The sequence below is a fragment of the Promicromonospora kroppenstedtii genome, from assembly GCF_044389675.1.
In the GTDB taxonomy this organism is placed as follows: Bacteria; Actinomycetota; Actinomycetes; order Actinomycetales; family Cellulomonadaceae; genus Promicromonospora; species Promicromonospora kroppenstedtii.
In genome coordinates this window covers 298,523-356,193 of record NZ_JBIRYI010000004.1, presented here as the reverse complement: position 1 = coordinate 356,193, position 57,671 = coordinate 298,523, and the positions used below count along the sequence as shown (strand labels likewise).

49 protein-coding genes and 1 pseudogene (2 of these 50 running past the window's edge) are annotated in these 57,671 nt (G+C 71.3%); 24 read left to right on the top strand and 26 right to left on the bottom strand.

Annotated features, from left to right (window positions below; all coding sequences use genetic code 11):
• Positions 1–67, bottom strand: the 5' portion of a protein-coding gene (locus ACH47X_RS09090) for a DNA gyrase/topoisomerase IV subunit B (protein ID WP_036969902.1). The gene continues 2,057 nt to the left of window position 1, outside the view; only the first 67 of its 2,124 coding nucleotides appear in the window; its start codon is at positions 65–67; its stop codon lies beyond the left edge, outside the window.
• A gap of 199 nt (positions 68–266) precedes the next feature.
• Between ACH47X_RS09090 and ACH47X_RS09085 the strand changes: the two genes are divergently transcribed.
• Positions 267–506: a DUF7455 domain-containing protein gene (locus ACH47X_RS09085; RefSeq protein ID WP_051109391.1), complete on the top strand. Its 240-nt coding sequence runs from the start codon at positions 267–269 to the stop codon at positions 504–506.
• A 134-nt stretch (positions 507–640) separates the two neighbouring features.
• Here ACH47X_RS09085 and ACH47X_RS09080 read toward each other — a convergent pair whose 3' ends face one another.
• The 5 genes from ACH47X_RS09080 to ACH47X_RS09060 form a co-directional block, all read right to left on the bottom strand.
• The gene (locus ACH47X_RS09080) at positions 641–3,295 is read right to left on the bottom strand and encodes a LamG-like jellyroll fold domain-containing protein (RefSeq protein WP_397403446.1); all 2,655 of its coding nucleotides are present in this window, start codon (positions 3,293–3,295) and stop codon (positions 641–643) included.
• A 159-nt stretch (positions 3,296–3,454) separates the two neighbouring features.
• The gene (locus ACH47X_RS09075; protein ID WP_397403444.1) at positions 3,455–5,038 is read right to left on the bottom strand and encodes a SpoIID/LytB domain-containing protein; all 1,584 of its coding nucleotides are present in this window, start codon (positions 5,036–5,038) and stop codon (positions 3,455–3,457) included.
• Between the two features lie 127 nt (positions 5,039–5,165).
• The gene (locus ACH47X_RS09070) at positions 5,166–6,854 is read right to left on the bottom strand and encodes an RNA polymerase sigma factor (RefSeq protein WP_397403442.1); all 1,689 of its coding nucleotides are present in this window, start codon (positions 6,852–6,854) and stop codon (positions 5,166–5,168) included.
• Between the two features lie 493 nt (positions 6,855–7,347).
• Positions 7,348–7,713 carry a universal stress protein gene (locus tag ACH47X_RS09065; RefSeq protein ID WP_020014331.1) on the bottom strand — a complete coding sequence of 122 codons (366 nt, stop codon included), beginning with the start codon at positions 7,711–7,713 and terminating at the stop codon, positions 7,348–7,350.
• Between the two features lie 175 nt (positions 7,714–7,888).
• Positions 7,889–9,355 carry a DUF4192 family protein gene (locus ACH47X_RS09060; RefSeq protein ID WP_397403440.1) on the bottom strand — a complete coding sequence of 489 codons (1,467 nt, stop codon included), beginning with the start codon at positions 9,353–9,355 and terminating at the stop codon, positions 7,889–7,891.
• Positions 9,356–9,829: 474 nt separating this feature from the next.
• On the opposite strand from ACH47X_RS09060, the gene ACH47X_RS09055 reads away from it, so the two are divergent.
• Positions 9,830–10,411, top strand: a complete 582-nt coding sequence (locus tag ACH47X_RS09055) for a hypothetical protein (RefSeq protein WP_397403438.1) — start codon at positions 9,830–9,832, stop codon at positions 10,409–10,411.
• A 9-nt stretch (positions 10,412–10,420) separates the two neighbouring features.
• Complete coding sequence (locus ACH47X_RS09050) at positions 10,421–11,569, top strand: polyprenyl synthetase family protein (protein ID WP_397403436.1); 1,149 nt, start codon at positions 10,421–10,423, stop codon at positions 11,567–11,569.
• A 42-nt stretch (positions 11,570–11,611) separates the two neighbouring features.
• On the opposite strand, the gene pknB is transcribed toward ACH47X_RS09050, so the two are convergent.
• Complete coding sequence (gene pknB / locus ACH47X_RS09045) at positions 11,612–13,510, bottom strand: Stk1 family PASTA domain-containing Ser/Thr kinase (protein WP_397403434.1); 1,899 nt, start codon at positions 13,508–13,510, stop codon at positions 11,612–11,614.
• Positions 13,511–13,628: 118 nt separating this feature from the next.
• Between pknB and ACH47X_RS09040 the strand changes: the two genes are divergently transcribed.
• Positions 13,629–13,994, top strand: a complete 366-nt coding sequence (locus ACH47X_RS09040; RefSeq protein ID WP_397403432.1) for an Rv2175c family DNA-binding protein — start codon at positions 13,629–13,631, stop codon at positions 13,992–13,994.
• A 61-nt stretch (positions 13,995–14,055) separates the two neighbouring features.
• On the opposite strand, the gene ACH47X_RS09035 is transcribed toward ACH47X_RS09040, so the two are convergent.
• Entirely contained in the window at positions 14,056–15,450 is a 1,395-nt protein-coding gene (locus tag ACH47X_RS09035; RefSeq protein ID WP_397403430.1) for a class II 3-deoxy-7-phosphoheptulonate synthase, read from the bottom strand.
• A 64-nt stretch (positions 15,451–15,514) separates the two neighbouring features.
• Positions 15,515–16,741 carry a pyrophosphate--fructose-6-phosphate 1-phosphotransferase gene (locus ACH47X_RS09030; RefSeq protein WP_026365499.1) on the bottom strand — a complete coding sequence of 409 codons (1,227 nt, stop codon included), beginning with the start codon at positions 16,739–16,741 and terminating at the stop codon, positions 15,515–15,517.
• A gap of 248 nt (positions 16,742–16,989) precedes the next feature.
• Here ACH47X_RS09030 and ACH47X_RS09025 point away from each other — a divergent pair, with 248 nt between their 5' ends.
• Complete coding sequence (locus ACH47X_RS09025) at positions 16,990–17,535, top strand: GNAT family N-acetyltransferase (RefSeq protein WP_397403428.1); 546 nt, start codon at positions 16,990–16,992, stop codon at positions 17,533–17,535.
• A 98-nt stretch (positions 17,536–17,633) separates the two neighbouring features.
• Here the strand turns inward: ACH47X_RS09025 and ACH47X_RS09020 are convergent, their stop codons facing one another.
• The gene (locus ACH47X_RS09020; protein WP_397403426.1) at positions 17,634–19,466 is read right to left on the bottom strand and encodes an AMP-dependent synthetase/ligase; all 1,833 of its coding nucleotides are present in this window, start codon (positions 19,464–19,466) and stop codon (positions 17,634–17,636) included.
• Positions 19,467–19,631: 165 nt separating this feature from the next.
• On the opposite strand from ACH47X_RS09020, the gene ACH47X_RS09015 reads away from it, so the two are divergent.
• Positions 19,632–20,576, top strand: coding sequence for an ROK family glucokinase (locus ACH47X_RS09015; protein ID WP_397403424.1), 945 nt, complete (start codon positions 19,632–19,634; stop codon positions 20,574–20,576).
• A 71-nt stretch (positions 20,577–20,647) separates the two neighbouring features.
• Here ACH47X_RS09015 and ACH47X_RS09010 read toward each other — a convergent pair whose 3' ends face one another.
• A complete protein-coding gene (locus ACH47X_RS09010; RefSeq protein WP_397403422.1) occupies positions 20,648–21,358 on the bottom strand; it encodes a hypothetical protein in 711 nt (236 codons plus the stop codon).
• Positions 21,359–21,413: 55 nt separating this feature from the next.
• Between ACH47X_RS09010 and ACH47X_RS09005 the strand changes: the two genes are divergently transcribed.
• On the top strand, positions 21,414–22,178 hold the full coding sequence (locus tag ACH47X_RS09005) for a lysophospholipid acyltransferase family protein (RefSeq protein ID WP_121383843.1): 765 nt from the start codon (positions 21,414–21,416) through the stop codon (positions 22,176–22,178).
• A gap of 28 nt (positions 22,179–22,206) precedes the next feature.
• On the opposite strand, the gene ACH47X_RS09000 is transcribed toward ACH47X_RS09005, so the two are convergent.
• Positions 22,207–23,214: a LacI family DNA-binding transcriptional regulator gene (locus tag ACH47X_RS09000; protein ID WP_397403420.1), complete on the bottom strand. Its 1,008-nt coding sequence runs from the start codon at positions 23,212–23,214 to the stop codon at positions 22,207–22,209.
• Positions 23,215–23,428: 214 nt separating this feature from the next.
• On the opposite strand from ACH47X_RS09000, the gene ACH47X_RS08995 reads away from it, so the two are divergent.
• From ACH47X_RS08995 to ACH47X_RS08965, 7 genes and pseudogenes are all read left to right on the top strand, one after another.
• A complete protein-coding gene (locus ACH47X_RS08995; protein WP_245605694.1) occupies positions 23,429–24,706 on the top strand; it encodes an extracellular solute-binding protein in 1,278 nt (425 codons plus the stop codon).
• A gap of 3 nt (positions 24,707–24,709) precedes the next feature.
• Positions 24,710–25,600, top strand: coding sequence for a carbohydrate ABC transporter permease (locus ACH47X_RS08990; protein WP_020014316.1), 891 nt, complete (start codon positions 24,710–24,712; stop codon positions 25,598–25,600).
• Positions 25,600–26,496, top strand: coding sequence for a carbohydrate ABC transporter permease (locus tag ACH47X_RS08985; protein WP_397403417.1), 897 nt, complete (start codon positions 25,600–25,602; stop codon positions 26,494–26,496). Before ACH47X_RS08990 ends, ACH47X_RS08985 begins: the two co-directional genes overlap by 1 nt.
• A gap of 42 nt (positions 26,497–26,538) precedes the next feature.
• A complete protein-coding gene (locus ACH47X_RS08980) occupies positions 26,539–27,726 on the top strand; it encodes a glycoside hydrolase family 1 protein (protein ID WP_397403415.1) in 1,188 nt (395 codons plus the stop codon).
• Between the two features lie 101 nt (positions 27,727–27,827).
• Positions 27,828–29,426: a glucoamylase family protein gene (locus tag ACH47X_RS08975; protein WP_397403413.1), complete on the top strand. Its 1,599-nt coding sequence runs from the start codon at positions 27,828–27,830 to the stop codon at positions 29,424–29,426.
• On the top strand, positions 29,423–31,042 hold the full coding sequence (locus tag ACH47X_RS08970) for an alpha-amylase family glycosyl hydrolase (protein ID WP_397403411.1): 1,620 nt from the start codon (positions 29,423–29,425) through the stop codon (positions 31,040–31,042). The genes ACH47X_RS08975 and ACH47X_RS08970 overlap by 4 nt, the downstream gene beginning before the upstream one ends.
• A 78-nt stretch (positions 31,043–31,120) precedes the next feature.
• Positions 31,121–31,954: pseudogene (locus tag ACH47X_RS08965) on the top strand (phosphoribosylaminoimidazolesuccinocarboxamide synthase); the annotation flags it as partial.
• Positions 31,955–31,978: 24 nt separating this feature from the next.
• On the opposite strand, the gene ACH47X_RS08960 reads toward ACH47X_RS08965, so the two are convergent.
• Positions 31,979–34,369 (bottom strand): hypothetical protein, encoded by a 2,391-nt coding sequence (locus ACH47X_RS08960; RefSeq protein ID WP_397403409.1) that lies wholly within the window; start codon positions 34,367–34,369, stop codon positions 31,979–31,981.
• Positions 34,370–34,613: 244 nt separating this feature from the next.
• Here ACH47X_RS08960 and ACH47X_RS08955 point away from each other — a divergent pair, with 244 nt between their 5' ends.
• Positions 34,614–36,563: a DEDD exonuclease domain-containing protein gene (locus ACH47X_RS08955; RefSeq protein ID WP_397403496.1), complete on the top strand. Its 1,950-nt coding sequence runs from the start codon at positions 34,614–34,616 to the stop codon at positions 36,561–36,563.
• Positions 36,557–36,838: an Lrp/AsnC family transcriptional regulator gene (locus tag ACH47X_RS08950; protein ID WP_020014308.1), complete on the top strand. Its 282-nt coding sequence runs from the start codon at positions 36,557–36,559 to the stop codon at positions 36,836–36,838. Before ACH47X_RS08955 ends, ACH47X_RS08950 begins: the two co-directional genes overlap by 7 nt.
• Before the next feature lie 13 nt (positions 36,839–36,851).
• Here ACH47X_RS08950 and qcrB (ACH47X_RS08945) read toward each other — a convergent pair whose 3' ends face one another.
• From qcrB (ACH47X_RS08945) to ctaE, 6 genes are all read right to left on the bottom strand, one after another.
• Positions 36,852–38,582 carry a cytochrome bc1 complex cytochrome b subunit gene (gene qcrB, locus ACH47X_RS08945; protein WP_397403406.1) on the bottom strand — a complete coding sequence of 577 codons (1,731 nt, stop codon included), beginning with the start codon at positions 38,580–38,582 and terminating at the stop codon, positions 36,852–36,854.
• 210 nt (positions 38,583–38,792) lie between these two features.
• The gene (locus ACH47X_RS08940) at positions 38,793–39,422 is read right to left on the bottom strand and encodes a superoxide dismutase (protein ID WP_020014306.1); all 630 of its coding nucleotides are present in this window, start codon (positions 39,420–39,422) and stop codon (positions 38,793–38,795) included.
• A 165-nt stretch (positions 39,423–39,587) separates the two neighbouring features.
• Positions 39,588–41,297, bottom strand: coding sequence for a cytochrome bc1 complex cytochrome b subunit (gene qcrB, locus ACH47X_RS08935; protein ID WP_397403404.1), 1,710 nt, complete (start codon positions 41,295–41,297; stop codon positions 39,588–39,590).
• Positions 41,294–42,355 carry a cytochrome bc1 complex Rieske iron-sulfur subunit gene (qcrA, locus tag ACH47X_RS08930; RefSeq protein ID WP_397403402.1) on the bottom strand — a complete coding sequence of 354 codons (1,062 nt, stop codon included), beginning with the start codon at positions 42,353–42,355 and terminating at the stop codon, positions 41,294–41,296. Before qcrA ends, qcrB (ACH47X_RS08935) begins: the two co-directional genes overlap by 4 nt.
• Complete coding sequence (gene qcrC / locus ACH47X_RS08925) at positions 42,352–43,131, bottom strand: cytochrome bc1 complex diheme cytochrome c subunit (RefSeq protein WP_142037226.1); 780 nt, start codon at positions 43,129–43,131, stop codon at positions 42,352–42,354. Before qcrC ends, qcrA begins: the two co-directional genes overlap by 4 nt.
• Positions 43,132–43,236: 105 nt before the next feature.
• Positions 43,237–43,890 (bottom strand): aa3-type cytochrome oxidase subunit III, encoded by a 654-nt coding sequence (gene ctaE, locus ACH47X_RS08920; protein WP_051109390.1) that lies wholly within the window; start codon positions 43,888–43,890, stop codon positions 43,237–43,239.
• A gap of 178 nt (positions 43,891–44,068) precedes the next feature.
• On the opposite strand from ctaE, the gene ACH47X_RS08915 reads away from it, so the two are divergent.
• A complete protein-coding gene (locus ACH47X_RS08915) occupies positions 44,069–44,530 on the top strand; it encodes a hypothetical protein (RefSeq protein WP_397403399.1) in 462 nt (153 codons plus the stop codon).
• Positions 44,527–45,576 carry an anthranilate phosphoribosyltransferase gene (trpD, locus tag ACH47X_RS08910; protein ID WP_397403397.1) on the top strand — a complete coding sequence of 350 codons (1,050 nt, stop codon included), beginning with the start codon at positions 44,527–44,529 and terminating at the stop codon, positions 45,574–45,576. Before ACH47X_RS08915 ends, trpD begins: the two co-directional genes overlap by 4 nt.
• A 91-nt stretch (positions 45,577–45,667) precedes the next feature.
• Here trpD and ACH47X_RS08905 read toward each other — a convergent pair whose 3' ends face one another.
• The 3 genes from ACH47X_RS08905 to ctaC are packed head-to-tail and all read right to left on the bottom strand — an operon-like array spanning position 45,668 to position 48,803.
• A complete protein-coding gene (locus ACH47X_RS08905; protein WP_020014299.1) occupies positions 45,668–46,069 on the bottom strand; it encodes a cytochrome c oxidase subunit 4 in 402 nt (133 codons plus the stop codon).
• Entirely contained in the window at positions 46,066–47,880 is a 1,815-nt protein-coding gene (gene ctaD, locus ACH47X_RS08900; RefSeq protein ID WP_036959914.1) for an aa3-type cytochrome oxidase subunit I, read from the bottom strand. Before ctaD ends, ACH47X_RS08905 begins: the two co-directional genes overlap by 4 nt.
• A complete protein-coding gene (gene ctaC, locus ACH47X_RS08895; RefSeq protein ID WP_200836070.1) occupies positions 47,880–48,803 on the bottom strand; it encodes an aa3-type cytochrome oxidase subunit II in 924 nt (307 codons plus the stop codon). The genes ctaD and ctaC overlap by 1 nt, the downstream gene beginning before the upstream one ends.
• Before the next feature lie 351 nt (positions 48,804–49,154).
• On the opposite strand from ctaC, the gene ACH47X_RS08890 reads away from it, so the two are divergent.
• A complete protein-coding gene (locus ACH47X_RS08890) occupies positions 49,155–50,399 on the top strand; it encodes a cysteine desulfurase family protein (protein ID WP_397403394.1) in 1,245 nt (414 codons plus the stop codon).
• A 43-nt stretch (positions 50,400–50,442) separates the two neighbouring features.
• Positions 50,443–50,781 carry a sulfurtransferase TusA family protein gene (locus ACH47X_RS08885; protein WP_397403392.1) on the top strand — a complete coding sequence of 113 codons (339 nt, stop codon included), beginning with the start codon at positions 50,443–50,445 and terminating at the stop codon, positions 50,779–50,781.
• Positions 50,782–50,987: 206 nt separating this feature from the next.
• Here the strand turns inward: ACH47X_RS08885 and erpA are convergent, their stop codons facing one another.
• Positions 50,988–51,341 (bottom strand): iron-sulfur cluster insertion protein ErpA, encoded by a 354-nt coding sequence (gene erpA, locus ACH47X_RS08880; RefSeq protein ID WP_020014294.1) that lies wholly within the window; start codon positions 51,339–51,341, stop codon positions 50,988–50,990.
• 162 nt (positions 51,342–51,503) lie between these two features.
• On the bottom strand, positions 51,504–52,079 hold the full coding sequence (locus ACH47X_RS08875) for a hypothetical protein (protein ID WP_397403390.1): 576 nt from the start codon (positions 52,077–52,079) through the stop codon (positions 51,504–51,506).
• A gap of 41 nt (positions 52,080–52,120) precedes the next feature.
• Between ACH47X_RS08875 and nadA the strand changes: the two genes are divergently transcribed.
• Genes nadA through ACH47X_RS08860 form a run of 3 tightly spaced genes read left to right on the top strand, consistent with a single transcriptional unit; the run spans position 52,121 to position 54,534 of the window.
• Positions 52,121–53,335 carry a quinolinate synthase NadA gene (gene nadA / locus ACH47X_RS08870; RefSeq protein WP_397403494.1) on the top strand — a complete coding sequence of 405 codons (1,215 nt, stop codon included), beginning with the start codon at positions 52,121–52,123 and terminating at the stop codon, positions 53,333–53,335.
• Between the two features lie 13 nt (positions 53,336–53,348).
• Complete coding sequence (locus tag ACH47X_RS08865) at positions 53,349–53,957, top strand: DJ-1/PfpI family protein (RefSeq protein ID WP_036959918.1); 609 nt, start codon at positions 53,349–53,351, stop codon at positions 53,955–53,957.
• 31 nt (positions 53,958–53,988) lie between these two features.
• Positions 53,989–54,534: an acyl-CoA thioesterase gene (locus tag ACH47X_RS08860; RefSeq protein WP_036959919.1), complete on the top strand. Its 546-nt coding sequence runs from the start codon at positions 53,989–53,991 to the stop codon at positions 54,532–54,534.
• Between the two features lie 9 nt (positions 54,535–54,543).
• Here ACH47X_RS08860 and ACH47X_RS08855 read toward each other — a convergent pair whose 3' ends face one another.
• Complete coding sequence (locus ACH47X_RS08855; protein WP_397403387.1) at positions 54,544–55,923, bottom strand: dipeptidase; 1,380 nt, start codon at positions 55,921–55,923, stop codon at positions 54,544–54,546.
• 56 nt (positions 55,924–55,979) lie between these two features.
• Here ACH47X_RS08855 and ACH47X_RS08850 point away from each other — a divergent pair, with 56 nt between their 5' ends.
• On the top strand, positions 55,980–56,597 hold the full coding sequence (locus ACH47X_RS08850) for a DUF3043 domain-containing protein (RefSeq protein ID WP_397403385.1): 618 nt from the start codon (positions 55,980–55,982) through the stop codon (positions 56,595–56,597).
• A 117-nt stretch (positions 56,598–56,714) separates the two neighbouring features.
• Here the strand turns inward: ACH47X_RS08850 and ACH47X_RS08845 are convergent, their stop codons facing one another.
• On the bottom strand, positions 56,715–57,671 hold the 3' portion of the coding sequence (locus tag ACH47X_RS08845) for an aldo/keto reductase family protein (RefSeq protein WP_397403383.1). 57 nt of this gene lie beyond the right edge of the window; the window shows 957 of its 1,014 coding nt (coding positions 58–1,014); its start codon lies beyond the right edge, outside the window; its stop codon occupies positions 56,715–56,717.

Here is a 57,671-nt window from a genome sequence, read left to right as displayed (position 1 = left end):
GGACCGCCTCGAGACCCTCGAGGACGGACAGGTGGCGAGCGGTGTACGACTCGGACGTTGCGGTCACGGCGACAGCGTAGACGAGGTCACCGACAACCCACGTCAGGCGCCCCGGGAGAACGCTGGAAGAGCTGACCGAACGGCTGTGTGACAGCAAGATTCACCCGATGACAGAAATTACCCTTTCAGCGCAATTGGGGGCGGAAGGGGACCAAAACTGTGAGCCACGCCGCTATGCTCGCAGCGAACCGCCCACCCGGGCCGGCATGAACCGCGCGAGCGAATGGTTGGATGGAGATGTGACGACCTTGACGACCGAACCGCTCACCGCCCTCGACCGCTGCGACCGCTGCGGCGCGCAGGCCTACGTGCGCGTCGTTCTGCCCGTGGGCGAGCTGCTCTTCTGCGGCCACCACGCGCGCGCACACGCGTCCGCCTACGCGGACGTCGCCACCCATGTCCAGGACGAGACCGACCGGCTCCACGCGGAGCACGGCCAGGCCTGACACCCAGGCCGGACGACCACCGGACCACACACGCCGACAGACCGACGCCGGCGGTGAGCCACCCCGAAGGGTGACCCACCGCCGGCGTTGTCATGCCCGCACCCGGGGCCAGGGCCGGAGCCCGGGCGAGACCGTCAGCCCGCCGCGAGCTCCGCCACCTCGGCGGCCGACAGCGCCCGGTCGAAGACCCGGACGTCGTCGACGTCACCGCGCAGGTGGTCCACCTCGTTCCCGCCGTACTGGCCACGACCGATCACCAGCGGCCCCTGCGTCTCGGGTGCCGTGCAGACGTCCTTCGTGGCCACCCGCTCGCCGTCCACGTAGAGCGACAGCTCCCCCGTCGCGGCGTCGCGCACGCCCGTGAGGTGATACCAGCGGCCCGGCTCCGGCTTCTCGGGTGACAGCGCCCGCGCCCCCACGAAGCTCATGGCCCAGCGCTGGTCCTGCCCCGAGTACTGCAGGAAGAACGCGCTGTTGGCGCCGGTGTCCTGGCTGACCACGGTCTGGAAGCCGCCGTCAGCCACGTCGAGCCTGGCCCACGCCGAGACGCTGTAGGAGCCGTCGGTACGCACCAGGGTCTGCCCCGTGTCGGCCTCACCCGAACCGTCGAACGACAGGGCGCCGCCGGCCACGCCGTCGGCCCAGGTGGTGCCGGTCAGGGTCGCGTCGGCGTCGCCCACGCCGTCCGCGGCCACCGTGCCGGACCCCTCGTCGAAGCCCCAGGCGTGCACGCCGGTCGGGCCCGGTGTCCCGGGGTCGACCACGGGCGGTTCCGCGCCCGACCCGTCCGCGCCCGCGATGACCGCGTCGTTCACCTCCCGGACCTGGCCGAAGTCCATCTTCTCGACCTGCCGGTCATAGGTGAGGAAGCCGTTGACCTCGTGCTCCACGTCGGTGATCTGCGTGTAGATCGACCCGCTGATGCCGCACTGCTGCGCCGACGTGAGCACGTCCTGCGTGTTCTCGACGTAGCGCCGGGTGAGCGTGGCGACGTCGGGCGTCATCTCGTAGGCGTGGCCGTCCTCGAACCACATGTGCCCGTCGACCTCCAGGCCGAAGCCGCCGTGCTCGCCGTCGATCGACGCCCGGGTGGCGTCCGGCACCGGCTGGGCCGGGCCCACGTACTGGTGCCAGTCGATGATGTCGCCCGCGCCGCTGTCGCCCAGCGAGTCGCAGCAGTTGACGCCGGAGTGCGCGTTGACGAGCCGGGTCGGGTCCTGCGCCTTGACCTCGCGCGCGATGCGTCCCGTCGCCTCCTGGGACCACTCGCCCCAGCCCTCGTTGAACGGGACCCAGCCGATCACCGAGGTCCAGCTCTTGTTCTGGTCGACGATCTCGTGCAGCTCGCGCTCGAAGCGCTCCTGCGCCTCGACCGGCGGCCGGCCCGTCTTCATCGACGGCATGTCCTGCCAGACCAGCAGGCCGAGCCGGTCGGCGTGGTAGAACCAGCGGTCCGGCTCGACCTTGATGTGCTTGCGCACCGTGTTGAAGCCCAGCTCCTTGTGCTGCTCCAGGTCGAACGCGAGCGCCTCGTCCGTGGGGGCGGTGTAGATGCCATCGGGCCAGTAGCCCTGGTCGAGCGTGGACAGCAGGAACACCACCTCGCCGTTGAGGGTGACGCGGTTGCGCCCGTCCTCGCCCGGCGCGATGCCGATCTCGCGCATGCCGACGTACGAGCCGACGGTGTCGACGACCTTGCCGCGCGCGTCGCGGACGCGGACCTCGAGGTCGTAGAGGTACGGGTCGTCGGGCGTCCACAGGTGGGCGCCCGGCACGCGCACGGAGAGCTCGTCGCCGACGGCCCCGGTGGCGCGGGCCGCGAGCCGGCCCTTCGTGCCCGCCGTGCTCTCGTGACGGACGACGACCTCCGCCGTGCCGCCGTCGGCCGCCGCGCTACCCTCGACGGTCAGCGCGATGGTGCTCGTGTCGACGTCGGTGGTCATGTCCAGCCGGGTGGCGTGGGCCGCCGCGACGGGCTCCATCCAGACCGTCTGCCAGATCCCGGACGCGCCCTCGTAGAAGATGCCGCGGTCCGGGACGTTGCGCTGCTTGCCGACGGGCTGCCAGGTGGCGTCGGTCCGGTCGGTGACGCCGACCAGCACCTCCTGCGGGCCCGACGCCGTCAGCGCGTCGGTGACGTCCGCGGAGAACCGGCCGTAGCCACCTTCGTGGTGGGCCACCTCCCGCCCGTTGACCCAGACCGTCGCGGTGTGGTCCACGGCGCCGAAGTTCAGCACGGTCCGCTGGCCGCCGGTGCGCCAGGACGCCGGGACCTCGACCGTGCGGCGGTACCACATGTGGTCCTCGTGCCGGTCGATGCCCGACAGCTCCGACTCCGTCGGGTACGGGACCAGGATCTCCTCGGCGAGCGTCTGCCCGAACGGCGGCGCCTCGCCCTCAGCGGCGCCCGCGAACTCCCACAGGCCGTTCAGGTTCGCCCAGCGGTCCCGGACCAGCTGCGGGCGCGGGTACTCCGGGAGCGCGTTGTCAGGCGTGACCTCCTCGGTCCACGGCGTGGGCAGGTGGGCGTCGGTGACGGGCCAGGTGGCCTGGTCGGTGCTCTGGCCGGTGGCTGACGGCGCCTCGGCCTGGTTCGCCTGCGGCGTCGCCGCCGGCGCCGACGTCCCCGGCACGACGGCGAGCACGGCGCCCGTGGCGATGGCCAGGACCGCGGCGCCCAGCCGCCGTCGGCGGACCGTGGGACTGGCCGAAGGGCTGACTCGTCGGCGGGTCGACTGGCGGGCCGGCTGAGCGTCGGACGGGCTGCGGTGCGACCTTGCTAGCGACATCGGCGTCACCTTCCTGGTCCCGGAACACGGTAGGCATCACGTCAAGCAACACGGCAGGCATCGTTGCCAGGGGCTACCGTAACGTCCGGGCGCGGCACCGCCTAGGGTGTATTCAGGATATTTCTATTGAATTCACCCCTGCTCGACGGTGTTCCCGCCTCACTTCCGTGCGGTCACGGTGTGCGCCCAGGACCCGCGGAACCCGAGCTCGGTGCGCCAGCCTTCCGCGGTCTTGGTGAGCGTGCGGGTTCCGCCCGTGGTGGAGACCGCCTGCATCGTCTTGATCTGTCCGCTGGAGTACCGCGCGGTGACCTTGACGGAGCGGACCCATGTGAGCTTGAAGACGCTCCTGGCCTTCGCCTGGGTCAGGACGCCGGTCCACGACACGTACGGGTTGCCCGGCGCCTGCCGGGAGTACGGGTCGGCGACGTGCCGGAGGTGGGACTGGGCCGCCGTCCCGAAGGCATCCTGGTTGTTGGTGGTGCCGGAGAAGCTGCCCCCCCGGCCCGACGACGCGAAGTAGGGCGTCTCGGCGATCCCGTCCGACGCGTTGCGCACCACCGTGACCGTGCCGGTGGCGTCCTGCCGGGTGGCATCCACGGCCGCGCGCCACGTGGCTCCCGCCTCGCCGCCCTCCTTCTTCCAGCCGGTGTAGTTCTGGCTGCGGGTGTCGTCGTAGAGGTGGCAGTCGCACGAGGCCTTCAGGCCCGCGGTCTTGGCGAGGATGGCGTAGTTCCGCGCGACGACGGCCTGCGCCTGGAGGGCCGCTGCTCCCCCGTAGCCGCTCGTGCCCCACAGCGAGGCCATCTCGTCGAGCCCGTAGAGGTACTCGTCGTTGATGACGACCTGGTTGACCACGTTCGGCAGGGTGCCGGGGCTGCTGATCCGCAGGCGGCCGTGGCGGTAGGTGCCCTGCGCGCCGGACACGCTGACCGTCCCCGCGGTGCCGTCGGGGTCCCAGTAGTCGGTGCCCGTCCACTCGAGGTAGAGGGCCGGGCGGGCGCCGAACTTCTGCCGCACGACGCCGTTCTCCGTGATCCGCGCGGTGACGCCGGCCGACGTCCGGGCGATCAAGATCCTGTGGGCCGACGTGCCGGTGGCGAGCTGCGTCCCGGCGCCGTCCAGGAGGCGCCAGGACCCGGCGGACAGACTCAGGGTGGTCGTGGCAGGGTCGCCCGAGCTGCCGAGCACCTGCACGTCGACCGACGTACGGGGGTTGTTGGCGGTGCTCACGGTCGCGCCCGGGTAGTAGTAGCGCAGGATCTGCGCGGCGGAGCTGCCGCCGCGCGCCATCTGGTAGGCGCCCCACTGCGCCATGCCGACGCCGTGGCCGTAGCCCGAGCCGGCGATCGCCCACGAGCCCGGCACGACGGTGACGGTGAGCGTCGAGCTCGTCGCCTTCGTGGTCTTGAAGCGGTACTTCGTCGTGGCGGACGGCTTGACCGCCGTCGACGCCTTGCCCGAGAGGTTCGTCGTCACGGTCTTGACCTGGACCCAGGCACCGTTGCTGTACCGCTGCAGGTTCACCTTGACCCGCTTCTGCGCCCGGCCGTTGTAGCGGTAGACCGCCGAGAGGGTCTTCGAGACGGTCGCCGTGGTCGTCGTCGTGCCGGACGCGCTGAGCGTGTATCCGGCCGCCGCAGCGGGCACCGTGAACAGGCCGACCGCGAGGAAGGAGGCGAGGACGGCCGCGATCACCCGGGCGAGAAGGGCTGCGGGAGCGGCGCTGTTCGAAGGGGACACACCGGGCACGCTCCCATACGACGACGCCGGGCGGGTGCCCTTCCGAAGAAGATCACCCGCCCGGCGTCGGTGGTGCTCGTCCTGACCCCCACTCAGGTCAGGACCGTGCGTGCTCGTCGGTCGAGGGTCAGTCGAGGTAGTCGCGCAGCACCTGCGACCGCGAGGGGTGGCGCAGCTTCGACATCGTCTTGGACTCGATCTGACGGATGCGCTCACGCGTCACGCCGTAGACCTTGCCGATCTCGTCGAGCGTCTTGGGCTGGCCGTCCTGCAGGCCGAACCGCATGGAGACCACGCCGGCCTCGCGCTCCGAGAGGGTGTCGAGAACCTGGTGCAGCTGCTCCTGGAGCAGCGTGAACGACACGGCGTCCGCGGGGACGACCGCCTCGGAGTCCTCGATGAGGTCACCGAACTCGCTGTCGCCGTCCTCACCGAGCGGGGTGCTCAGCGAGATGGGCTCGCGCCCGTACTTCTGGACCTCGACCACCTTCTCGGGGGTCATGTCCAGCTCCTTGGCCAGCTCCTCCGGCGTGGGCTCGCGGCCCAGGTCCTGGAGCATCTGGCGCTGGACGCGGGCCAGCTTGTTGATGACCTCGACCATGTGCACGGGGATGCGGATGGTGCGGGCCTGGTCGGCCATGGCACGCGTGATCGCCTGCCGGATCCACCAGGTCGCGTAGGTCGAGAACTTGTAGCCCTTGGTGTAGTCGAACTTCTCGACCGCACGGATCAGACCGAGGTTGCCCTCCTGGATCAGGTCCAGGAACAGCATGCCGCGGCCCGTGTAGCGCTTGGCCAGCGAGACCACGAGACGGAGGTTGGCCTCCAGGAGGTGGTTCTTGGCCCGCTTGCCGTCGTGCGCGATCCACTTGAGGTCGCGCTCGAACCGGCGTTGGTCCTTGTCGTTCCGGTCGAAGTCCGTGGTGGCCAGACGCTCCTCCGCGAACAGGCCGGCCTCGATGCGCTTCGCGAGCTCGACCTCCTGCTCCGCGTTCAGCAGCGCGACCTTACCGATCTGCTTCAGGTAGTCCTTGACCGGGTCTGCGGTCGCACCGGCCGTGACGACCTGCTGTGCAGGCTGGTCGTCGTCGTCCCGGTCGGAGACGACGAAGCCGGAGCTCTCGTCGCCCTCCTTGACCGTCTTGCCGCCACGGCCACGAGTCGTCTTGGTGACGGTCTCGGGACCGGAGTCGGTCTCGTCCTCGGGGTCCTCGACGGCGACGCCGTCGGGCTCGATGTTGTCGTACTTCGACTTGCCCCGAGCGGCAGGCTTCTTCGCGCCGGCCTTGCCCGCCGGCTTCTTGCGCGTGCTCGTCGTCGCCTCGTCATCGTCATCGTCGACGTCGTCGAAGTCGAGATCGACGTCGTCGGGCATGTCGTCGTCCTTCGGCTTCGCCGTGGAGCGCGCCGGGGCCGACTTCTTGGCGGTCGTGGTCTTCGCCGCCGTCGCCCGGGTGCGCCGGGCCGGCTTGGCGGAGGCCTCCGCCTCGTCTGCGGGCGCCTTGGCGGCGACCGCGGTGGACCGGGTGGCCGATGCGGCGGCCACCTTGGTCACAGTGGGGAGCCCCACCTGCACACCGGCGTTGGCCAGTGCGCGCAGCACCGCCTTCAGCCGCTTGGCGTCACCGACCTGTGCCGTCTCGCATGCACGCCGGAAGTTCTCGGCGTCGACCGAGCCGTCGGCGGCACCGCGAGCGAGGAGCTCCTGCAAGGCAGGATGCTCGAACTCACGGGGCAGGTTGTCGCGTGCAGGGACAGGAGCGATGTCCTGGGGGGCTTTCAGCGGAGTGGGCGCCACAAACCGACCTTTCGGCATTCGAGGGGGCGGTGTACTGCCGGCGGGGCCGTCACTGGACCTTCTTCTTCCGCCGGCGAACATATATATTGTACCGTCGGCCTCCCTGTACCCCGCGACGAACGCGGTGATATGGGCAAAGTCAGTGCGAAGTCACGTCGGGCGGGACCACCCCGCGGGGTTTCAGATTTCGCGTGCCCAGAGTCAACGAACCGGGTGCCCGCACCATTCCCGATCCGGCGAAGATCCGGCGAATCTGCCCAGGACCAGGCGTAGGACGGCGGCCGGGCAGGGCCCCGTCAGGGCTCCAGGTCGGAACAGCGACCGGCACGGCTGACCGCACGTCCAGGCAGGACACGGCCGGCACACGGGTGGGGCACCGGTGGGGCGCAGGTGAAGCACGGCCGAGGCTCGGGCTCGGCTGTTCAAGCCGCGCTCGGGCCAGGGTCGTGGAGCTCGGGCCAGGGTCGTGGAGCTCGGGCGGGCGCGGTCCGGCCGGGCTCAGCCCGTGAGCTCAGACCTTGACGGCCAGCACGGGGCACGGCGCCTCGACGAGGATCCGCTGCGCACCCGCGCCGAGAATGAGCTTGCCGACGGGGCTGCGCCGGCGCAGACCGATCACGATGAGCTCGGCGCCGGTGCTGGTCGCGGTGCGGATCAGGTCCTCGGCGAGGTCGCCGGTGCCCTCCTCGACGCGCAGGTCGACGCCGGCCGCCGCGCCGCTCGCCAGCTCGTCGAGCTCGGCCCGGCACTCGTCCACGGGACGCTTCCCGCTCGTGACGACGACCAGCGGGGCCTTGCGCTCCCGGGCCTCGGTGACGGCGGTGCTCAGGGCCTCCTGGCCCTCGGGCGTGGCGAGGTGTCCGACGACGATCGTCATGTCAGCCGACGCTACCCCACACCAGGCCCGGGTCCGTGCCGCACACGGCAGGCGGATCGCACCCGGGGCGCCTGATCCAGGTCTGTTCACGCGGCGAGATCACCCGGCGGGATCACCCGACGCGTTCACGTCACGCGTTCACCCTGTGGTCCATCCATGAGCGCAGCCGGCAGGCCTACCCCGTCGCCACTGTGCCTGGTTCCGTCGACGTGCCCTGTTCCGCCACGGTGCCGGCCCCGCCATGGAACAGGGTCCGCTCCCGCCGCACCCAGCCTGGCGGCACTCCCCCGACGACCGCGCTGCGGAGCAGGAGCGCCAGGCGATAGTCGGGGTCCACTCCGAGCGCGTCCGACACCCGCTCGACCGCCAGGCCGCCGTCGCCGTGCCACCAGGCGATGAGCGCCAGCAACAGGTACGCCGGGGCCCGCCGGTTGCGGGGCACGTGCCGGACGACCGCCTCCAGCACCCTCCGGGCCGGCAGGGTGCGGTCCTGGTCCGGCGGGATGCCCCGCTCCGGGTCGACGATCTGGGCCATGACGGCTCCCGTGGCCAGGTCGGTGTCGCCGTCCGCCTCGCGGCGCGCCGTGCGCAGCGCCGTCTGCTCGGTGCCCGGCACGAGGCTGAGCAGCACCGCGTCCCGGACGGGTATGTCCGCGAGCGCCGCCCCGATCTTGCCGAGGTCGACCGGGGACAGCGGCACAGTGTGCCCCGGCTCCGCGTCCGCCACGGCGCGCACCGCCGAGCGCCACAGGCCGAGGCTCTGCGCGCCCCAGTCGGCGAGCTCCCGCTGGGCCTGCTCGGCCCGCGTCACGACCGACGCGGCGCCGGTGCGGGCGGCTCGCCGGGCGGTGGTCCGGGCGACGCTCCGGGCGGCCTCGCGAGCGGCGCTCGCGCCACGCCGCGGACCCGTCTGCCAGCCCGTCTGCCAGGCCGGCTGCCAGGCCGGCTGTGCCCCGGACTGCCCGCCCGGCCGCGCGTCCGGCACCGCGACGTCGAGGGGGCCGCCGCCGTCCGGGAACCGGGTGCGATGCCGTAGGCGCCGGTAGGTGTCGGTCCAGCGCGCGGCCGCGCGGCGCGCCTGCGTTCGGGCGGCGTCCGGCGCGGGGCGCAACGTGTACCGCTCCTCGCGGGTGCCGGCCACGGTGCGGCCCTCCAGCACCATGTGGGCGGCGACACGGCTGCCCTTGAGCACGGCGAGCGGCCGGCCCTCGGCCGGGCAGCAGAGCGGGTCCGGGCAGTCGAGCGCACGGAAGCCCGTGGGCGCCACGAGCCACACCTCGGTGCCCGGCAGCCGCCGGTCTATCCGGGCCCGGAGCACGTCCGCGGCCCGGCGTGCGGCCCCGCTCGGCGCGGTGGCGTCGGAGGCCGTGTACAGCACCACGACGGCTCGGTCCGCGCCGTCGGCCACCAGGTGGTCGGTGAGCCAGCGGGCGGTGGCGCCGCCGTCGGGCCCGGCCGGGTCGCCGGGCCGGCGCAGGCGGAGGTCGGCCAGGTCGACCCGGGCCACGAGCCCGACACGCTGCCGTGGGCCCGTCAGGCTCACCACCACGACGGACTCGACGGGCTCGAAGCCGAGCCGGTAGGGGATGTACGCGAGGAGGTCCTCCGGCCCGGCCACCCGGACCACGCGGGCGTTCGACACCGCCGGAACGCGTCCGCGGTCCGGGACGACGGTGCCCGGCGAGGCGCCGCCCCTGGGTGTCGTTCGGTCGGGGACGTCTCGGGCGGAGAAGTCACGTGCCGATAGATCACGGTCCGAGGGATCAGTGTCGGCGAGGCTGTCGGGGAGGCTGTCGGGAAGGCCATCGGGAAGGCCGTCGGAGAAGCTGTCGGCGAGGCCACCACCAGGTAGGCCGTTGTCGGAGTTCGGGACGTCGGGGTTCATGTCGACGATCCCAGCCCGCCGGCGCGCCGCGAGCGCGCCCAGGAGGGCCGTGTGGACAACAGGCTTCCTGTGGTCGCGCTCGCGACCGCACGGTTCCGTCGGGAGGGTCCGTCAGGGGGGTCTGCCCGATGGCCCTTCGCGGGGGTCAGCCACGCAGGTCCCGGCCCGGTGCGATCCGCCCGCATCACCGCACGCTGTCGCGGCCCCGCCCGGTGCGGCTACGGTGTGCGCGTGTCCCGCTTCGCCACAGCCCGCCGGACGGCCGCGCTCGCCGCCGCCGTGGGGCTGGCGTTCGCGACCGCGGGCTGCGGGGACGAGACCGGTGCTGCGACCGAGCAGGCCGGCGCGGGCAGCACCGCGACGGGCACCCCTGGGCCGAGCGCGGCCGCGACGGGCGGGCCGACCGAGCTGCCGACCTTCGACCCCTCGTCCGCGGTGGCCACCTACGCGCAGGGCTTCCCGCCCGACCTGTTCCCCGTGCCCCAGGACGCCACGCTCCTGGCGTCGTCGGCCCAGCCCGTGGCCGAGGCCAAGGGGTCGAAGACCAAGGGCGTCCCGATGACGCAGGTCACGCTGAACCTGTCGTCGAGCCGTTCCACGGACCAGGTGGTCGGGCAGGCGAGGAAGATCTTGACCCGGCAGGGCTTCAAGCAGATCTCGGCGCCGGACGCGAGCGGCCTCACGGCGCAGACCGCGTTCGTGCGGATCACGAAGACCAGGTCCGGCGAGGTGCAGGAGTCGCTCGTGGTCGGCGTGCTCGACGACGGCGAGCGGCGGCTCTGCTCGATCAGCGGCACCGTCCGCACCCCATAGGCTGGTCCCGTGCCAGTCTCACCTGCCCGTACCAGTGCCCTGAGCCCCGCAGCCCTTGTCGACGCCGAGCACCTGCGCGCCGACGTCGACGCAGCGGTGACCGCCCACCTCGACCGGTTGACGGCCGAGGTCGGTGCGATCAGCCCGAGCGCGGAGGCGATGGTCGAGGAGGCCGCCGGGCTGCTGATGGGCGGCAAGCGCCTGCGGTCCGCGTTCTGCTACTGGTCGTTCCGCGCGCACGGTGGTTCCGCCGACCCGGCCGACCCCGCCCGGATCGCGACCGTCCGCGTGGGCGCCGCGCTGGAGCTGTTCCAGGCCGCGGCCCTGCTGCACGACGACGTGATGGACAACTCCGACACCCGCCGCGGTCGTCCCACCGCACACCGGGCGTTCGCCGCGAAGCACGTGGGCGCGGCCTGGTCCGGCGAGCCGGCCCGCTTCGGCGACTCCGCCGCGATCCTGATCGGCGACCTCGTGCTGCTGGCCGCCCAGCGGGAGCTGTCGGCCGCGCTCGAAGCCCTGCCGTCGCCCGTCGCCGCCGCGACCCGCGCCCGCTTCGACGCGATGCAGAGCGAGGTCGTGGTGGGCCAGTACCTCGACGTGCTGGTCCAGGCCGAACCGTGGGGCCAGGACCCCGCCGCTGACGAGGAACGTGCCCGCGACGTGCTGCGCGCCAAGACCGCAAGCTACTCCGTGGCCGCGCCGCTCGCGCTCGGCGCGCTGCTGGCCGGCGCCGGTCCGCGGGCCGCGGCCGACATCGAGGCGGCCGGCCTGCCCCTGGGCGAGGCGTTCCAGCTCCGCGACGACGTGCTCGGCGTCTTCGGCGACCCGGCCGTCACGGGCAAGCCTGCCGGCGACGACCTGCGCGAGGGCAAGCGGACCGTGGTCGTGGCCCGGACCCTGGCGCTGCTGCCCGACGCAGAGGGCCCCGAGGCGACGGTCCTGGTGTCCGCGCTGGGCAACCCGGACCTGACCGAGGCGGAGGTGGCGCGGGTGCGCGAGGTCATCGTGGCTTCCGGCGCCCTGGACGCCGTCGAGCAGCTCATCACCGACCTCGCGGTGCGCGGCCACGCACTGCTCGACCTGGCGGACCTCGCCGAGCCGGGACGCGGCCTGCTCACCGACCTGGCCCACGCGGCAGTCGACCGGGCGGCCTGAGTCCACCAGCCCGGTCGCCGGCCCAGCCGGCGTCCGGTGCGGTCACCACGTCCAGAGGGTGACCTCTTCGCCCTTCTTCAGCTTCTTCCCCGCCGCGGGCTCGGTCTCCTTGACGCCCTCGCCGAACAGCTCGCCGAAGCCGCGCACCACCGACGTGTAGCCGGCCTCCTCGAGCAGTGCCTGAGCGTCCTCGACCGACAACCCGACGACGTCGGGCACGGTGCCCTCCTCGCCCCGGCTGACCACGATCGTGACGGTGCTGCCCTGCTCGGCGCCCTTCCCGGCGTCCGGCTTGGTGCGGATGACCGCACCGGCCTCAACCTTCTTGTCGGACTTGTCCTCGCGCGCGACGTCGAATCCCTGCGCGGTCAGCGTGTCCGTGGCGTCGTCGGCCGACAGGCCTGTCACATCGGGCACGGTGACCGGCGGCGCGCCGTCCGAGACGGTGAGCCGCACGGTCTCGTCCGTCGGGACGGAGCCGCCCTCGCGGACGGAGGCCCAGATCACCTGGTTGCGGACCACGTCAGCGGAGTACTCGCGCGAGACCTCGACGTCGACGAGGCCGACGTCGCGCAGCGCGGCGCGTGCCTCCTCCTCGGTCATGCCCACCAGCCCGCTCGGCACCTCGGCCAGCTCAGGCCCCAGCGAGACCACCATGCGCACGGGCTCGTCGCGCAGCGTGCGCCGGCCCTCGTCCGGAGCCACCGAGATCACCTCGCCCTCGGGCACGTCCGAGTCGTGCTGCTCCACGCTGGAGGGCGTCAGCCCGGCCTCGGTGAGCACTTCCTCGGCCTGTGCCTCGGTGACGCCCACCACCCCGTTGGGGACCACCGCGTAGGCGCCCGGACCCTGCTCCGTGTACCACCAGGCGCCGAACAGGACCACGACCAGGGCCACGGCCAGCGCGATCTTGCCGCCGAACCGGGGCCGCCCCGCGGGTTGCGCCGGCGGCTGCGGCGGCTGCGGCGGTTGCTGGGCCGTCCAGCGCCCGGCGGGCGGCCGCTCCACCACGGCGGTGCGCGCGGCCTTTACCGCGGCCGACGACGGCGGGGGTGCCGCCTTCGCGGGGATGTCCAGCACCTCGTTGGGGATCTGCCGGAACGTGCTGCGCAGCAGGTCGAGCGCTACGGCGGCGTCGGGCGGGCGCCGGTCGGGGTCGCGCGCCGTCATCGCCCGGACCAGCAGGTCCAGCGGTCGGCCCAGGTGGCCGGCGAACGCGCTCACGGGCGGCACGTCCGTGTTGACGTGCGCGTAGGCGACCTGGATGGGCCCCTCGCCCTCGTGCGGGAGGCGGCCCGTGAACAGCTCGAACGCGAGGATGCCCACGGCGTACACGTCGGCACGGGCGTCGACGTGCCCCGTGGCGATGGTCTCGGGCGCGAGGTAGGCCACGGTGCCCAGCACGGTGCCCGTCGTCGTGTTCGACACCTCGGAGATGGCGCGGGCGAGGCCGAAGTCGGCCACCTTGGGACGGCCGGTGCCCTCCTCCAGCAGCACGTTCTCCGGCTTGATGTCGCGGTGCACGATCCCCTTGGCGTGCGCGGCGGCGAGCGCCGAGAGCACCACGTCGAGGACGGCGAACGAGCGGCGGAGCGTGAGGTCGCCGTCGCGGATGAGCTGGCGCAGGTTGGTGCCCGGCACGTACTCCATGGTCAGGTAGCGCATGTCGCCGTCGGTGCCCTGGTCGTAGACGGCGACGACGCCGTGGTGCTGCAGGCCGGCCGCGGAGCGCGCCTCGCGCTCGAAGCGCTGCCGGAAGCTCGCGGCCTGCTCCCCCTCCGCCAGGTGGGGGTGCATCACCTTCAGGGCGATCTCACGGTTCAGGCGCGTGTCGTGCGCGCGGTACACCGTGGCCATGCCGCCGCGCGCCACGCGCGCGACGATCTCGTACCGCCCGTCGACGAGGCGGCCGATGAGAGGGTCTGCCGTCACCTGAGCCACGGGTGGGAGTGTACGGGTGACCGCCCACGCCCTGGCAGGAACCCGCATACCGGACAGCGGGCCGTTGCCGGATCGTTGCCGTGTCACGGTCTCGCGCCCGGTCGCCTAGGCTTGCGCCGTGACAGATCTCGACACCCTCGTGGGCGACTGGCTGACCCTTCCCGACCTCGCCGAGGCCCTCGACATCGAGGTGGGCAAGGCGCGCGGGCTGGTCAGCGACCGGCACGTGATCGGCATCAAGCGCGGGGAGCGCACCACCTTCCAGGTCCCGGCCCTGTTCGTGCTGCCCGACGTCGAGGGCCGCCCCGGCGTCATCCCCACCCTGCGCGGCACGATCATGGTGCTGGCCGACGCCCAGTTCACCGAGCCCGAGATCCTCGAGTGGCTGTTCACGCCGAACGACGAGCTCGGCGAGCGCCCCGTGGACGCGCTCATCCACGGCAAGCGCGCCGCCGTGCGCCGCGTGGCGCAGACGCTGCTCTGACCGTCCGGTGGGCCGGTCCTCCGGCCCACCGGCCCACCGGCCCACCGGCCCACCGGCGCGGCTACCGCCGCAGCATCTCCGCGACCTGGAAGGCCAGCTCCAGCGACTGCTGGTGGTTCAGGCGAGGGTCCACGAGCGTCTCGTAGCGCAGCGCGAGGCCGGCGTCGGAGATCTCCTCGCTGCCGCCGAGCACCTCGGTGACGTCGTCGCCCGTGAGCTCCATGTGCAGGCCGCCCGGGACGGTGCCCAGCGCCTTGTGCACCTCGAAGAACCCGGCCACCTCGTCGAGCACGTCCGTCAGCCGGCGGGTCTTGTAGCCGCTGTCCGACGTGATCGTGTTGCCGTGCATGGGGTCGGTCACCCAGGTGACGTTCGCGCCGGACCAGGTGACGGCCTCGACGAGGGACGGCAGCACGTCGCGGACCTTGCGCGCGCCCATGCGCGTGATGAAGGTGAGCCGCCCGGGCACGTTCTCGGGGTTGAGCCGCTCGGTCAGTGCGAGGGCGTCGTGCGGCGTCGTCGTCGGACCGAGCTTCACGCCGATCGGGTTGGCGATCCGGGACATGAAGTCGACGTGGGCGCCGTCGAGCTGGCGCGTGCGCTCGCCGATCCACAGGAAGTGCGCGCTGGTGTCGTAGGACCTGCCCGTTCGCTGGTCCGTGCGCGTCAGCGCCCGCTCGTAGTCGAGCACCAGCGCCTCGTGGCTCAGGAAGAACTCCACGGAGCGCAGCGCGTCGAAGTCGGCGCCGCACGCGTGCATGAACCGGATGGCACGGTCGATCTCGTCGGCCGTCTTCTCGTACCGCGCGTAGGCCGGGTTGCTCATGAAGCCGCGGTTCCACTCGTGCACCTGCCGCAGGTCGGCGAAGCCGCCCTGTGTGAAGGCCCGCACGACGTTCGCCGTGGCCGACGAGATCCGGTAGGCCTGCTCCAGCCGCTCCGGATCGGGGATCCGGGCCTCGGGTGTGAACGGGAAGCCGTTGATCATGTCGCCCCGGTAGGCGGGCAACGTCTCCCCGTCGCGCGTCTCGGTGTCGCTGGAGCGCGGCTTGGCGTACTGCCCCGCCATGCGGCCCATCTTGACGACGGGCGTGCTCGCGCCGTGGGTGAGCACCACCGCCATCTGCAGGATGGTGCGGATCTTGTTGCGGATGCGGTCGGCGTTCGCCTCGGCGAACGTCTCCGCGCAGTCCCCGCCCTGGAGCAGGAACGCCTCGCCCCGACCGGCGGCGGCGAGCCGCTCGGTCAGGGTGTCGGCCTGTGCGGGCACCACGATGGGTGCGGCCTGGGCCAGGCGGCCGGTCGCCGCCGCCAGCGCGGCCGGGTCCGGCCACGTGGGCTGCTGCCGCGCCTCCAGGGTGCGGAAGTGGTCCAGCCCTGCCTGGCCGGTGGCCCCGGCGGGCCCAGCAGGCCCAGCGGGACCTGCCGGACCTGCCGGATCGGTGACGGTGCTCATCGGCCCGCCACCGGTGCCAGGGAGGCCAGGGAGGCCAGGGGTGCCTGTGGTGCCCGCACGGCGCTCAGTGCTCCGCGGGAGCGGCCGGCACGAGCGGCTGGCCGATCTCGGCGAGGATCTGCCCGAACCACTCCTGCGAGACGTCGAACGCCTTGCCGCCGGCGATGCGCGGGAACGCGATCGCCTTGAGGCGGTCGCCGTCCTCCTCGTCGTGGCCGATGACGCCGGACTCGCCGCGCAGGGCGCACTCCACCGCGTAGTCGGTCATCGACTTGATGAGGCGCAGGTCCTCGGCGTTGGCGGCCGCGGCACGCGAGAAGTAGCCCGACTTCTGGACCATGACCTTCTCGGCGCCCAGCTTCTCCGCGAACTGCTTGGCGAACCACTGGCCGGGGTTGATCGTGTCGAGCTTGACGTGGCCGAACGGGTCGCGCTCGACCGTCTCGCCGGCCGCCTCGAGCTGGGCCACGATCTCGTGCATGCCCGCACCCTCCGAGAGGAAGATGTTGACGTTGCCGATCTCGTCCATGACGCCGCGCAGGCGCTTGGCCTCGCCCTCGAGGTCGATCTCGAGCTCGGGCAGGAACACCGCGTGCACGTCCCAGCGCTCGCGGGACAGGCCGAGGGCCGGCGCCCACTCCTGGTCGTCGAGCCAGCCGCGGTAGGCCTGCGCAGTGGCGGCGGTCAGCCAGCCGCAGTGGCGGCCCATGACCTCGTGCACGATCAGCATGCGCGGGCCCACGCGGTTCTCGCCGATGACGTTGGCGGCGAACTTCGCGCCCTCCTCGGCGGCGGTCCACGCGCCGAGCGACTGCTTGATCGGCACCACGTCGTTGTCGATCGTCTTCGGCAGGCCCACCACGGTGAGCTCGTAGCCGTTCTCGTGCAGGTACGCGGCCAGGTCGGCGGCGGTCGTGTTCGTGTCGTCGCCACCGATGGTGTGCAGCACGTCCACGCCGTCGGCCTTGAGCTGCTCCGCGGCGACGTGCAGCGGGTCCTGACCCTCCTGGACCAGGCCTCGCTTGACGGCGTCCTTCACGTTGGTCAGCTTCACGCGCGAGTTGCCGATCGGCGAGCCGCCGAACTTGTGCAGGACGTGCGCCTGCTTACGAGCCTCGTCGTCGATCTCGATCTTGTTGCCCGTCAGCAGGCCGTGGTAGCCGTGCAGATAGGCAATGATCTCGATGTCGGGGTCGAGCTCGGTGTAACGCTCGATCAGACCGCCGACCGACGACGACAGGCAGGGCGCGAAGCCGCCGGCGGTCAGCAGGGCCACACGACGAACAGCCATCGGAGGAGCACCTCTCATCAGGGGGATCTCGGGGGCGCCGCCGCCGGCGTCCAGCCCGCGCGGCACCCTTCGTCGTCATCCTACTGAGCGCCGGGGACACCGCTCGGCGCGTCCGGTGACTGAGCACGTCGCCGGACGGAGCCGGCGGCCCGGTTCCGATGCACGACCAGGCCTCGACGCGTGCCCGGACGGCGTGCGAAAATGACCACGAACCTCTCGGTGCCATGATGCCCGAGAGGCTTTTTGTTATGACGAACCCAGCGAGAACGACCCCAGCAGAGACCCCCGCCCGGCTCACCGTCCGCCCGACGACGCCGGCCGACCAACCCGTGCTCGAACGGCTCTGGCTCCTGTTCCGGCACGACATGTCCGAGCGCTCGGGCGCCCTGCCCGACCCGAGCGGCCAGTTCCGGCGCGAGCGCCTGGACGCGGCGTTCACCGAACCAGGATGGCGCGGCGTCGTCGCGCACCTGGAACCCGCGGGCGGCCCCGTCTCCCCCGTCGGGTTCGCGCTGGTGCGGGGCCTGGACGGGCCCACCAGGGTGCTGAGCTCCTTCTTCGTGGTCCGCGGGGTGCGCCGGATCGGCATCGGCCGGGACCTGGCCGCGCAGGTGCTGCGGAGCTTCCCCGGCTCGTGGGAGATCGCGTTCCAGGACGCCAACGCACCCGCGGTGCGGTTCTGGCGCACGGTGGCGACGGACGCCGTCGGCGAGGCCTGGACGGAGGAGCACCGGGCGGTCCCGGGCAGGCCGGACGTCCCGCCGGACACCTGGATCTCGTTCACGACCAGGTAGCGGCGCACAACGGCTTCGGTCGGTTGTCTTGAGCTCGGTCCGTCGTCGGACCGAGCTCAAGGCAACCGACCGAAGTCACGCCCCTGGAGCCGCACCGCTCAGTTGAGCAGGTGCAGGCTCTCCTTGTTCTTGTCCGCGTACAGGCGCTCGACGTCCTGCTCGAAGTCCTTGAGGAACACCGCGCGCTTCACGCTCTGCTTCGGCGTGAGGTAGCCGTTCTCGATCGTCAGGTCGCCCGCGAGCACGGTGTACTTGCGGATCGACTCGGCCTTCGAGACCGCCTTGTTCGCCCGCTGCACGGCACCGTCCAGGGCCGCGAGGACGTCGGGGTCCTTGCGGGCCTCCTCGACGGACATCGCGGGCTTGCCGTGCATCTTGAGCCAGCCCGGCAGACCCTCGGCGTCGAGCGTGAAGAGCGCCCCGATGAACGGCTTGCCGTCGCCCACCACGACGCACTGGCTGACCAGCGCGTGCGCGCGGATGCGGTCCTCCAGCATCGACGGCGCCACGTTCTTGCCGCCCGCGGTGACGATGATCTCCTTCTTGCGGCCGGTGATCGTCAGGAACCCGTCGTCGTCCAGCACGCCCAGGTCGCCGGTGCGGAACCAGCCGTCCTCCGTGAAGGCCTCCGCCGTGGCGGCCTCGTTCTTGTGGTACGCCCGGAAGATGTGGTGGCCCTTGAGCAGGATCTCGCCGTCCCCGGCGATCTTCACGCCGCAGCCGGGGAGCTGCAGGCCGACCGAGCCGATCTTGGTCGCCGTCGGCCGGTTCACGCTGGTCGGGGCCGTGGACTCGGTGAGGCCGTAGCCCTCCAGCACCTTCAGGCCCAGACCGCGGTAGAAGTGCCCGAGGCGCTCACCGAGCGGGCCGCCGCCGGAGACCGCAAACTCCGCGCGCCCGCCGAGCTTGGCGCGCAGCTTGGAGAACACCAGCGCGCTGGCGACCGCGTGCTGCAGCCGCAGGCCCAGCCCCGGGCCAGACGGCGTGTCCAGCGCCCGCGACCAGGCGATGCCCGTCGCCGTGGCCCAGTGGAAGATCTTGGCCTTGCCGCCGGCCGCCGCCGTCTGCTCCGCCGTGTTGTAGACCTTCTCGAACACCCGCGGCACCGCGAGGATGAAGGTCGGCTTGAACTCGCCCAGGGCGTCCACCAGCGTGGTGGTGTTGCCCCAGTGGCCGGTGACGACGCCGCCCGCGACGGCGAGCACGTGGATGTAGCGGGCGAAAACGTGCGCCATCGGGATGAACAGGAGGGTGCGTCCACCCTCCTTGGCGAACACCTCCGGCACGGCCTCGACGGCGTTCACGGCGAGCGACGCGAAGTTGCGGTGCGTCAGCTCGGCGCCCTTCGGGCGACCCGTGGTGCCCGAGGTGTAGATGATCGTGGCCAGGTCGTCCAGGCCGGCGATCGCCCGGCGGCGGGTGATCTCGTCGTCGGGCACGTCCTTGCCCTCGGCCGCGACCGCGTCGAGCGCACCGTCGTCGATGACGAGCACGTCGGTCACGAGCGGGCAGGCGTCGCGCACCTCGGCGACGGTGCCGGCGTTGGCCGTGGTCTCCGCGAAGACCAGCTTGACCTCGGCGTCGGACAGGATCCACTCGACCTGCTCGGCCGAGGACGTCTCGTAGACCGGGACCGGCACGGCGCCCGCGGCCCACGCCGCGAAGTCCAGCACGGCCCACTCGTACCGCGTGCGGCACATGATGCCCACGCGGTCCCCCGGTTCGATGCCGCGGGCAACGAGGCCCTTCGCCACGGCGACGACCTGGGCGTCGAACTCGCCGGCGGTGACGACCCGCCAGGGCTCGCCCTTCCCCGCAGGAACCTCCATCATCGGCTTGCCGGCACCGGCGGCGACCCGCTCAGCGAGAACATCGTTGAGGTTGGAGGTGGGGGGCAGCTCGATGAGGATCGGGCTGAAGATCTCGTCCATTCTGACTCCAGTGGCAGTACTGACCGTGCCTGCAAAGATACCGGGAAACGGACTCCGCGTGTTGCACTCCGCGCGGTCGCTACCCTGGGTGTGCGCACCTTCTCGGTGCAGCCCCCTTTTCGACGGTCCACGCGGCCGTCGCGCAACGAGAGAACGTGAGGACGAATGCACGCCATCGGGGTCGACATCGGCGGCACCAAGATCGCTGTGGGAGTCGTCGACGAGGAGGGCCAGATCCTCGCCCAGGTGCGCCGGGAGACCGACGCCGACGACGTCGCGCACATCGACAGGGCCATCGCGGACGCGTGCAACGAGCTCGTCAAGGAGCACGAGGTCGGCGCGATCGGCCTGGCCGCCGCGGGCTTCGTCAGCCCGGACCGCACGTCCGTGAACTTCGCCCCCAACATCGCCTGGCGGGAGTATCCGCTGGCCGCGAAGGTGGCCGAGCTGGTGGACGCCGACCTGCCGATCGTGGTGGAGAACGACGCCAACGCCGCGGGCTGGGCCGAGTTCCGGTTCGGCGCGGGCCGCGACGCCACCGACATGCTGATGCTCACGGTCGGCACCGGCCTGGGCGGCGCCGTCATCTCCGAGCGCGACCTGGTGCGCGGCAAGTGGGGCATGGCCGCCGAGGTCGGGCACATGCGGGTCGTGCCCGAGGGGCACTACTGCGGGTGCGGTCACGAGGGCTGCTGGGAGCAGTACGCGTCGGGCAGCGCCCTGGAGCGCGACGCCCAGCACGCCGCCGTCGCGCGCGTGGACCAGGCCGGACGCCTGCTGGAGCTCGCCGGGGGCGACCCGGAGAAGATCCGCGGCAGGATGGTGACCGAGGCCGCCCAGGAGGGCGACGAGCTGTCGGTCGAGCTGCTCGCGACCCTCGGCCGCTGGATCGGCGAGGGCTCCGCGTCCGTCGCCGCGCTGCTGGACCCGGAGCTGATCGTGATCGGCGGCGGCGTCGGCGCGGCCGGTGACCTGCTGCTCGGTCCGGTACGCCGCGGCTTCGAGGCGCAGCTGTCCGCCATGGGCCACCGGCCCGTGGCCGCGATCGAGCTCGCCATGCACGGCAACGAGGCGGGCATCGTGGGCGCGGCGGACCTCGCGCGCCGCTGAGATCTCTCTCCCAGAAACGTCAGACGCTCAGATCACCCGGGTGATCTGAGCGTCTGACGTTTCTGGACCATCTAGACGACGGCGCCGGGGCCGTCGTCGTCCGGGTCGCGCTGGTGCGGCATGCGCCAGATCAGCACGCCGAGGCCGGCGACGAACAGGCCCAGCCCGATCTGCCCGGCCAGCGGCGGGATCGAGACGGCGGGTACCGCCGCCGAGACGATCATGCCGATCACCGCGAGCACGGGGATGCCCACCACGAAGCTCCACGCCATCGTCAGCAGCGGGTCGCGGGACAGCAGCGCGGGCGGCTCGGGCGGCGTGAAGTGCGAGTCCGCCTCCTCCAGTGCCTCGGCCTCCGGCGACAGCGGCCAGTCGCGCGGCCCCGAGGGCTGGTCCGGACGCGCCCGCCCCGGCTCGGCACCTGCAGCACCGGCTGCGTCGTCGGCCTCCGTGCCGCTCGTGGTCCAGTCGCCGGCCGCCCAGCCGCCGTCGCTCCAGCCCCCGACCTGACGTCCGCCCGCCCGGTCGGCGCCGGCACCGTCACCACCAGCGGGACCGCGCGCGCCGTCGTCGTCGCTGCCCTCGTCATCGGACCGCGATGTCTGAGAGGATGCGGCGGACTTCTCCGTGCCGCCGGTCTCGCCGTCGGCCCGGGATACGTCCATGTCGCCGAGCGTGGCGACGATGTCGGCCCAGCGCGAGGCCACGTCGTCGTCGCCCAGCTCGCGTGGGGTGTCGCCGGGCACGTCGTCGTCGCGGTCGTCGGTGTTCGATGCGGCCATGGGCACACTCTATTGTCGGACACGGGCCCGCGGGGGCGGGTCTTGAGGAGGAATCTTGTTCTACTGGGTGATGAGGAACGTGCTGGTCGGCCCGCTGCTGCGCCTCGCGTACCAGCCGTGGGTCGTCGGCGCCAGGAACGTGCCGCGCAGCGGCGCCGCCATCGTGGCCAGCAACCACCTCGCGGTGATCGACTCGTTCATCCTGCCGCTGCTGATCAAGCGCCGCGTGACGTTCCTCGGCAAGTCCGACTACTTCACGGGCAAGGGCCTCAAGGGCAAGATCGTGGCCTGGTTCATGACCGGTATCGGCGTCATCCCCGTGGACCGTTCCGGGGGTGCCGCCAGCGAGGCGGCGCTGCGTACCGGCCTGCGCGTGCTGCGCGAGGGCAGCCTGTTCGGCATCTACCCCGAGGGCACCCGCAGCCCCGACGGCCGCCTGTACAAGGCGAAGACGGGCGTGGCGCGGATGGCGCTCGAGTCGGGCGCGCCGGTCATCCCCGTCGCCATGGTCGACACCGACGTCGCCCAGCCGGTGGGCCGCACCGTGCCCGCGTTCATGCCGCTCGGCGCCGTGATCGGCGAGCCTCTGGACTTCAGCCGGTACAAGGGCATGGAGACCGACAAGTTCGTGCTGCGTGCCGTGGCCGACGAGATCGAGTACGCGATCCTGTCGCTGTCCGGCCAGGAGTACGTGGACGCGTACGCGGCCAGCGCCAAGGAACGCGCGGCCCGCGGTGAGCCCGCGATCCCCACGGCCGAGGAGGGCCCCGGCGGCCTCCCCCTGCCGGAGGTCGAGAAGCCGCGGCGCCCGCAACGGTAGTTCGCGCGGCCCGCTGCCGGCCCGCTGCCTAGCGGGCCGGCGCCGCGGTCGAGGCCCGCACCACGAGGCTCGTGGCGAGCTCGGTGCGCAGGGTGTGCCCGCTGGCCGTGCGGGCACGGTGCACGAGGTCGACGGCGGTGGCGCCCATCTCGGTCAGGGGCTGGCGCACCGTGGTCAGCGCGGGGTCGATCCAGGGCGCGATGGGCAGGTCGTCGAAGCCGACGAGCGAGACGTCCCGGGGCACGACGAGGCCCTCCTCGCGCAGTGCGCGCAGCGCCCCGAGCGCGGTGTCGTCGCTGCTGGCGAAGATCGCGGTGGGCGGGTCGTCCAGGCCCATCAGCCGCTGCGCGCCCTCGTACCCCGAGGTGACGCCGTAGGCACCCACGTGGACCAGGTCGTCGTCGGTGGTCAGGCCCGCGCGGATCATGGCGGCGCGGTAGCCCGCGAGCCGCGCGATGGCGTTGTCCTGCTCCAGCGCGCCGGTGATGGTGGCGATGCGCGTGTGGCCGAGCGCCAGCAGGTGCGCCGTGGCCTCCAGCCCGCCCTGGAAGTTGGTGGCGCCGACGCTGAGCATCCCCTCCGGCGGCCGCTGCCGCGGGTCGACGACGACGAGCGGCGTGCCGGTCTGCTCCAGGGCGCGCCGCGCCTCGGCGTCGGGCACCGCGACGATGCTGACCAGTCCGTCGGTGCCGCGCTCCAGCGCGTGCCGTACCCAGGAGCTGCAGTCGTCGGGGTCGGGCTCCACCGCGAGGACGACGTCCAGCCCCAGCCGGCGGGCGCCCGCGACGGCGCCGCGGACCACGGCCTCGGACCAGGTGCCCTCGAAGTCGACGATCCGCACGTCGATCATGCCCGTGGGCTTGGCGGCCGGCGGGCGGACCACGTAGCCGTGCCGCTCCAGCGCCTCGGTGACCCGGGCCCGTGTCTTGCCGGCCACGTCCGGGCGAGTGTTGAGCACCTTGGACACCGTCGGGACCGAGACGCCCGCCTCGGCCGCCACGACGGCGAGCGGGATGTGCGGCTGGTCGGTTGCCATGGGTCCTCCGTCGGACGGTTTCCGAAATCTGTCTCCGAAACCAGGATGGTAGTCCATCGCAGGGCCCGCCTCCGCACCGTTGGGAGACCGGGGCAACTGGCTTACTGTCGCACCACCAGGCTGGTTGACACCGCACGGAGCCCCGTCTAACCTCCCGTGGTCTTTCCGAGATCCGCCTTCGAAATTTCGGAAACAGATCAACAAGGGAGTGATCGTGAACAGGACACCTCGCCTCGCCGCAGCGGCGACGGCGTCGACCCTCACGCTGGCCCTCGCCCTGACCGGGTGCGGCCGCAGCGACGAGGCCGGCACCACGGCAGACAGCGCCAGCAGCATCTCGGACGGCCCCGCCACGGGCACCGTCGAGGTCTGGGCGATGGGCACGGAGGGTGAGCTGCTGCCCGAGCTCGCCGAGCAGTTCGAGGCCGACAACCCCGACGTGACGGTGAACGTGACGCCGGTGCCGTGGGAGTCGTCCACCGAGAAGATCAACACGGCCATCGCCACGGGCGAGGTGCCCGACGTGATGCAGGTCGGCACCACCCTGATGAGCGGGTTCGTGGGACTGGACGGCCTGGCGCCCACGCCGGAGGACATCGACTCCTCGGCGTTCTTCCCGGGTGCCTGGGAGACCACCGAGGTCGACGGCACCTCCTACGGCGTGCCCTGGTACGTCGAGTCGCGCGTGCTGTACTACCGCACCGACCTCGCCGAGGAGGCCGGCGTCGAGGCGCCCGAGGACTGGGCGGGCCTCACCGACTTCGCGGCCGGGCTGCAGGACGCCGGCGCCGAGCACGGCATCGCGCTGCAGACCCGCGGCAACTCGACCGCGCTGATGTACTTCCCGTTCTACTGGCAGGCGGGCGGCGAGATCCTGGACGACGCCGGCGAGTTCACGCTCGACAACGACGCCCAGGTCAAGGCGCTGGAGTACTACTCCTCGTTCATGCGCGACGGGCTCGCCCCGCCGGTGCTCGTCGAGGAGGAGAAGGTGCAGAACTTCGTCGACGGCAAGCTCGGCTCGTTCGTCTCCGGCCCGTGGGAGCGCGCCAACCTGCTGACCACCGCGGGCGACGACTTCGCCGACAAGTTCGGCGTGGTGCCGCTGCCCGCCGACGAGACGACGGCGTCGTTCATCGGCGGCTCCAACCTCGCCGTCCTCGCGGACGCCGCGAACCCGGACTCCGCCTGGAAGTTCGTGCAGTTCGCCACCGACCCGGCCGTCCAGGTCGACTGGTTCGGCATCTCGAACGACCTGCCCGCTGTCCAGTCCTCGTGGGAGGACCCGGCGCTGGCCGACGACGAGGCCGTGGCCATGTACCAGGGCGTGCTGGAGACCGCGCGCTCGACCCCCGCGATCCCCACGTGGTCGGAGATCGAGCACGAGCTCGACCTGATCATCGAGCAGACCATCGCGGGCGACCTGACCCCGGAGGAAGCCGCCGCCAAGATGCAGGAAGCGGCCACCTCGATCGGGACGGGCCTGGACTGACCCGTGGCCATCTCCGCACGCCGCCGCCGCACGGGCCTCGCCGCCTGGGGCTTCGCGCTGCCCTTCACGATCCTGTTCGCCGTGTTCATGCTGGTCCCGGTGGCGTCCTCGCTGTACATGGCGTTCACCGACATGCACGGCGCGGACCTGCGGACGCCCTGGGCCGTGAACTTCGTGGGGTTCGACAACTTCGCGGCCGCGCTGGCCGACCCGAAGTTCCAGCAGGCTGCCGGCAACACGCTCTACTTCGTGGGCGTCGCGATGCCGCTCACGCTCGGTATCGCACTGCTGCTGGCGGTCCTGCTGAACTCGGGCCTGGTCTGGTTCCGGTCCGTGTTCCGCGTGGGTTTCTACGCCCCGGTCGTGACGTCGATCGTCGCGGTGGCGGTCGTGTGGCGGTTCCTCCTGCAGCCCGACTTCGGGATCGTGAACTCGGCCCTCGGCCTGGTCGGGATAGACGGCCCGCGCTGGCTCACCGACGAGGTCTGGGCCATGCCGTCGCTGATCATGATGGCGACCTGGCGCAACGTCGGGTACTCCATGGTGATCCTGCTGGCGGGGCTGCAGGGCATCCCGCGCGACCTGTACGAGGCCTCGGCCATCGACGGCGCGGGTGCCGTGCGGCAGTTCCGGTCCATCACGGTGCCGCTGCTGCGGCCCACCCTGCTGTTCTGCGCCGTGATCACCGGCATCGGCTACCTGCAGTTCTTCGAGGAGCCGTTCGTCATGACGCAGGGCGGGCCCCTCGGGGCCACCAACTCGGTGGCCTACGAGGTCTTCAACCAGTTCGGGTTCGGGAACTACGGCCTCTCCGCCGCGATGAGCTACGTGCTGTTCGTCGCCATCGTGATCCTGTCCTACCTCCAGTTCCGCCTGCTCAGGACGGAGAAGTGATGACTGTCCTCACCGAGCGCTCCAGGACCCCCCGCCCCACCAGGGACCAGCCCTCCGAGGGCCGGCCCGCCGCCCGCCGCTTCACGCCGCGCGCGATCCTCCTCAACGTCGTGCTCGTGCTGGGCCTCGCGGCCTCGTTCGGGCCGCTCGTGTGGATGATCGTCTCCTCGGTCAAGCCGGAGGGTGAGATCCGGCAGTTCCCACCGACGCTGTTCCCCGAGCAGCCCACGTGGGACAACTACACGAAGCTGTTCGCGACGCTCGACTTCCCGCGGTTCTTCGCCAACTCCGTGGTCGTGGCGCTGGCCGTCACCGTCGGGTCCGTGCTGTTCAGCGCCATGGTCGGCTACGCCCTCGCCAAGCTCGACTTCCCCGGCCGCCGCGTGCTGTTCCTGCTGATCATGGGCACGCTCATGGTCCCGGGCATGGTCACCTTCGTGCCGCTGTTCGTGCTCGTGGCCAACCTGGACCTGATCAACACCTATGCCGCGCTGATCCTGCCGTTCCTGGCGGCGCCGTTCGGCGTGTTCCTGATGCGCCAGTTCATGCTCGACATCCCGGACGAGCTGCTCGACGCCGCCCGCGTCGACGGCGCGGGCGAGTTCCGCACGTTCTTCGCCGTCGTGCTGCCGCAGACCAAACCCGCGCTCGCGACGCTCGGCATCCTGACGTTCCTCGGGTCCTGGAACAACTTCCTGTGGCCCCTGGTCGCCGTGCAGTCGGCCGACAAGTACACGCTGCCCGTGGCCCTGGCCCTGTACTCCACCGGCCAGAACACCGTGCAGTACGGCCTGCTGGTGGCGGGCGCGACCGTCATCGTGCTGCCGATCCTCATCGTCTTCCTGGCCCTGCAGCGGCACATCGTGCAGGGCATCTCGACCACCGGGCTCAAGTAGTCCCGCACCACCCAGCCCGTCGTACCAACGAGGAGTTCTTCCGTGACCGAACAGATCACGCTGCCCACCGCACCCACGTTCCTGTGGGGCGCCTCGACCGCCGCGCACCAGATCGAGGGCGGCAACACCAACAGCGACTGGTGGGCCAAGGAGCACGTCGCCGGGTCGCTGTGCGCGGAGAGCTCCGGCGACGCCGTCGACAGCTACCACCGCTACGGCGAGGACATCGCCCTGCTGGCGGCCGCCGGCCTGAACGCGTACCGCTTCTCGATCGAGTGGGCGCGCATCGAGCCGGCCGAGGGCGAGATCTCACGGGCGCAGCTGGCGCACTACCGGCGGATGATCGACACCTGCCTCGAGGCGGGCGTGACGCCGATGGTCACGCTGCTGCACTTCACGCTCCCCCGCTGGTTCGCGGAGCGCGGCGGCTGGTTCGCGCCGGACGCCGTCGACCTGTTCAGCCGGTACGTCGAGACCACCACGGAGATCCTGGGCGACGTCGGCCACGTGGTGACCATCAACGAGCCCAACATCACCTCGATGATGCTCGGCGCGAGCCGCCGCACCAACCTGGACGCCGCCGGGCTCGCCGCACCGGACCAGGCCGCCTCGGAGATCCAGGCCACCGCCCACCGGCGCGCCGTCGACATCCTGCACGGCCTGGGGCACGTCAAGGCCGGCTGGACCATCGCCAACCAGGTGTTCCAGGCGGCTCCCGGCGCCGAGGAGGCCCGCGACGCCTACGCCTACCCGCGCGAGGACTTCTTCCTGGAGGTCGCGCGCGGCGACGACTTCGTGGGCGTGCAGAGCTACCTGCGCACCATCATCGGGACCGACGGCGAGCCCGTCCCGTTCGGCGACGACGTCGAGAAGACGCTGACCGGCTGGGAGTACTACCCGCAGGCGCTCGGCGAGGCGCTGGAGTACACGCACAAGATCACCGGCGGCGTGCCGATGATCGTCACCGAGAACGGTATGGCCACGGCCGACGACTCCCGCCGCATCGACTACACCACCGGGGCGCTGGAGGGCATGGCCGGCGCGATGGCCGCCGGCTGCCAGGTGGACGGCTACCTGCACTGGTCGCTGCTGGACAACTACGAGTGGATGAGCGGGTTCCGGCCCACCTTCGGCCTGATCGCCGTGGACCGGACCACCTTCGTGCGCACGCCCAAGCCGAGCCTCGCGTGGCTCGGCCAGGTCGCGCGCACGGGCTCGCTGGCCCGCTGACGCGTCACGCACCACTGCCCGGTCACCACCGCTGTCCGGTCACCACCACTGCCCAGTCAACCACTGCCCTGTCACGACTACGACGACGTAGGAGACACCTGATGAGCAGGATCCGCACCACGATCGCGACGGCCGCCGTCGCCGCCCTGGCGTTCGCCGCACTGCCGGCGAGCGCCACGGGGGCGCCGTCGGCCCCGGAAGCCGCGCCCCCGGAGACCACGGTCCCGGAGACCACGGTCCAGGAGAGCGAACGGACCACCACTGCCAAGGACCGCCGTCAGCTCCAGGCCTGGGCCGCCGACACCTGGCGCTCCTTCGAGGCCATGGTCGACGAGGAGACGGGCCTGCCCGACGACAACATCGGCGGCGACCTGGACCCGGCCAGCCGCGGCGGGTACACCTCACCGACCAACATCGGCGCCTACCTGTGGAGCACGGTGGTGGCCCGCGACACGGGGCTGATCGACCGCCGCGAGGCCCGCGTGCGCCTGGCGGCCACGCTGGACACCGTGGCCGGGCTGGAGAAGCACGAGCCGAGCGGCATGTTCTACAACTGGTACGACCCGGCCACGGGCGCCAAGCTCCTGACGTTCCCCACGAGCGGCGACCCGGTCAAGCCGTTCCTGTCCAGCGTGGACAACGGGTGGCTCGCGACGGGCCTGCTGCTGACCGCGCGCGCGGAGCCGTCGCTGGCCCGCGCCGCGGACGCCGTCCGCGAGGACATGGACTTCGGCTGCTACTACGACCCGGCGCAGAACCAGATCCGGGGCGGGTTCTGGGACGTCGACCCGCAGGAGACCGCGCCGGTGGCCGGTGACTACTGCGAGATGGGCGCCGACGTCTGGTACACGGGCCACCACTACGGCGCGTTCAACACGGAGCCGCGCATCGCGTCGTACCTGGGCATCGCCGAGGGGCAGATCCCGGCGGAGCACTACTTCGGCACGTACCGGACGTTCCCGGACACGTGCGACTGGTCGTGGACCGAGACGCGGCCGGTCGGCCGGTGGGCCGAGCACCTGGGTGTGCCCGTGTTCGAGGGCGCGCTGCCGTACCGCGGCATGCGGGTGGTGCCGACCTGGGGCGGCAGCATGTTCGAGGCGCTCATGGTGCCGCTGTTCGTGCCCGAGGAGACGTGGGGCCCGCGGTCGTGGGGCCGCAACCACCCGCTGTACGTACAGGGTCAGATCGAGCACGGCCTGCGGGAGGCGGACTACGGGTACTGGGGCTTCTCGCCGTCCAACAACCCGGCCGGTGGGTACCGCGAGTACGGCGTGGACCAGCTCGGGCTGGACGGGCCGGGCTACACCTCCGACCAGGAGCGCACGACGGTCGACCAGCCGTACGAGGGCTGCCGTGAGGGCTCGCCGGCGCCCACGGAGTACGGCGACGGCGTGGTGACGCCGCACGCGTCGTTCCTCGCGCTGCGCTACGCGCCGGGTGCCGCGATGGCCAACCTGCGCAACATCGCCGCGGACTTCGACGCGTACGGCCCGGGCGGCTTCTACGACGCCGTGGCCGTGCGCAGCGGCCAGGTCTCGCAGCGCTACCTCTCCCTGGACCAGGGCATGATCATGGCCGCGCTCGGCAACGAGCTGGCCGACGACGCGATGCGCCGCTATGTCTCCCGCGGGGCCCTGGAGCGCGAGGTGCGCCCGCTGATGGCCATGGAGACCTTCGCCGTAGGGTGGGACAGGTGACCGCCGCCGTGGACCTCGCCCCGCGCCTCGGGCGCACCGTGCTGTACCAGATCTACCCGCAGTCCTTCGCGGACGGCAACGGCGACGGGATCGGCGACCTCGTCGGGATCGCCGAGCGCCTGGACTATCTCGCGTGGCTGGGCGTGGACGCGATCTGGCTCAGCCCGTGCTTCGTCTCGCCGTTCGCCGACGCGGGGTACGACGTCGCCGACTTCCTCACGGTCGCGCCGCGCTACGGCACCAACGAGGACCTGGCGCGGCTGACCGACGAGGCCGGCCGGCGCGGCATCTCCGTGCTGCTCGACCTCGTGGCCGGGCACACGTCGGACCAGCACCCGTGGTTCCGCGCGTCGGCCGACGACCCGGACGACCACCGGTTCGTGTGGAGCGACGTGCCTGCCGAGGGCTTCCAGCCCGGCCCGGGAAAGCGTGGCGGGTACTACAAGCCCAACTTCTTCCCCGTGCAGCCCGCGCTCAACTTCGGGTACGCCCGCACGGACCCGGCCGAGCCGTGGCGGCAGCCCGTCGACGCCCCGGGGCCGCTGGCCAACCGGGCCGCGCTGCGCGAGATCATGGCGCACTGGTTCGGCCTCGGCGTGGCCGGGTTCCGCGTGGACATGGCGGCGTCGCTCGTCAAGGACGACCCCGGCCACGTCGAGACCGGCAGGCTGTGGCACGAGATGCGCGCCTGGCTGGACCGCGAGTGGCCCGGCCGCGTGATCATCAGTGAGTGGGGCGACCCGCGGGTCGCCGTGCCCGCGGGCTTCCACGCCGACTTCTTCCTCCAGTTCGGTGGGGACGACGACGGCCTGCCGCTGCGCTCGCTGTGGAACAACAACGCGGGCACGGTGAGCGAGTCCTGGGATGCGCTGGCGCCGTGGGCGGGGGCGGACGGCGCCGGCGACGCCGCCACGTTCGTGCGGGCCTGGCGGGCCGCGACGGACGCCATCGCGGCGACCGGCCGCGGCGGCGTGGTGGGTCTGCCGACGTCGAACCACGACTTCACGCGGCTGGTGGCGGGCCCGCGCGACGCCGAGCAGGCCCGCGTGGCGCACGTGCTCACGATGACCTGGCCCGCCCTGCCGTCGGTCTACTACGGCGACGAGATCGGCATGCGGTACGTGCCGGGCACGCCCACGCTGGAGGGCTCGCGGCTCGGCCCGGCCTACGACCGGGCCGGCTCGCGCACCCCGATGCAGTGGGGTGACCTGCCCGCGGACCCCTACGGCCCGGGCAGGCCCGCGGACTCGACGTACCTGCCGGAGGACCCCGACCCGGGACGTCCGACGGTCGCCGCCCAGGTGGACGACGACGACTCGCTCCTGCGCCTGGTCCGCGACCTCATCGCGCTGCGGCACGACGACCCGCGCCTGGACGCTGCGGCGCCCGTCGAGGTGCTGGCCACGGGGTATCCCCTGGCATACGTGCGCGGCGGCACGCTGGCCGTGCTGCTCAACCCGGGCAGTGCGGCGGTGCGGTTCCCGCTGGCCGGTGCCGCCGACGGCAGGGCGCTGCTCACCCGGGGCGTGCGGGTGGAGCCGGGCGGTGGAGCACAGCCCGACGTCGTGCACCTGGACGGTTCCGGCTACGCGGTCCTCGACCTCGCGGGCGCGTAGAGCCCGTCCGGTGACGGGCCCTCGTCACCAGCCCCGGTACGCGCACCGGTCCGGTACGCGTACCGGGTTAGCCTTGGCCCCGTGGAACTGATCCGGAAGGGCAAGGTTCGCGAGGTCTACGCGGACGGCGACGATGTGATCCTGGTGGCCTCCGACCGCGTGTCGGTGTACGACGTCGTGCTGCCGACGCCCGTGCCCGACAAGGGCGCGATCCTCACCCAGCTCTCGCTGTGGTGGTTCCGGCAGTTCGCCGACCTGGTACCCAACCACGTGATCAGCGAGGACGTCCCCGAGGAGTGGGCCGGCCGCGCGATCCGCTGCAAGAAGCTGACGATCGTCCCGGTCGAGTGCATCGCCCGCGGGTACCTCGCGGGCGGCGGCCTGGACTCGTACAACGCCACCGGCAGCGTGTCCGGCGTGGCGTTCCCTCCTGGCCTGGTCGAGGCCGACCGGCTGCCGCAGCCCGTGTTCACGCCGTCGACCAAGGCGGACGAGGGCCACGACGAGTACATCTCCGTCGAGGAGATCGCGAAGGACCTGGGCACGGAGACCACGGACCGGCTGCGCGAGCTGACCCTGGCCATCTACGACCGCGGCGCCGAGATCGCGCGCGAGCGCGGCGTCATCATCGCCGACACCAAGCTCGAGTTCGGGTTCGACGCCGACGGCGTGCTGACCCTCGCCGACGAGGTGCTCACACCCGACTCCTCGCGCTTCTGGAAGGCGAGCGAGTACGAGCCCGGCCGCGGGCAGTGGTCCTACGACAAGCAGTTCGTGCGCGACTGGTCGTCGACCCTGACCGGCTGGGACCGCACCTACCCCGGCCCGGAGATCCCGGCCGACGTCGTCGCCGAGACCCGCGCCCGCTACGTGGAGATCTACGAACAGCTCACGGGCGAGACCTGGGGCTGACGGTCCGGGTCCCCGCGGGAGGACTCACTCCTCCCGCGGGCTGAACTTCACCACCTTGTCGCCGGGACGGTTGTAGTTCCCGTAGAAGGCCCAGTTGATGTAGCCGCCGTCGCCACCGCGGGTCACCGTCCCGGCGTCAAGGCCGATCACGTAGAAGTCCCCCACCTTGGCCAGGTGCTCCTTGCCGACGACGTCCGGTCCGAACTCGGCCCGCCCCGCGATGTTCTTGTGCAGCACCAGGATGTTCTTGTCGGGGAATGCCCTGGCGTACTCCTCGGCGAGCGACCGGCTCTTGTCCCCGCGGTCGCCGGGCACGTCACCGTCGAAGTCGGTGCCCGGGTACGGCCCGCCGTCGTCCGAGGTGTAGGTGGGGTTGTCCCACGTACCGCCCGGTTCCTCCTCCTTCTCGGTTCCGTCCGTGTAGTAGTCGTCACCGGGCTCGAACTTCTCGTGCTTGCACCGCGGCGCCGGCGAGATCACCTGCTTGTCGCCGTTCACGTCGGTGATCTCCAGCGACGACTCGTTCAGCACCCGCTCCTCGTCCACGGTGATCCACTCGCCCTTGAGCAGGTCGATGCCCTGCCAGCTCGCGCCGAACTCGCCGAACTCCGAGGACTTGGTGTCGTCGTAGGTCAGCTCGCGGACGTTGCCGTGCTTCTCGAGCTCCTCGCGGAGGTCGCCGCCGTCCTCCTGGTCCGAGCGGTCGATCTCGATGTCGCCCTTCTTCAGCAGCCCGTCCTCGTCCCTGGGGAACAGCTCGTCGACCATCGGGGTGAACTTGTCGCGCAGGTCGGGGTACTGGTTGAAGTCGAGGATGAACTCCTGCACCGAGGAGCTCCCCTCCTTCTGGTTCTTGCCCCAGCCGCCACCCGCCTCGAACCCGTAGGGCAGGTCGGTCTCGACGTCGATCCCCGCCTCCCAGAGCGTGGCGAGGGCCTGGTCGTCGATGGTGATGTACATCTGCACCAGGTCGCCGTTCTGGTCGAAGTACACCGTGGTCTTCGTGGAGCCCTTCCACTCGGCGCCGACGCCACCCTTGCCCATGAGCTTGCCGAGCTTGTCGGTCTTGCCCCAGGGCCCGCCCGGACCGAGCGCGCCGGAGACCAGGAAGCCGCCGATGTCCGTGGACGTGTAGCTCACCTCGTAGAGGCCGTTGTCCCACAGCCGGTCCTCGACCATGACCTCTCCCTCGTAGCTGCCCTCCGCGCTGCCGCCCACGCCCACGCCCTTCTTGTCCTTGCTCTTGCCGCCCTTCTGCCCGTCGATCCCTACGTTGACCGTGACCTTCTTGGTCTCCGCGCCGGCGTCGTTGACGATGTGGTGGTCGGGCTCCTCCTTGGCCAGCTCGTCGTACTTCTTCTGGTTGCTGTTGCCGATGCAGGTCGCGACGGTGTTGACCTGCGCGCCGTGGCAGCCGTCGCCGTCCCCGACCGCGTCCCACCGCTTGCGCCAGTTGATCCATTCCTGGGCGTCGTCCATGTCCACGAACTCGTAGACGGTGTCGCTCGTGACGCCCTTGATCGCGGAGACACCGAAGGAGATCGGCGAGCCGAAGATGTCGTCACCGGATACGCCGCCGCCGATGCCCACGCCCTCGATCATGTGCACCCGGATCCGCCCGTCGCCCAGCCTCTCGATCATCACGGCCTCCGACGAGCTCATCCGAAAGAAGAGGAACGAGACCGTCCCCTCCTCGATATGGGTGTTGACCTGCACGTAGCAGTCGGGCTCCATGTTGTCGTACGCCGTGGTGACGCACTCGTAGAGCCACCCCGACGTCGCGGCGCGCTCCCTCCCGGGCGCCGAGTCCTTGTACGCCTCCCACTCGGCGTCGCACACGTCCTCCGGCACCGGGAGCCACTTGCAGCCGATGCGCACCTTCGGCGGGTCCAGGCTGACGTCCTCGCTGGTCGGCATCGTCCGGTTGCACGCCTCGTCGTCCGGGTCCTCGCTCTCGTCACCCCAGCCGGCGGTCACGCAGTCGACGATCTTGTCGTTCCCCTCGCGCTCCAGGCTCTCGTCCCGGCCGCCCGAGACGACCTCCTTCCAGACGTCGTCGAGCTCGGTCTCCGAGACGGTGAACAGGCACGTCACGGGGATCGGGTACCAGACGCAGCCGATCTGGATCACGACCATGGCGGTGTCGTGGTCCTCCTGGGCCACGCGGGACAGCGTGAGCTCGTCCTCGCACGAGGTGTCTCCGGGCCAGTCGTCGTCGCCAGGGCGGCCAGGCCCGTCGTCGTCGCCGGGCCGGTCCCCCGGTCGGTCCACGCAGTCCTCGGGACTCTCCGGCTGCCCGACGGACTGGACCGCGCAGACGAGCTGGCCGCTCAGGTCCCGGCCGACCGGGGTCGCCGCCGCGAGCGCCACGGCGACCACGAGGAGCAGCAGACCGACGACGGCGACGTATTCCATGAGCGCCTGACCACGCTCGTCGGGGGCAGGGTGACCGGGGGCAGGACGCTCGACAAGGGGATGGCGGCACCGGCGCCGGGCGCCGCGTGTGGTGCGGCGGTCAGGCTTCCCGGGCCGGAAGATCATCCGAAGACTCTAGGAACTGGTGTGTGCCCAGGCCAGAGGCCCCGGACCCAGGCGCTGGTGGGTCCGCGGGCCCAGTCTGGGGCCCGCGTGCCGGGGCGTGTCAGTGACTCCGGATAGCGTGCGGGCCGTGAACACCTCCGCGTCCGCCGGCACCCGGGCCCCGTACCAGGCGACCTTCGAGGAGCTCGGCACCCCCCTGCGGGACGTCACCTTCGTCGTGGTGGACCTTGAGACCACGGGCACCAACGCGAAGGAGGGCGGCATCACCGAGATCGGTGCCGTCAAGGTGCGCGGCGGCGAGGTCCTGGGCGAGTTCCAGTCGCTGGTCAACCCGGGGCAGCCGGTCCCGGCGTTCGTCGCGCGGCTGACCGGCATCACCAACGCCATGGTCGCCACGGCGCCCGACATCGCGCTTGTGCTGCCGAGCTTCCTGGAGTTCGCGCACAACACGGTGCTCGTGGCGCACAACGCGCCGTTCGACGTCGGCTTCCTCAAGGCGATGTGCTCCCGGCTGGACTACCCGTGGCCCGGCTTCACCGTCGTGGACACGGTGCCCCTGGCCCGGCGCCTGGTCACCCGCGACGAGGCGCCCAACCACAAGCTGTCCACGCTCGCCAACCTGTTCCACGCCACGGTCTCCCCCGAGCACCGGGCGCTGGCCGACGCGCGGGCGACCGTCGACGTCCTGCACGCCCTGTTCGACCGCCTCGCGCCGATGGGCGTGACGCACCTCGAGGACCTGGCGACAGCGGCCGACCCGGTACCGCCCGAGGTGCGCCGCAAGCGGCACCTCGCCGACGGGCTGCCCGACTCCCCCGGCGTCTACCTGTTCCGCGGCCCCGGCGACGAGGTGCTGTACGTCGGCACCTCGGTCAACATCCGCAAGCGCGTGCGCTCGTACTTCACCGCCGCCGAGAAGCGGCGGCGCATCACGGAGATGGTCCGGATCGCCGAGCGGGTCACGCCCGTCGCGTGCGCGACGCCACTGGAGGCCCAGGTCCGCGAGCTGCGGCTCATCACGGAGCACGCCCCGCGTTACAACCGGCGCTCCAAGTTCCCGGAGCGGCACTCGTGGGTTCGGCTGACGGACGAGGCCTACCCGCGCCTGTCGGTCGTGAGCGGCGTCGTGGCGGGCGCCGCGCACATCGGGCCCTTCGGGTCCCGGCGGACCGCACAGGAGGCCGTGCACGCCCTGCACGACGCCCTGAACCTGCGGCAGTGCACCGCCCGCATCCCGCTGGTCTCCAAGCGCCCCGGCAGCCCGTGCGCGCTGGCCGGCATGGGCCGCTGCTCGGCGCCGTGCGTGGCGACCGAGGGTCCCGACACCTCCTACGCGGACGTGGCCGAGGCCGCGCGTGACGCCCTCACCGGCGACCCCGCTCCCGTGGTCCGCGCCCTCTCCGACCGGATCGCGGCCCTCGCCCACCAGGAGCGGTACGAGGAGGCGGGGGAGGTCACGCGCCGCCTGCGCGCCTTCGTGCACGGCGCGCACCGCGCCCAGCGGATCGGGCCCCTGGCCGGGTGCGCGGAGCTGGTCGCCGCGCGCCCCTCCGGCATCGGCGACGCCCCCGGCAAGCCCGGCGGCTGGGAGATCGTGGTGATCAAGCACGGCCGGCTGGCCGGCACCGACGTGTCGGTACCGGGCGCCAGCCCGCTCCCCCTCGTGGACGCCCTGCGCACGACGGCGGAGCATGTCGAGCCGCCCGTCGCACCCGCCCCTGCCGCGCACCCCGAGGAGACCGACCTGCTGCTCGCCTGGCTCGACTCCCCCGGCGTCCGGCTGGTGCACGTCAGCGACACCTGGGCGTGCCCGGTGCGCGCGGCCGGCGCGCACGCCGACCTGACCTGGGCGTCGGAGCGGGTACGTGTCGAGATCGGCGAGGGCGCTGAGACCGACGTGGGTTCCGGGGCCGGCGCGGGTTCCGGCGCTGACGCAGTTCCTGGGGCCGGCGCCGGGTCGAGGGCTCACGCGGACCTCGCCGCAGGTGCCGGAGAACCCGCCGACGCCGCCGCGCCCGTGCCGGAACCCGCGAACGGCCGGCACGTGGATACGATGACGGCATGCTGACCGCGATCGTCCTCATCGACGCCGAGACGTCCCGCATCCCCGAGGTCGCGCAGGAGGTCGCGAACATCGACGGAGTGAGCGAGGTCTTCTCCGTGACGGGCAAGACCGACCTGGTCGCGATCGTGCGCGTGCCCGAGCACGAGCAGCTCGCCGGCGTCGTGTCCGACCGCGTGAACAAGGTGCCGGGCGTGCAGAACACGGAGACGCTGATCGCGTTCCGTGCCTTCTCCAAGGCGGACCTGGAGCAGGCGTTCGCGCTCGGACTCGACGACTAGCCAGGCTGGACGACTAGCTCCTGCTCCCCGGTCGGGGCTCCTCGCCCGGTCCGGTGGCTCCCTCGCCGTCGGCCCGCGGGCCGGTGGTGCCCGGCCCGACGCCCGCGGGTGTTCTGGCCTCGATCTCGTCGTGCTTGCCGTGCGAGTGCGCGGCGGCCAGCTCCGCCGGTGTCGCCGGCTCCACGCGGTCCTCGTAGAAGAACTCGGACAGCCGCTGCCACCGCCGGTCGGACCGGTATCCCTTGCGTTTCACGCCGCGCGCGTCGGTCGCGGGCTGGATCTCGAGCGGCCGTGGCGAGGTGTGCTGGGTGCGCAGCCACACCTCCTGCGGGTCGAGCGGGGTGTGCACCTCCACGTACTCGCCGGTGGCGAAACGCACGATGCGTCCGGACTCGTGGCCGTGCAGCACCAGCTCACGATCCTTGCGCTGCAGCGCGAGGCACACACGTTTCGTCACGAAGAAGGCGAAGGCCGGCCCCACGAACAGGAGTATGCGCAGCACCCAGGTGATCGCGAAGATGCTCAGCGAGAAGTGCGTGGCGATGAGGTCGTTCGTGGCGGCCAGGGCGCACACGAGGAAGGCGACGAACAGCGCGACGCCCGTCGCCGTCCGTACCGGACGGTTGCGCGGACGGTCCAGCACATGGTGCTCGCGGTGGTCGCCGGTCACGCGGGCCTCGAGGAACGGCCAGGTGAACAGCAGCGTGAACAGGATGCCCGGCACGATCACGGCAGGGATCAGGATGTTCATGGGCAGCGTGTAGCCCCACAGGACCCACTCGAAGCCTGGACCCGGCATCAGCCGTAGCGCGCCGTCGACGAACAGGATGTACCAGTCCGGCTGCGTACCGGCCGAGACCGGCGCCGGGTCGTACGGCCCGTAGTTCCAGATGTTGTTGATCGCCATGGTGCCGCCCATGAGCGTCAGCACACCGGCGATGATGAAGAAGTTTCCCGTCATCTTGGCCACGTACACCGGCAGGGCGGGGTAGCCCACGACGTTCCGGTCGCTGCGGCCGCCACCCGGGTACTGCCCGTGCTTCTGCAGCACCATCAGGAACAGGTGCAGCGCGATGAGGGCGATCAGGAGCCCTGGTATCACGAAGATGTGCAGGGTGAACAGCCGTGGGATGACCTGGTCGCCCGGGAACTCGCTGCCGAAGATCAGGAAGGACAGGTACGCGCCGATCAGGGGGATCGCCTTGACCACGCCGTCGATGATCCGCAGGCCGTTGCCGGACAGCACGTCGTCCGGGAGGGAGTAGCCGGTGAACCCGGCCGCCAGGGCCAGGATCAGCATGGTCAGCCCGACGATCCAGTTGATCTCCCGGGGCTTGCGGAAGGCCCCGGTGAAGAACACCCGGAACATGTGCAGCACGATCGAGCCGATGAAGATCAGCGCCGACCAGTGGTGGATCTGCCGCATCAGCAGACCGCCTCGCACCTCGAACGACATGTGCACGGTGGACTGGAAGGCGGCCGACATGAGCTGGCCGCTCATCGAGGGCGGGTACTCCCCCTCGTAGCGCACCAGCGCCATCGACGGGTCGAAGAACATCGTGAGGAAGAAGCCGGACGCGATCAGGACGACGAACGAGAACAGTGCGATCTCGCCCAGCATGAACGACCAGTGGTCGGGGAAGACCTTCCGTGCAAGCTCCTTCACCAGCACACCGATGGTGGTGCGCTGGTCCAGGTAGTCGGCTGCCTTGCCGACGGCACTCGGACGTTGTTTCGTCGCCACGTCATCACCCCTGAGATCGGCGGCGTGGGCCACTTCCTGCCCTCCAGTAGACACCGCGCCGGGCTCCATCACCACCCTCGACGACGAATCAGCAGACCAGGGCGTGACATGACAGATCCGGCGCACCCCGTTCGCGAGGTACGCCGGATCTGTTCCAGCGGTCAGGCTGTGGCGGCGCGCCGTGAGGTCACGCCGGGGTTGCGCAGGGCATCACGCCGAGGCGACGACGAGGCCCGCGGTCTGCGTCTTGGCCCGTGCCAGGCGCTCGGAGACGTTGCTCCATGACACCAGGTTCCACCAGGCCTTGATGTAGTCCGGGCGCACGTTCAGGTAGTCGATGTAGTAGGCGTGCTCCCAGCAGTCCAGCATGAGGACCGGGGTGAGCGCGAAGGGAATGTTGCCCTGCTGGTCGAACAGCTGGACCACGACCAGCTTCTGGCCGACCGAGTCCCAGGCCAGGACGGCCCAGCCGGAACCCTGGACACCGGCGGCGACGGCGGTGAAGTGCGCCTTGAACTTCTCGAACGAGCCGAAGTGCTCGTCGATCGCGGCGGCGATGTCGCCGGTCGGCTCTCCGCCGGCCTCCGGTGCCATGTTCGTCCAGAAGATCGAGTGGTTGATGTGACCACCGAGGTTGAACGCGAGGTCCTTCTCGATCTTGTTGACGTTGGCCAGGTTGCCCGTCTCGCGGGCCTCCTCGAGCTGCTCCAGGGCAGTATTGGCACCCTTGACGTACGTCGCGTGGTGCTTGGAGTGGTGCAGCTCCATGATCTTGCCCGAGATGTGGGGCTCGAGCGCGGCGTAGTCGTAGGTCAGGTCAGGGAGCGTGTAGACAGCCATTGCTGAGGTACCTCCAGGATCGGTCCGCGCACCGGACGGTGCGCAGGGTGGGACGCCGTCCTGGTCGCGCGCCGGTGTGGTGCCCGCCGGGACGGCAATGGCCCGTGTCCCCGGCCGCAGACGCGGACCGGGAGACACAGGCCATCGCTTGGTGTCGCAGGTCGCTCAGTGCTCCCGCGAGGTTCCCGCACCGGCCTCGACGGCCTGGTGCTCGGAGCCGGTCAGCTCGTCGTGCTCACCGTGCGAGTGCGCCGCCGCGACCTCCGCCGGCGTGACGGGCGAGACACGGTCCTCGTAGAAGAACCGGGACAGGCCCTGCCAGCGCTTGTCGGCGCCGTAGCCCTTCCGCTTCACACCGCGCGCGTCCGTCTTCGGGGCGATCGTCAGCGGGGCGGGCGCGTCGTAGTTGACGCGCAGCCAGCGCTCCTGCTCGTCGAGCGGGGTGTGCACCTCGATGTACTCGCCGTTGGCGAAGCGCACGATGCGTCCCGACTCGTGGCCGTGCAGCACCAGCTCGCGGTCCTTGCGCTGCAGCCCGAGGCAGATGCGCTTGGTGACGTAGTAGGCGAACACCGGCCCCACGAAGAACAGGATGCGGAACACCCAGGTGATCGCGTTGATCGAGAGCGCGAAGTGCGTGGCGATGAGGTCGTTCGACCCGGCCAGGGCCAGGATGATGAACGCCGTCAGGAACGCGACGCCCAGGCCGGTGCGCGCCGGCTTGTTGCGCGGGCGGTCCAGCACGTGGTGCTCGCGGTCGTCGCCCGTGACCCGGGCCTCGAGGAACGGGTAGACGATGAGGAACGTGAACAGGATGCCCGGGACGACCACGGCAGGGATCAGGATGTTCAGCGGCAAGGTATAGCCGAAGATCACCCATTCCGTGCCCTGGCCCGGCATCAGGCGCAGCGACCCCTCCAGGAACAGCATGTACCAGTCCGGCTGTGCGCCGGCCGAGACCGGTGACGGGTCGAACGGTCCGTAGTTCCACACGTTGTTGATCGACATCGTGGCGCCCATCAGCGCGAGCACGCCGAACACCATGAAGAAGTTGCCGGTCATCTTCGCGACGTACACCGGTGCGGCCGGGTAGCCGACCACGTTCTTGTCGGTACGGCCGCCGCCCGGGTACTGGGTGTGCTTCTGCAGCACCATCAGGAACAGGTGCAGGGCGATGAGGGCGAGCAGGATGCCCGGCACCACGAAGATGTGCAGCGTGAACAGGCGCGGCACGATGTGGTGCCCCGGGAACTCCCCGCCGAAGATCATGTACGACATGAACGAGCCGATCAGCGGGATCGACTTGACCACGCCGTCGGTGATGCGCAGGCCGTTGCCGGAGAGCACGTCGTCGGGCAGCGAGTAGCCGGTGAAGCCGGCCGCCAGGCCCAGGATCATGAGCAGGATGCCGACGATCCAGTTGATCTCGCGCGGCTTGCGGAACGCGCCGGTGAAGAACACGCGCATCATGTGCACGACGATCGAGGCCATGAAGATCAGCGCCGACCAGTGGTGGATCTGCCGCATGAGCAGGCCGCCGCGCACCTCGAACGACATGTCGAGGGTCGAGGCGAACGCCACGGACATGAGCTGCCCGTGCATGCTCGCCGGGTGCTCACCCTCGTAGCGCTCCAGCGCCATCGACGGCTCGAAGAACATCGTCAGGAAGAAGCCCGAGATGATCAGCACCACGAACGAGAACAGGGCGATCTCGCCGAGCATGAAGGACCAGTGGTCCGGGAAGACCTTGCGCGCGAACTCCTTGACGGCGACGCCGATGGAGGTGCGCTGATCGAGGTAGTCCGCGGCCTTGCCGACGGTCGTCGTCGGCTTGGCCGGTGCCTCGTGCTTGGTGTCTTGGGTCGCGGTGCTCACTTCAGGCGCTCCCAGAAGCTCGGGCCGATGGGCTCGGCGAAGTCGTCCTGCGCGATGAGGTAGCCCTCGTCGTCGACGGTGATCGGGAGCTGCGGCAGCCGGCGGTTGGCCGGGCCGAAGACCACGTTGGCGCTGTCGGCGATGTCGAACGTCGACTGGTGGCAGGGGCACAGGAGGTGGTGGGTCTGCTGCTCGTAGAGCGCCACCGGGCAGCCCACGTGCGTGCAGATCTTCGAGTAGGCCACGATGCCCTCGTGGGACCAGGTCTCGCCGGGGGGCGACTGGTCGGCCTTGAGGTCCTCGGGGTTGAGACGGACCATGAGCACGACGGCCTTGGACTTCTCGTTGATCCACTCGTGCGTCTCGCGGAACTCCTCCGTGGTCTCGGGGACCACGTGGAAGACGGAGCCGACGGTCACGTCGGAGGCCTTGATGGGCCGGCCCGACGGGTCGATCGCGAGGCGCGTGCCCGTGCGCCACATGGTGTGCTTGAACTTGGAGACGTTCCAGTCACCGCCCACCGAGCCGATCAGCGGCACGGCGATGGCGAGCGGGAACAGCGCCAGGGCGCCGAAGAACGCGCCCTTGAGCACGCCGCGGCGGCCGACGACGCCCGAGTCCTGCAGGCCGTCGTTCAGGTCCTTGACGGCGATCGCGCGGTCCTCGTCGTTGGTCGCGAGCGGGTGCCGCTCCTGGACCATCTCCTTGTCGCCCATGAGCGTCTTGGCCCAGTGGATCCCGGCGATGCCGATGCCCAGCAGCGACACCGCGAGGCCGAGGCCGATCAGCAGCGTGGAGAGGCGGACGCCCGACGTCGTGCCGTCCGGCGGGACCATCACGTAGGCGACGATCGAGCCGATCGTGCCCAGGATGGACAGGACGAACAGGAAGGTCACGGTCCGCTCGGCGCGCTTGGCGGCGCGCGGGTCGGTGTCGGTCAGCCGGTGCTTGTGCTCCGGGATACCCGGGTCGGCGAAGCGCTCGACGTCGGTGTCCGCCTGCGGGGTGACCGTCACCTCGTGCGAGGTGTCGGCGGGGTTGTTCTGGTTCTCGCTCACGAGGACTTCGCTCCGATCCACACTGCGGCGCCGATGAGCAGACCGAGGCCGATCGCGAAGGCCCAGAGGCCCTCGGACACCGGGCCGAGGGCGCCGAGCGCGTTACCGCCCGCCGAACCCTCGCGCTGCTCGACGAGGAAGGACACGATGTCCCGCTTCTCGTCCGGCGTGATGTTGGCGTCGTTGAACACCGGCATCGACTGCGGGCCGGTGAGCATCGCCTGGTAGATGTTCCGCTCCGACGTCTCCCAGAGGGCGGGTGCGAACTTCCCCTCGGAGAGTGCGCCGCCGGCGCCCACGGCGTTGTGGCACATGGCGCAGTTGGTACGGAACAGGGCCATGCCGTTCGAGGGGTCGCCCTGGGCGGGGTCGACCTGCTCGTCGGTGGGGATCGCCGGACCGGCGCCCAGCGAGGCGACATAGGCGGACAGCGCGGCCGTCTGCTCCTTGTCGAACTGCGGCGGCTTGGCCTCGGCCTGCGGGCCGCTCATCTGCATCGGCATGCGGCCCGTCGACACCTGGAAGTCGACGGCGGCAGCGCCGACGCCTACCAGGGACGGCACGCCCTCGGTGCCCTGGGCGTTCGCGCCGTGGCACGTCGCGCAGTTGGCCTGGAACAGCTTCTTACCGGTCTCGATGTCCGCGGTGCTGACGGTCTCGGCCTTAGCCGTGCTCGGAGCCAGGGCGGCGTAGACGCCGCCCGTGGTCAGCAGCGCCAGCAGCAGGAGAACGACCGGCGCCAGCCGGTGGTGCCTGCGGGCGGCGAGTGCCTTCACGAAAATTTCCTCGTCTCGCTGTGAGTGTTGAGCTTCTGTAATGAACCTGGGCCACCGCACGTGGCCGGGTGGGACGGCCGCCCGACGGGGCGACCGAGCGACCGGTCAGCGCAGCAGGTAGATCACCGCGAACAGCGCGATCCACACCACGTCGACGAAGTGCCAGTAGTAGGACGTGACGATCGTGGTGGTGGCTTCGTGGTGACCGAAGCGCTTGGCGGCGAACGAGCGACCGAGCACGAAGAGGAACGCGATCAGGCCGCCGGTCACGTGCAGGCCGTGGAAGCCGGTGGTCATGTAGAAGACCGAGCCGTAGGGGCTGGACGAGATGGTCAGACCCTGGTGCACCAGCTCGGTGTACTCGAAGATCTGGCCGCCGATGAAGAACGCGCCCATCAGGTAGGTCATGGTCAGCCACTCGTGCATGCCCCAGGTCCAGAACTGGAAGAGCTTCCCGGAGCGCGACGGCTTGAACTGCTCGGCCTTGAAGACCGCCCACTGGCAGGTGAACGAGGACAGCACCAGGACGATCGTGTTGATCGTCGAGAAGGTGATGTTGAGCTTGTCCGCCTGCAGCGCCCACTCCTCGGCCGGCATCGTCTGCCGGACCGTGAAGTACATCGCGAAGAGCGCTGCGAAGAACATGAGCTCGCTCGCGAGCCAGACGATCGTCCCGACCGAGACCGGGTTGGGACGATTGACTGTCACGTGCTGGTGCGTGGGGGTGGCTGCAGCCGTTGCGGTCGACACGACAGCCATTATGGCCGACGTTCGGGTGTCCCGAACGCCGAACCGTCACAGACGCTCGCGTCGAATCTCACAAAGTCCTCCCAACGCCCTGTCCAGGCCGTCACTTGCTGACGCGATTGAACAGAGTGCCATGAAAAGGGCGCGGACAGATCTGCCGTGCGGCCTGCGTCTGTGCCACGATCGACGCATGACCGGCATGACGACGGATGTGACCAGCGCAGGTGCGAACGGTGCGGCTTCCGGCAGCACGACGTCGGGCCCGCGAGTCCTCCTGTACAGCGACGACCGCACGGTGCGCGAGCAGGTGCGCCTCGCCGTCGGCCCGCGCCTGCACGCGGGCGCGCCCGAGATCGCCTGGGCGGAGGCCGCCACGGCGGCCGCCGTGGTGGACAAGGCCGACAACGAGACGTGGGACCTGCTCGTCCTCGACGGAGAGGCCGACCAGGCCGGCGGCATGGGCCTGTGCCGCCAGCTCAAGAACGAGATCTACGAGTGCCCGCCGGTGCTCGTGCTGACGGGCCGCCCTGCGGACGCATGGCTGGCGACGTGGTCGCTGGCCGACGGCGTCGTGGCGCGCCCGCTGGATGCCGTGAAGGTCCAGGAGGCCGTGGCCAGGCTGCTCGCGCCGTCGACGGCGGGGACCGCGTGAACCTCGAGGCACCCACCTGGTCCGGCCTGCTCGCCGAGCTCATGACCGGTACGGACCTGAGCCAGGAGGAGGCCCGCTGGGCCATGGACCGGGTGATGACCGGCGAGGTCTCCCCCGTCCAGCTCGCGGGCTTCCTGGTGGCGCTTCGCGCCAAGGGCGAGACCGTCGACGAGCTCGCGGGCCTGACGCACTCCATGGTCGAGCACGCGACCCGCATCGACGTGCCCGGGCCCTCCGTGGACATCGTCGGCACCGGCGGCGACCGTGCGCACACCGTGAACATCTCGACGATGGCGTCCGTCGTCATCGCCGGTGCGGGGCTGCGCGTCGTGAAGCACGGCAACCGGGCCGCTTCGTCGTCGTCGGGCAGCGCGGACGTGCTGGAGGAGCTGGGCATCCGCCTGGACCACACCCCGGAGCGGGTGGCGCAGATCGCGCGCGAGGCCGGCATCACCTTCTGCTTCGCGATGGTGTTCCACCCGTCGATGCGGCACGCGGGCGTGGCCCGCAAGGAGCTGGGCGTGCCCACCGCCTTCAACTTCCTGGGACCGCTGACCAACCCGGCCCAGCCGCGCGCCGCGGCCGTGGGCTGCGCGGACGCACGGATGGCGCCCCTGATGGCGGGCGTGTTCGCCGAGCGCGGCAAGTCCGCGCTGGTCTTCCGCGGCGACGAGGGGCTGGACGAGCTCGCGGCGACCGCGGGCGCGACCATCTGGGAGGTGGCCGACGGCCACGTCACCGAGCACCGCCTGGACCCCGTCGAGGACCTGGGCCTGACCCGCATCAAGGTCGAGGACCTGCGCGGCCAGGACGCGGCCTACAACGCGGGCGTAGCGCGCGCCGTCCTGGCGGGCGAGGCCGGGCCGGTCCGCGAGACCGTGCTGCTCAACGCGGCCTCGGGCCTCGTGGCCGACGGATCGCTGCCCGGCACGGGCTCCGGCACCCTCGTGGAGCGCCTGCGGGCCGGGATCGACCTCGCGGCCGAGGCAGTGGACTCCGGGGCGGCCCAGGCCACCCTGAACCGCTGGATCGCGGCCAGCCGGTAGACGTACCTGGCACGACAAGAATGAGGGCCGGGACGCTGATCAGCGTCCCGGCCCTCATTCTTTCCTGCCGGGGTGTGTCCGGCGGTACCGCTCAGTGCGAGTGGATGCCCCGCGAGTACTCGAACACCCAGCCCACGAGCGCGATGACCGCGACGCAGAAGCCGATGTAGAGCACCCACCAGCCCACGGCCAGGCCGAGGAAGCAGATCGCGGCGGAGCCGGCGATCGCCAGGGGCCACCAGCTCCAGGGCGCGTACACGCCCTGGTCGCCGGCGGCGTCCTCGATGTTGCCGTTCGGGTCGTCCTCAGGCCGGGCGTCGATGCGCCGAGCCGTCAGCGTCAGGTACGCGCCGATCATCGCCACCAGGCCACCGACGAGCGGCATGCCCAGGTAGCCCACGGGCTCCTGCCACTCGGTCATGAAGCCGTAGACCACGCCGGCCAGGACGAAGAAGGGCGTTCCCCAGAGGAACAGCCGCGCCTCGATCTTCACTTGCTGGTCCCCTCGTCCGGCTGGTCAACGATGGTCGTGCTGCTCTGGCCGGAGTCACCGCTGCCGTTCGCGGCGCGCTGCTGGGCCTGCTTGTCCTGACCGCGCCGGTCGGCCTCGCCGTAGATGTTGTCGAGGACACCGCGGTTGTACTCCGGGTGCTCCATGGCGACGACCTCGGGGTGGTGCAGGTCGAACGCCGGCGACTCCGAGCGGATGCGCGGGAGCGACGCGAAGTTGTGCCGCGGCGGCGGGCAGGACGTGGCCCACTCCAGGGAGCGGCCGTAGCCCCACGGGTCGTCGACCGTGACCTTGGGCGCCTTGCGCCACGTGATGTAGACGTTCCAGAAGAACGGCAGGGTGGACGCCGCGAGGATGAACGCGCCGATGGTCGACACCTGGTTCTCCCAGGTGAAGCCCTCGTCCGGCATGTAGTCCGCGTAGCGGCGGGGCATGCCCTCGACACCCAGCCAGTGCTGGATCAGGAACGTGGTGTGGAAGCCGACGAAGAGCATCCAGAAGTGCACCTTGCCCAGGCGCTCCGACAGCATGCGGCCGGTCATCTTGGGCCACCAGAAGTAGAACCCGGCGAACATCGCGAACACGACGGTGCCGAAGACCACGTAGTGGAAGTGCGCGACCACGAAGTACGAGTCGGACAGCTGGAAGTCCAGCGCCGGGCTCGACAGGATGATGCCGGTCAGACCACCGAAGAGGAACGTGACGAGGAAGCCGATGGACCAGAGCATCGGCGTCTCGAACGTGAGTTTCCCTCGCCAGAGCGTGCCGATCCAGTTGAAGAACTTCACGCCGGTCGGGACCGCGATGAGCATCGTCATGAACGCGAAGAACGGCAGCATGACCGCGCCGGTCACGTACATGTGGTGCGCCCACACCGTCACCGACAGCGCGGCGATCGCGATGGTCGCGTAGACCAGGCCGGTGTAGCCGAAGATCGGCTTGCGGCTGAAGACCGGGAAGATCTCGGACACGATGCCGAAGAACGGCAGCGCGATGATGTACACCTCGGGGTGGCCGAAGAACCAGAAGAGGTGCTGCCAGAGGATGGCGCCACCGTTCTCCGGGTTGAAGATCTGCGCGTCGAGACGACGGTCGGCACCCAGGGCGAACAGCGCGGCGGCCAGCGGCGGGAAGGCCATCAGCACCAGGAGGCTGGTGACCAGCGTGTTCCAGGTGAAGATCGGCATCCGGAACATGGTCATGCCGGGGGCGCGCATGGTGATGATGGTGGTGATGAAGTTGACCGCACCGAGGATCGTGCCGAAACCGGCCAGCGCCAGGCCGAAGACCCAGAGGTCTCCTCCCAACCCTGGACTGTAGGTCGTGGTCGACAGCGGCGCGTACGCGAACCAGCCGAACGACGCGGCACCCTGCGGGGTGAGGAAGCCGGCCGTGGTGATGAGGCCACCGAACAGGAACAGCCAGTACGCGAACATGTTCAGACGCGGGAACGCGACGTCGGGCGCACCGATCTGGAGCGGCATGATCACGTTCGCGAAGCCCGCGAACAGCGGGGTGGCGAACAGCAGCAGCATCACGGTGCCGTGCATCGTGAAGAGCTGGTTGTACTGCTCCTTGCTCTGCACGAGCTGGATGCCGGGCTCGAAGAGCTCCGCACGGATCAGCAGGGCCATCAGGCCGCCGATGCAGAAGAAGATGAACGACGTGATCAGGTAGAGGTACCCGATCGTCTTGTGGTCAGTGGAGGTGATCCACTTGATGATCGTCCGGCCGAGCGTCTGGCGCCCGGGGGCCAGGCCCGGGATCAGCTCGGTCGTGGTCGCTGCGGCCATCAGTGCCCAGCCTCCTCTTCCGTGGTTTCCGCCGGGTTGTCGACGGGACCGGCCGTGCGGGCGAGGTCCATGCCGAGCGATCCGGTCTGGCCCTTCGCCTCGAGGTCCGCCATGTGGGCGTCGTACTCCTCGGCGGACACGACCTTCACGTTGAAGAGCATGCCGGAGTGGAACTCACCGCAGAGCTCGGCGCACTTGCCGGCGTACGTGCCCTCGCGGGTCGGCGTCACCTGGAACGTGTTGGTCCGGTGCGGGATCATGTCCTGCTTGTACAGGAACGCGGGGATCCAGAACGAGTGGATGACATCACGCGAGTCGAGCGTGAACTCCACTGTCTCGTTCACCGGCAGGTAGAGCGTCGGGAAGGACGTCGAGGTGCCGACGGCACCGTCGATCTCGTCCTCCGCGGTCACGCTGCCGGGGTCCGCCTCGTGCTCGCCGTAGTCGTAGACGTTGGCGTCGAGGTAGTTGAAGTCCCAGCTCCACTGCTTGCCGATCACCTGGATGTGCTCGGTCGCGGTGCCGTCGACGGTCTTGATGGCCGTCACGTCGCGGTCGGTGTACCAGAACAGCACGAGCACCATGATGATCGGCACTGCCGTGTACATGAGCTCGAGCGGCAGGTGGTAGCGCGTCTGCACCGGGAGCTGGTGGTCGTCCTTGCGCTTCCGGTAGGCCGCGATGCACCACAGCATCAGGCCCCAGGTCACGATGCCCACGGCAAGGGCAGCGATCCACGAGCCCACCCACAGGTCGGTGATGCGCTCGGTCTGGTTAGTCACCTCCCCGTCGCTGTAGCCGGGCAGGTATCCGCGCTGGACGGATTCACTTGCGCAGCCAGAGGCCAGCACTGCGACTGCGGCGGCAAGAGCCGACGCACGCAGGATGGCCCGCCGGGTGCGGGTAGGTGGCTTCGAGTGCAAGGGAGGCCTTTCACGTCTCGTCCGGCGCGTCGCACCGGTTTCCTCCCGAGCTCCACGCAGAACCTTCGTCCTCGATGGGATGCAGCCTAGCGCGCTCCGGGGCCTGATGATGCCCGGAACGCCCCCAGAGGAACGTGACGCACTCCGCACCTGGGGCACACATCCACGCTGTTCAGGACACCCACCCAGGTCGTGTCAGAACGATCGCCGTGCCGGACCTGCGTCTGCGGGTGCGAGGATCAGGAGGACGACGGCGGAGGCACGCCACGAACCGCCGTCCGAACCCCGGATCAGCCCCTCGTCGGGCTCGCGCGCACGCCGCGCGGACCGTACCCAGCAGCAGGAGGACGTGTGAGCCACGCCACCCCGGCCGACCCGGCCAGGTCCACCACCCCCGCCCGGGTGTACCTCGACAACGGCGGCCGCGCTCCGTGGCACCCGCTCGCCCGGCAGGCGTTCGAGCAGTCCCTGGCCGACGGCTGGGCCGACCCACGACGGCTGCACGCCGAGGGTCGCCGCGCGGCCCGGCTGCTCGACGCCGCGCGCGAGGCCATCGCCGCGGTGCTCGGCGCCCGGACACAGGAGGTCCATCTGACGCCGGGCCACACCGCCTCCCTGCACGCGGCGGTCGCGTCAGCCGCCGCGGCCCGACGGCGCGCCGGCTCCGCCGTCGTGGTCGGTGCGGTGGAGCGCGCCGCCGTGCTGCACGCGGCCCGGCTGGCCGGGGGCGCGTCGACCGGTGCGGGCGGAGGGACCGGTGCGGGCGGTGTGGCCGGTGGGGCCGGTTGGGGTGGGACCGCCGAGTCGCCGGGGCCCATCCCCGTCGACCGGTTCGGGCGGGTCGACGCCGACGCCATGGCCGCCGCCGTCCGGGCACCCGGCGTGGCGCTGGCCGCCCTGCAGCACGCGAACGGTGAGGTGGGCACCGTGCAGCCGGTCGAGGCCGTGCACGACGCCGCCCGCGCCGCCGGCGTCCCCCTGCTGGTCGACGCCGGGGCGAGCGTCGGGCACGTGGCGGTGCCCGACACCTGGGACCTGCTCGCCGCCGACCCCGCCGACTGGGGCGGCCCCGCGGGGATCGGCGTCCTCGCCGTCCGGCAGCGGGTGCGCACCGTCGCCGTCGGGCCCGAGGACGAGGACCCGTGGGCCCCGGGCGGCGTGAGCGTGCCGCTCGCGTTCGCCGCCGCGGTGGCGCTGCAGGCCGTCGAGTCCGACCGCGTGGCGCAGGATGCGCGGCGCCGGGCCCTCGTGGAGCGCGTGCGTGCCGAGGTGGCGCGCATCCCCGACGTCGAGGTGGTGGGCGACCCGGACGGCCGGCTCCCGCACGTCGCCACGTTCTCGTTCCTCTACGTGGACGGCGAGGCGCTGGTGACGGAGCTGGACCGGCACGGGTTCGCCGTCGGCTCCGGCTCGGCGTGCACCGCGAGCACGCTGGAGCCCTCGCACGTGCTGGGGGCGATGGGCGTGCTCACGCACGGCAACGTGCGGATCGCCCTCGACCGGTCCACCACGGCCGAGGAGGTCGAGCGGTTCCTCGCGGTGCTGCCCGGCGCGGTGGCACGGGTCCGCGAGATGCTGGGTGTCGGCGGACTCTGACCCCTCGCACGTATCAGGCGCCCGGGTCACTAGAGTGGCCTGTGTGCCTGACACGCTGGTGGACGCTCGCGGGCTGCGCTGCCCGCTGCCCGTGATCCGGCTCGCCGCGGCCGCGAAGGACCTGCCGGCGGGCACCGAGCTGACGGTCCTGTCGACCGACCCCGCCGCCAAGCACGACGTGCCGGCCTGGTGCCGCATGCGCGGCCACGAGCACGTCGGAACCCGGGAGCACCGGGCCAGGAGTCCGCGGGGCGACGTCGGCAGCGGCGCCGACGTCGGAAGCGACGGCAGGGTCGGGAACGACGACCGGGTCGGCAGCGACGACAGGGTCGGCGGCGACGAGGACTGGGACGGCTGGGCCGTCACGGTCCGGCTCGGCTGACGCGCTCCCCTCCCCTTTCGCGCCCTCCCCTTTGAGGCCTAAGTTTCTTCGCTTTGGGCAGCCCCAAAGCGAAGAAACTTAGGCCTCAAAGGGGAGGGGCGACAAAGGGAAAGGGCGACCCGAGGTGCCCAGGACGACGACGGGCCGGCCACCATGATGGTGACCGGCCCGTCGTGCCGAGAACGTCGCTCAGCGGGAGGCTGCGATCAGGAGAACGACCCGCCGCAGGCGCATGCGCTGCCCGCGTTCGGGTTGTCGATCGTGAAGCCCTGCTGCTCGATGGTGTCCTTGAAGTCGATCGTGGCGCCCTCGAGGTACGGCACGCTCATCTTGTCCACGACGACCTCGACGCCGTCGTAGTCGCGCAGAGCGTCCCCGTCGAGCACCCGCTCGTCGAAGTAGAGCTGGTAGATCAGCCCGGAGCAGCCACCCGGCTGCACCGCGACGCGAAGGCGCAGGTCGTCGCGGCCCTCCTGCTCGAGCAGGCTACGGACCTTGCCCGCGGCGACGTCGGTGACGTTGACGCCGTGGGTAGCGATGTCCGTGGTGGTGTCGGTCATGTCATCTCCCGATCGTGTTCGACATACCGGTAGTCGATCCTTGGACGTTGCCAACCCATCGGCTGGTCCGTCTGTTCCCGCTTGCCGGTCTGTTCTCAGATCGTACGCCCACGTACCGGCTGATCCCATCACCACCCGGGATGCGCGTCGCCGTCCGCGGCCTCAGCGCGCCCAGCCCGGCGACCAGGTCCGGGCCACGCGGCCGACGTCGTCGCCGGCCACCTCGTGCACCCCGCTCAGGCCCGCCGTGGACCACTCCCGCCTGCTCACCTCGCTGCGGCCGGTGACCACGACCACCGGCACCGCGTGCGGCGCTGCGGCGGCCGCCGCCTCCACGACCACCCCCCGGTGCAGCCCCTCGCCGTCCAGCCGCGTGACGTACGCCACGACGACGTCGGCGCCTGCGGCGACGCCGGCCAGCTCCGCGCCCTCCGCCCGTGGCAGCGCGGACGGGGCAGGCCCGGGTGCGGACGGCCCCGGGTGCGCGGGCCCGGCGTCCCGCGGCCCGACGGCGGCGGGGCGGCCCACCGGGATCGCCGGCCCCGCCAGGAGCACGCCGCGGGCGGCACCGTCGCCGTCGTCGTGCCGTGGCCCGGCCGGGGCCGCCGCGACGAGGCCGGGCACCCGGACCTCGCGCACCTCCGTGGTCGCGTGCGGGGCAGCGGCGCGCCACGCGGCGGCGAGTCGCTCGGCGTCGGGCAGGGTCTCGGCAAGCAGCAGCACGTGCACGAGAGGCATCGTGGCACCGTCCAGACTACGTGTCACCACCGCGTGTCATGATGGTGACCGTGAGCACCCTGCTGGCTGAATACTCCGGCTTCTCCGAGCCCGCCTCGTCCCCGTTGCTGCTGCTCGGCCAGGGGCGTGACCTGGCCTCCGAGCGCGGCGTGGAGTGCACGGGCGAGCTGCCCGCGCCGAGCGACCCCGACCTCGTGGACCGGGCGCGCGCCGCACGGGCCGCCCTCGGCAGCCGCGCGTTCGTCCTGGGTCACCACTACCAGCGCGACGAGGTCATCGACTTCGCCGACGTCACCGGTGACTCCTTCAAGCTGGCCCGCGAGGCGGCCGCCCGTCCGGAGGCGGAGTTCATCCTGTTCTGCGGTGTGCACTTCATGGCCGAGAGCGCGGACATCCTGACGTCCGACGAGCAGCAGGTCGTGCTGCCGGACCTCGCGGCGGGCTGCTCGATGGCCGACATGGCGGCGATCGGCCAGGTCGAGGAGGCCTGGGCCGTGCTGCAGGACGTCGGCATCGCGGACTCCACGATCCCCGTCACATACATGAACTCGTCGGCCGCGATCAAGGCGTTCACCGGGCGCCACGGCGGCACGGTGTGCACGTCCTCCAACGCGGAGGTCGCGCTGCGCTGGGCGTTCGACCAGGTGGGCGGCGTCGACGGCACCGGGAAGGTGCTGTTCCTCCCCGACCAGCACCTGGGCCGCAACACCGCGGTCCTGGAGCTCGCGATGTCGCTGGACGAGTGCGTGGTCTTCGACCCGCGCAAGCCCAACGGCGGGCTCACCGACCAGGAGCTGCGCGACGCGCGGATGATCCTGTGGCGCGGCCACTGCTCGGTGCACGGGCGCTTCTCGGAGCAGAACGTCACCGACATCCGCGCGGCGGTGCCCGGCGTCAACGTGATGGTGCACCCCGAGTGCAAGCACGAGGTGGTCACCGCGGCCGACTACGTGGGCTCGACCGAGTACATCATCAAGCAGCTCGAGGCGGCCGAGCCGGGTTCCGCCTGGGCCATCGGCACGGAGCTGAACCTGGTGCGCCGGGTCGCGCGGGCGCACCCGGACAAGCAGGTGCACTACCTCGACTCGACGGTGTGCTTCTGCTCGACCATGAACCGCATCGACCTGCCGCATCTCGTGTGGGCCATGGAGTCGCTCGTCGAGGGGCGCATGGTCAACCGGATCGTCGTGGACGCCGACGACGCCCACTGGGCCCGGGTGGCGCTCGACCAGATGCTGGCCCTTCCCGGAATCTGACCGGGCTGAGCGTGTGAGCGGCAACGGCGGGCTGCGCATCGGGATCTTCGTCTTCGACGGGGCGGAGGAGCTCGACGTCGTCGGGCCCTTCGAGGTCTTCGCGGAGTGGGGGTCCCACTCCCAGCTGCGGCCGACCGTGAGCACGTTCTCCTGGGACGGCGCCGGCGTGCGCCTCGCCAAGGGGCTGCGGATCCTGCCGGCGCACGGCGCGGACGACGTCGGACCGCTGCACGTGCTGGTCTACCCGGGCGGGCTCGGGACGCGGCCGCTGCTGGCCGAGCCGGGGCACCTGGAGTGGCTGCGCCAGATCCGCAAGCAGACCCCGATCATGGCGAGCGTCTGCACCGGCGCCCTGCCGCTCGCGGCCGCCGGGCTGCTCGCGGGCCGGCCCGCCACCACGCACCACGAGCACTACGACGAGCTCACCGAGCTGGACCCGAGCGTGCTCGTGGACACCGAGGCGCGCTACGTGGACGACGGCGACGTGATCACCTCGGCGGGCGTCTCCTCCGGCATCGACATGGCACTCCACCTGGTCGAACGCCTGGAGACGCCGGCCGTGGGCCGGTCGGTGCGCAGCGCGATCCAGCATCCGCCGACGCAGTCCGGACAAGGTATCTAGTACTGCCGGTTCTCGGTATAACCTCGGGCGCATGGCTCGCATGCTCCAGCTCACCTGGACCGGACTCTTCCCGCGCAAGGCCCGCCCCGGACAGACCCTGCTCGACCCCTCGGTCACCCGGATGCGCGTCGGCCCCCTGGACCTCGACTCCTACCTGCACGTCAACAACGGCACGTACCTGCAGATGATGGACGTCGCCCGGAACAACCAGATCGCCGACCTCGGCATGTTCCCGGTCGCCAAGGAGAAGGGCTGGGCCCCCGTGGTCGCGGCCTCGACCATGAAGTACCGGCGGTCCCTGCAGCCGTTCGACCGGTTCGAGATCACCACGCGGATCCTCGGCTGGGACGAGCGTGTCTTCTACCTGGAGCAGGTGTTCACGCGCGGGGACAAGCTGTACGCCCGCGGAATCGTCGCCAGCCGCTTCCTGGACCGCAAGGGCAACCGGATCTCCGCCCTCGAGGTGGTCCGGGACGCGACCGGCGAGGACCTGCCCTCGCCCGAGCTCCCCGAGGACGTCGCGGCCTGGGCCCGCGCGATGGACGTGGCACCGCGCGAGCCCTCGGCCGCGAGCTGACCGGGAGGGTCAGAGCCCCTCGCCGACCTTGGTGAGCAGCAGCGCCTCGGCCAGGACCACGTTCTGCAGCTCGCCCAGGTGCACCGACTCGTTGGCGCCGTGCGCCCGCGAGTCGGGGTCCTCGACGCCGGTCACGAGGATCGCGGCGTCGGGGAACACCTCGAGCAGGTCCGCGATGAACGGGATGGACCCGCCCACGCCGACGTCGACCGGTGCGGTGCCCCACGCCTCGGTGAAGGCGGCACGCGCCGCCCGCATGGCGGCCGTGTCGCCGGGGGCGAGGAACGGCTTGCCCTGCTCGCCCGACCGCCACGTGGCCTGCACGCCGAACGGCGCGTGCTTCACCACGTGCGCGGCCAGCGCCGCGTCGGCCGCCGCCGGGTCCTGGCCGGGGGCGAGCCGCAGCGAGATCTTGGCCGTGCAGCGCGGCGCGATCGTGTTGGACGCCTCGGCCACCGAGGTGACGTCCATGCCGATCACGGACAGCGCGGGCTTGGACCACAGTCGTCCCGACAGGGTGCCCGTGCCCGCGAGCGACACGCCGTCGAGCAGCGAGGAGTCGGCGCGGAACGCGGCCTCGTCGTAGTCGACCTCGGGCTCGGGCGCGGTGACCAGACCCTCGATCGCGACGTCGCCGGCCTCGTCGTGGAAGGTCGCCACGAGGCGGGACATCAGGGTCACGGCGTCGAGCACGGCGCCGCCGAACATGCCGGAGTGCACGGCGTGGTCGAGGACGCGCAGCTCGATCTCGCCGTCGACCAGGCCGCGCAGCGACGTGGTCAGGGCGGGGACGCCCACCTTCCAGTTGGTGGAGTCGGCGACGACGATGACGTCGGCGGCGAGCAGGTCGCGGTAGGTCTCCAGGAAGGCCCGGAAGGACGGCGACCCCGACTCCTCCTCACCCTCGAGGAAGACGGTGACACCCACGGGCAGGTCGGCGCCGTCGGGCAGGCCGAGGGCGCGCAGGGCGCCGAGGTGGGCCACGATGCCGGCCTTGTCGTCGGCCGCGCCGCGCCCGAAGAGGCGCTCGCCCACCTGCGTGGGCTCGAACGGGTCGGTGTCCCAGGTGGCCGGGTCGCCCGGGGGCTGCACGTCGTGGTGCGCGTACAGCAGCACGGTCGGCGCGCCTGCGGGCGCGGGGCGGCGGGCGACGACGGCGGGCGCACCCGGCGTGCCGTCGGGACGCGGCGCGGACAGGATCTGGACGTCCGGCAGGCCGGCGTCGCGCAGGAGCTGTGCGGTGGCGGCGGCGCTGGCGGCCACGTGCTGCTGGTCGAACGCGGCAGCCGAGACGCTGGGGATGCGCACGAGCGCCTCGAGGTCTGCCTGGAGGGCGGGGAACTGCTCGGTGACGCGGGCCCGGAGGGCCGCGGTGGTATCGGTGGTCACGCCCCCACGTTAACGGCTCGGAACCGGCCGCCGCCGGGAGCGATTAGGCTGGGAGGGTGTTCTCCCGCAGCAAGACTTCGACACCAGACGGCGTGACCCCCGTGGGCGACTCCCCCGACGAGGTGACGCCGACGTCCGACGCGGCCCAGACCGCCGCCGGCAAGGGCCGCCCCACGCCCAAGCGCAACGTCGCGCAGGCCGCGAACAAGCGCCCGCTGGTCCCGGACGACCGCAAGGCGGCGCGCAAGGCGCAGCGCGAGAAGTCGCGCGTCGACCGGGAGCGCGCCTACCAGGCGATGCAGACCGGTGACGAGCGGTACATGCCGGCCAAGGACAAGGGCCCGGTGCGCCGGTACGTGCGCGACTTCGTCGACGCGCGCTGGAACCTCGGCGAGTTCTTCCTGCCGGTGGCGTTCATCTTCCTGTTCGCGACGTTCTTCACGCAGCAGTACCCGCAGCTCAGCATCTTCGTGATGCTCGGCCTGTACGGGTTCCTGTTCCTGACGATCATCGACGCGTGGCTGCTGTGGCGTTCGCTGAAGAAGCGCCTCACGGCCAAGTTCGGCGAGGTGCCGCGCGGCCTGCTGATGTACACCATCACGCGCGCCTACCAGCTGCGCCGGTCGCGGCTGCCCAAGCCGATGAGCAAGAAGCGCGGCAACTACCCGGAGTAGCTCCCGCTTGTCGGACGGCGGCTGTCAAAGGGCGCCGCACGTGTCAGACGTACAGGCCACTCCGGTGACCCGCGCGTGTGACACGTGCGGCGCCCTCTGACGACTCAGCGCAGGGCGTCAGGCGGGGCGCTTCTTGGGCATGCCCTCGAGCGTCTTGGCCGGGTCGCGCTCGACGACGCCGGTCAGGGCCTCGTCGATCTGCTTCATCAGCTCGGCCGGGATGGTCACACCCGAGGCCTTGACGTTCTCCGCGACCTGCTCGGGACGGGAGGCGCCCACGAGCGCGGCGGCGACGTTGTCGTTCTGCAGCACCCAGGCCACGGCGAGCTGCGCCATGGACAGCCCCAGCTCGTCGGCGACCGGCTTGAGGTTCTGCACGGCGGTCAGGGTCTCGTCGCTCATGAAGCGGCTGATCGTCTGGGCGCCGCCCTTCTGGTCCGTGGCACGCGAGCCGGCGGGCGCGGCCTGGCCCGGCAGGTACTTGCCGGACAGGACGCCCTGCGCCATGGGCGACCACACGATCTGCGAAACGCCGACCTCCTTCGAGGCGGGCACGACCTCGTCCTCGATGACGCGCCACAGCATCGAGTACTGCGGCTGCGAGGAGATGAGCTGGAAGCCCAGGTCCTTGGCGAGCGCGGCGCCGGCGCGGATCTGGTCGGCGGTCCACTCGGAGACGCCGATGTAGAGGGCCTTGCCCTGGCGGACGACGTCGGCGAACGCCTGCATCGTCTCCTCGAGCGGCGTCTCGACGTCGTACCGGTGTGCCTGGTACAGGTCGACGTAGTCGGTGCCGAGGCGCGTCAGGGAGCCGTTGATCGACTCGAGGATGTGCTTGCGCGACAGGCCCGTGTCGTTGGGGCCCTTGGGGCCGGTGGGCCAGTACACCTTGGTGAAGATCTCGAGGGACTCGCGGCGCTCGCCCTGCAGCGCGTCGCCGAGGACCTGCTCCGCGACGGTGTTGGCGTACACGTCGGCGGTGTCGAAGGTGGTGATCCCGGCGTCGAGGGCGGCCCGGACGCACGCCGAGGCGACGTCGTTCTCGACCTGCGAGCCGTGGGTGAGCCAGTTGCC

Bases quoted from the DNA above. Each gene is read 5' to 3' on its own strand.
- ACH47X_RS09085 (WP_051109391.1), top strand. From the start codon at position 267: ATGAACCGCGCGAGCGAATGGTTGGATGGAGATGTGACGACCTTGACG.
- ACH47X_RS09080 (WP_397403446.1), bottom strand. From the start codon at position 3,295: ATGTCGCTAGCAAGGTCGCACCGCAGCCCGTCCGACGCTCAGCCGGCC.
- ACH47X_RS09070 (WP_397403442.1), bottom strand. From the start codon at position 6,854: ATGCCGAAAGGTCGGTTTGTGGCGCCCACTCCGCTGAAAGCCCCCCAG.
- ACH47X_RS09065 (WP_020014331.1), bottom strand. From the start codon at position 7,713: ATGACGATCGTCGTCGGACACCTCGCCACGCCCGAGGGCCAGGAGGCC.
- ACH47X_RS09035 (WP_397403430.1), bottom strand. From the start codon at position 15,450: ATGAGCACCGTCACCGATCCGGCAGGTCCGGCAGGTCCCGCTGGGCCT.
- ACH47X_RS09030 (WP_026365499.1), bottom strand. From the start codon at position 16,741: ATGGCTGTTCGTCGTGTGGCCCTGCTGACCGCCGGCGGCTTCGCGCCC.
- ACH47X_RS09025 (WP_397403428.1), top strand. From the start codon at position 16,990: ATGACGAACCCAGCGAGAACGACCCCAGCAGAGACCCCCGCCCGGCTC.
- ACH47X_RS09020 (WP_397403426.1), bottom strand. From the start codon at position 19,466: ATGGACGAGATCTTCAGCCCGATCCTCATCGAGCTGCCCCCCACCTCC.
- ACH47X_RS09015 (WP_397403424.1), top strand. From the start codon at position 19,632: ATGCACGCCATCGGGGTCGACATCGGCGGCACCAAGATCGCTGTGGGA.
- ACH47X_RS09010 (WP_397403422.1), bottom strand. From the start codon at position 21,358: ATGGCCGCATCGAACACCGACGACCGCGACGACGACGTGCCCGGCGAC.
- ACH47X_RS09000 (WP_397403420.1), bottom strand. From the start codon at position 23,214: ATGGCAACCGACCAGCCGCACATCCCGCTCGCCGTCGTGGCGGCCGAG.
- ACH47X_RS08985 (WP_397403417.1), top strand. From the start codon at position 25,600: ATGACTGTCCTCACCGAGCGCTCCAGGACCCCCCGCCCCACCAGGGAC.
- ACH47X_RS08975 (WP_397403413.1), top strand. From the start codon at position 27,828: ATGAGCAGGATCCGCACCACGATCGCGACGGCCGCCGTCGCCGCCCTG.
- ACH47X_RS08960 (WP_397403409.1), bottom strand. From the start codon at position 34,369: ATGGAATACGTCGCCGTCGTCGGTCTGCTGCTCCTCGTGGTCGCCGTG.
- ACH47X_RS08950 (WP_020014308.1), top strand. From the start codon at position 36,557: ATGCTGACCGCGATCGTCCTCATCGACGCCGAGACGTCCCGCATCCCC.
- ACH47X_RS08940 (WP_020014306.1), bottom strand. From the start codon at position 39,422: ATGGCTGTCTACACGCTCCCTGACCTGACCTACGACTACGCCGCGCTC.
- ctaE (WP_051109390.1), bottom strand. From the start codon at position 43,890: ATGGCTGTCGTGTCGACCGCAACGGCTGCAGCCACCCCCACGCACCAG.
- ACH47X_RS08915 (WP_397403399.1), top strand. From the start codon at position 44,069: ATGACCGGCATGACGACGGATGTGACCAGCGCAGGTGCGAACGGTGCG.
- ctaD (WP_036959914.1), bottom strand. From the start codon at position 47,880: ATGGCCGCAGCGACCACGACCGAGCTGATCCCGGGCCTGGCCCCCGGG.
- erpA (WP_020014294.1), bottom strand. From the start codon at position 51,341: ATGACCGACACCACCACGGACATCGCTACCCACGGCGTCAACGTCACC.
- ACH47X_RS08875 (WP_397403390.1), bottom strand. From the start codon at position 52,079: ATGCCTCTCGTGCACGTGCTGCTGCTTGCCGAGACCCTGCCCGACGCC.
- nadA (WP_397403494.1), top strand. From the start codon at position 52,121: ATGGTGACCGTGAGCACCCTGCTGGCTGAATACTCCGGCTTCTCCGAG.
- ACH47X_RS08860 (WP_036959919.1), top strand. From the start codon at position 53,989: ATGGCTCGCATGCTCCAGCTCACCTGGACCGGACTCTTCCCGCGCAAG.